Origin of the sequence: Bacillus cereus, assembly GCF_007678085.1 — a bacterium.
Classification (GTDB): domain Bacteria; phylum Bacillota; class Bacilli; order Bacillales; family Bacillaceae_G; genus Bacillus_A; species Bacillus_A cereus_BE.
The window spans coordinates 1-57,671 of record NZ_VEDW01000008.1 but is presented as its reverse complement, the minus strand read 5'-3'; the positions used below and the strand labels follow the sequence as shown (position 1 = coordinate 57,671).

The following is a 57,671-nucleotide window of genomic DNA, read 5'->3' as shown; positions in this document are numbered from 1 at the left end:
CTTCATAATAAACATTCCTCCTCAGCAGGACATATATACATCCATTTTAAAAAGAAGGAATAAAATCTACTATTGAATCTCATTACATTACACTTACATTTTTGTAAGAATTAAAAAAAGGTGAACGAATTTACTCGTTCACCTTTTAGCTCGCTTTAAAGCCACCGCCAAGTACATCACGTACATCATGAATAACAACGAAAGCATCTTCATCTACTCGGCTAATAACTTGCTTTAACTTAACAAGCTCTTGTTTATTTATAACAACATATAAAACTTCTTTATTTTTACCAGTATATCCGCCGCGTCCTTCTAATACAGTGACACCGCGTGTCATGTTTTTCGTAATAGCCTCACGTATTAAGTCTGGTTGATTTGAAATGATTGTAACAGCCGTTTTTGTATCCATTCCTTCTACAATGAAATCAATCACTTTTGCTCCGATGAATACTGCAACAAGTGTGTACATTGCTTTTTCTTGCCCTATTATAAATACAGAACCAGCAATTACAACGATATCAATAATAAGTACGCCTTTACCAACGCTCCATCCTAAATATTGATTGGCTAATTGTGCTAAAATTGCCGATCCTCCTGATGTACCTCCGGCTTTGAACATACAACCTAATCCAACACCGACAAATAAGCCAGCGAATAGAGCCGCTAATAACGTATCACTATTTACATGATACTCAATATGTTCCGTAACATATAAAAACAAGGATGTTTCTACAATCCCTAAAATTGTATAAACCATCGTTTTCTTATCAAAAAATTTATAACCAATAGCTAGTAAGATTGCATTTATAGCAAAGTTCACAATCCCCGGCGACCAATCAAATAAATAGTACGTAACAACTGTTACACCAATAATTCCACCCTCTGATAAACGGTTTGGAATTGCAAAGTAATTAATACCAATTGCGAATAATAATGAACCAATTGTAATTAGTGTTATTTCCTTTATACGTTGATTAACCATAGTTCATACCTCCCCCCATTTGACATTGTATCACTATCTTCTAGAGGTTTAGAAGTTGTTTTTATCGCGCATTTTTCCTCTTAAAGATCGAGATATTATGTTTAAACAAAGGGTTGATTAATTATTCATATTCACTCTAACTACACGGACAAATCGCTCCACATTCCCCTTCTGAATATACTTAGCTCGAATGGTTTCATGATTACAAGTAAATTCGAAATGCGAACGAAAATCTATGCTATCTATATGCAAATATGAATAATCTTTAAATGTTGCAGGATAGCATGGAAATTCCCCGTAAAAAAGAAGACGTCTAGTAGTAGCAGCAAAAATCCCATGTTGATACGATAGCGTAAAATTATCCTTCTCAAAGATCCCTACTACAAAAGCGACAACCTGTTCATCACCTTCTATATACTTTTTTACGCTCAATAAAAGCTCATTCATGCATATCATCCCTCCAAATACTATTTTTGAAAAGAATCCATGGATTATTACAGACCGGTGTAACTCCTTTATAAAGTATGAAACGCGTTTCCTGTCAAAGTTATTTCAAAAAAATAATCCGTTATGCAATTTACACATAACGGATTAAAACTAAACGGTAGAGCGTTCCACAAGTTCATATGGAATTTCCACCTTTTCTCGTTTAGAACTTTCATCACTTATTTGCCTATAAAACATTTCAAAGGCCTTTTTACCTATTTCCTTTAAATTTTGATCAATAGTTGTAAGTTGTAACACTTGCGAAATAGGTTGATTATCAAAGCCAATAATCGCTAAATCCTCAGGAACTTGAATACCTAATTTTTCAGCTTCTTTCATAGCTCCAATCGCAACTTCATCTCCCGCTACGATTAATGCTTCAGGAAGATGCTGCATCTCCTTTAATTTATGAGCCACTTTCACACCGTCTTCTAATGTAAAACACTCTGTGAAAATCCATTCTTCATTCACTTCTTCATCTATAGATTGCAATTGCTGCTTATACACATCAAAACGCTTTTGACTACTCGGTCCTAACTTCCTTCCCGTGCAATAGCCAATTTTTTTATAACCTTTCTCAATCAAATAATCCATCCCTAATTGAAAAGCGGCCGAATGATTCGTATATACACTTGAAATATTTGAAATATCATTATCTTCACAAGCAACAATTGTCCCATAAGAAGCATACGGCTCTATCGTTTCCCATTCATTCGCACGAGAACAAATGATAAGGCCATCCAACTGTTTTGTTTTTAACATATGTAAACTTTTCATTTCTTCTTTTTTATTATAATTCGTTTGGCAAAGTAGCACTCTGTAATTATGAGCTAACGCTACCTCCATCATCCCGCCCACCATCGCATCAAAACACGGATGATTAATATACGGTAAAATTACACCAACGATATTCGTTTTCCCTTTTGATAAATGAACGGCATTTGCGTTTTGTGAGTAATTCAACTTCTCAACTATCTCTATAACCGCTTTCCTTTTTTCTTCACTTACATATGGATGATCGTTCAACACTCTCGAAACAGTCGTAACTGAAACTCCCGCCATCTTTGCAATATCTTTAATATTAGCCATACACTCACCTCTACTCTTAAATTAATAAATTCCATGAACATATGTCAAACCTTCTCATCATTACACCTTCATTCGTTTTTCTTACAAAAGTGTAATTTTCCTGTAAGCTAATTCGATAGTTACTTCTTACGATATTACATACAATTAAGTCAGAAACAGGGCAACAATTATTCGAAAAGGAGTGGATCCATATGATGAACAAAATGAAATCAAACAATTTTTTAAATACAATGGGCATGGTATTTTCCGCTCTTATCGATGCAAAAGCTGTTGCTTCTTCATTAAACAAGTAAGGAGAATGTATGATGAATAACATCACTTTCAACAAATTAGATTTTTTAGGATTAGCTAGCGGCTCGATTCTTCTTACTGCTTTTATTTACGCCGCTACGCTTGTATAAATTTTGTGTCCCCTTTCCCCTTTATTATAAATAGTAATAGAAAAGACGACCGTCTATGCCCGGTCGTCTTTTTTTACTTTTGATTTGATTGCAAAGTTTCCTTTAGCTGCTCAAACTTCTCATTTAATTGATCTGTCATCATTTTCATAGCTGTTTTTCGATCTATTTGTTCTTCAGCATCAATTTGAATTGGATCTCCGAAAATCAATTGCGCCTTTTTGCCTTTTATTAATTCTTTTATACTTGAAGGGCCAATATAAGCTGCCGGTACTAACGGAACGTTAGAACGCAGCGCAATCGTAACAGCCCCAGCTTTTAATGAAACGTCTTCTGTTGATCGCGTTCCACTTGGGAAAATCCCTACTACTTTACCTTCTTTTAATAGGCGTGATGGAATTTTAAGTGTACTCGGTCCTGGATTCGCACGATCTACAGGGAATGCATTCACATTTTTAAAGAACCAATTTTTGAACTTCCCTTCAAATAATTCTTTTTTGGCCATGTAATGAATTTGAGTCGGGTACATCCCTGTAGCTAACATTAATACATCCATAAAACTTGTATGCGTGCAAGCAACAACATACGGGCCACCTTCTGGTAACTTTTCTCTTCCTTGCACTTCTACTTTCCCAGCTGTTTTAAATATATATTTCAACAAAAATGTAATTGGTTTATACATTGGTTTCGTTCCTTTCTGAACATCCGAATTATAATCATTTTCTTACAACAATTATAACACTAAGTTTTAGGAGTTGGTAATAATTTTAAGTATTAATTGTTACATTTCAATTCTTACAAAAGTGTAATTTTCTTGTAAGCTAATTCGATAGTTACTTCTTACGATATTACATACAATTAAGTCAGAAAGAAACAACAACCATTCGAAAAGGAGCGGATTCATATGATGAACAAAATGAAATCAAACAATCTTTCAGATACAGTGGGCATGTTATTTTCCGCTCTAATCGATGCAAAAGCTGTTGCTTCTACATTAAACAAGTAAGGAGAGTTTATTATGAACAATATCACTTTTAACAAATTAGATTTTTTAGGATTAGCTAGCGGCTCAATTCTTCTTACTGCTTTTATTTACGCTGCTACGCTTGTATAACTTTGTGTCCCCTTTCCCCTTTATATAGAAAAAGACGACCGTCTATGCCCGGTCGTCTTTTTAAATGTTTCTTTCTTTTAACTCTTTTAAAAGCTGTATCATTTCAGCTTGTTGTTTTATCTTCTTACGACCATTTCGGTTAATTGCTGCAAGCTCACAAGCAACTCCGACAGCAAAGAAAAACAATAAACTTTCTAACATATGAAATCCTCCAATTGCCTATTAAACAGCTTGGCGTAATTGCTCTTCTTGCAAAACCATCTTATTTATATTTTCTTCTTTTCTCTGACAAACGTTATTGCGAATAAGTGCTGCAATAACAAGTAAAGTTCCTACAATATCAAACATCGTTATTTGATATCCTTGCATCATCATAATTATTAAAGTCGTAATAGGCACAAAGTTAATAAATAAAATCCCATTAATAGATGATAAAATCTTCACACCGTAATTCCAAGCGAGTAATGCTACGATTCCCGGCAATGTCATCATAAACAATAAATCATATTTCACGATAGAAATCGTTCCCATGTTCGGGACCGATACATATCCAAGCGATGTAATAATTACAGTTATAATCCCTGTGACAGTCGTACCGAATACACACGTCAACGTAGAATAACGTAATGTTGACCAGTCGCTACACGTTTGACCACCCATCGTATAAATAACCCAACCTACAACTCCAACAAATATACATGCTAGTGAAAACATATTATCTTTCAACGTTAAAAAGAAACTCATATCACCTTTTGTAATAACAAATATAGCTCCTACAAAAGCGATAATCATGCTCGTTATCATATACTTTTTCGGTTTTACATGCTTATATCCCCATAGAATACAAATAGAAATCATCGGCATAAGTGCTTCCATAATGGAGGCTACCATCACACCTGATTTCCCCATTAACATTTGACCTAAAAATATAAGTACATTATATACAGTAAACGCCATCGTCCCGAAAAAGACGAGTAACTTTCCTCTTCCCTCTAAACGAAATGCCTGTTTTCCTTCTTTCATTAACAGCAATACCATCAGTACAATCGCCACCGCTCCATAGCGAATAAGCGAAAAATAAAATGGATCTATGTATTCTAACGCATGATCAGCAACCGGAAACATTGCTCCCCATGACATACTTGCAATTAAACACGCTAAAGCCCCTATTATCATTTGACCTTTTTTCACCAAAATCCCCCACTTCTTTCTATTTGCACAAAGAGAATTGTAAAAGAAAAAATATATCACGTAAAATGATTCAAAATGATGTTAACTATCACTTATAATGATAGTTAACATCAAGGAGGATCTTATTATGGAATTAAGAGATTTACAAATCTTCCAGAGCGTTGCCGACCAGGGTAGTGTAAGTAGCGCAGCAAAGGAATTAAACTACGTACAATCAAATGTAACTGCACGTATTAAACAACTAGAAAATGAGCTCAAAACACCGCTCTTTTATCGTCATAAACGAGGCATGACTTTAACAGCCGAAGGAAGAAAAATGCTCATTTATGTTAATAAAATTTTGCAAGATGTTGATGAGCTAAAACAAGTATTTTTAGATAGTGAAACACCTTCTGGTATATTAAAAATCGGTACTGTCGAAACAGTAAGTACATTACCTACCATTTTATCTTCTTACTATAAACGCTATCCGAATGTTGATTTATCATTACAGGCAGGTCTAACAGAAGAATTAATTAGAGAAGTACTTGATCACCAATTAGATGGTGCCTTTATATCAGGTCCTATTAAACATCCACTAATTGAACAATACGATGTTAGTACAGAAAAATTAATGCTGATAACACAAAATAAAGCTTTTCATATAGAAGAATTTACAACAACGCCCCTACTCGTTTTTAACCAAGGATGTGGATACCGTTCCAAACTAGAACGATGGCTTAAAGATGAAGGTTTGCTACCAAAAAGAATTATGGAATTTAATATATTAGAGACAATATTAAACAGTGTTGCACTCGGCCTCGGAATTACACTCGTACCACAGTCTGCTGTCCACCATCTTTCTAAAGCTGGTAAGGTACATTGTCATGCAATCCCTGAAAAATATGGTAGTATTTCAACGGTTTTCATACGCCGTAAAGATAGCTATATGACGAATTCAATGCGTAGCTTTTTAAAAACAATTGAAGAACATCATCATATCAATATGCTTTAAAAGACATTCTTACACGAATGTCTTTTTTTCTTACAAAAGTGTAAGCCTTCCGTAAGCTAATTCGATAGTTGCAGGCGACCATATTTCCTATAATTAAGACATAAAGCAGGGCAACAACAATTCGAAAAGGAGCGGATACGCATGATGAACAAAATGAAATCAAACAAATTTTTAAATACAATGGGCATGGTGCTATCCGCACTTGTCGATGCAAAAGCTGTTGCAACTACATTAAACAAATAAGGAGAGATTATAATGAACAACATTACTCTCAACAAATCAGACTTTACCCCGCATTAACGGGCAGTAAGATTTCCACTTCAAAATCCAACGAAATCAAAGAAGTTAGGTTTGGAATCAACTGCCCGTAAAGCCCGATTGGTTCAACTAATAATCAGTGAGGGATACCCCGCCCTCACTGATTAAAGTTTCACTTTATCGGACTTGCAAGTGGAGCTACTCTTCTTACAGCTTTCATTTACACACTTGCTCAAGGTCTCGTTTAATACTTTGTTTCCCCAAACCCCTTTATATATAGAAAAAGCTGCTTGTCTTATAGACAAGCAGCTTTTTAGTTTGTTTCATATATAACCTGACCTGTTTTCGTCATATCGTATCCACCAATCGCTTTTAATTCATTATGAAATTCTTCCGATTGCAGAATATCTTTTACAACTTCGATCAGCTCTTCATTTTCTTTATTCTTCAAAATCACTAAATCATACTGTTCTTTCATGATTGGAACAAAATCTACATTTACAATTTGTGAAAACTTTTCTGACCCTACTCCCACATCAGCTTTCCCATTCGCGACTTGTGTGGCAACACCAAGATGATTCGATTCTTCCCATTCATATCCACTAATACGTTCTTTATTTAACTTTTGAATGCGCAATTGTTCGTCCACTAATACCCTAATGCCAGAGCCTTTTTCTCGATTTACAAATCTTATAGATGATTGGGATAAATCATCCCATGTTTTTATATTTTTAGGATTCCCCTTTTGCACATAAAACCCAACGTTCCTTGCTAATAAATTAATCATCGTACACGGTTGTCCAACTAAAATACGTTTTACGTAAGGAACATTATATGTACCCGTTTCGCCATCAAACAAATGCAAGCTAACGATACTTCCTTCTCCTTGATACATCTTTATTAAACTCGTTAAACTACCTTGATATGCCCTTAATATATTTGAACTTGGCAGGCGATTTTCTATACGTTTCGCCAACATATCTAACGTTAGTTCTTGTCCGCTAATAATACATGTATTCAAGCCTCTACTATCTTCGCTCTTTACAGGAGTGCCTTGTATTTTCCCTGTTTTCATTTGCTTTATATATTGTTCTAAATCCGTTGCATCAATGCGCATCTGTCTACCAATTCTATAAGAAGGCAGTTCTCCTTTTTTAATTAAATCGTATACCGTTAATTTTGATACTTTTAATCGCTTCGCTACTTCTTCCGTTGTGTAGGAATGATGATCCATAGACGATTCCTCACTTTCTTCCTTCATTGTAACAAAGAAAAGAATATTTCTCCTATATTAAAAACAACTACATCGTTCAAATTATATTCAATTATAACTAGTTATATCTAGTTATAATTAGTTATAATTGAATATATCAAAATGAAAGGGGATTTTTTTATGAACAAGTTTACATTACGATCCATCGGGGCACTTATACTTTCTTTTCTTCTTATATTTAGCGTTGCATGTACAAGCGGAGACAAGAAAGAGAAATCAACTGCTAAAGAAGGAAAAACAGTTGAGCTTACTATATCAGCTGCTGCAAGCTTACAAGATGCACTAAAAGAAATTGAAACAAAATATAAAGAAACAGAACCTAATATTAAGCTTTCTTTTAACTTCGGTGCTTCTGGTGCACTTCAACAACAAATTGAACAAGGTGCACCTGCTGATTTATTCTTCTCAGCAGCCGAAGATAAATTCCAAGCTCTTGTTAAAAAAGGATTCATTGATGAAAAAGAAGGGAAAAATCTTCTTGGAAATAAACTCGTTCTAGTTGTCCCAAAAGATAGTTCTCTTACAAAAATTCAAGATTTAAAAGGTGAAAAAATTAAGAAAATCGCACTTGGTACACCTGAATCTGTACCTGCGGGAAAATATGCAAAAGCCTCTCTCACACACGAAAATCTATGGAATGACATTCAAAATAAAATCGTATTTACAAAAGATGTTCGCCAAGTGTTAACATATGTAGAAACAGGTAATGTCGATGCTGGTATTGTATACAAAACAGATGCTCTTATTTCAAACAAAGTAAAGATTGGCGAGACAGCGGCAGCTAATTCTCATGAGCCTATCCACTATCCATTAGGCGTTATAAAGGAATCTAAGCATAAGAAAGAGGCGACTTCATTTTATGAGTATTTGCAATCAAAAGATGCAAAATCTATCTTTAAAAAATATGGATTTACAGTCCTATCATAATTGCCATGAGCTTTGATGCTATTTTGTCACCAATCTTTCTATCTTTACGAGTAGCTGCATGTGCCACCATTATCGTTACCATTTTAGGGACGATTATCGGACGGACTTTAGCACGCTCCTCATGGCGATATAAAGTTATATTAGAAACAATTTTCTTATTACCAATGGTACTTCCACCAACTGTAATTGGCTTTTTTCTCATTATCATTTTTGGAAATAATAGTCCCATTGGAATGTGGATAGAATCCTTGTTTCAGCAGTCTATTATGTTCACATCTACTGCTGCGATCATTGCTTCTACAGTTGTTGCATTTCCGCTTATGTACCAATCAGCAAAAACAGGATTTTCTATCGCGAATGTACAAATTGAAGAAAGTGCTCGTGACCTTGGTGCAAGTGAATATCAAGTTTTTCTACACGTCACACTTCCACTTGCATTTCCTGCCTTACTAAGCGGAATGATTTTGAGCTTTGTTCGTGCGCTCGGTGAGTTTGGTGCTACACTTATGTTTGCTGGGAACATTCCTGGTAAAACACAGACTATCCCAACTGCAATTTATATGGCGATTGATGCAAGTAATATGCAACTCGCTTGGACACTTGTAGTTATCACTATCAGTATGTCACTCCTATTTCTGCTATGTATCCAGCTTATCAATAAAAAAATTACCAACTCTTAAAGCAGCTTTTTTCGAAGCTGCTTATTTATTTCTTAGGAAATAAAATATACCTTCGGGAAATAACTGAATTTTACCTCTTATTAAAATATACATTTTATTTGAATTCACTTTCTAAAATAGGCAATTTCCTGTTATTATATGGAGGTGTTTCAAAAAATGAAGAAATGAAAACGCATTTATATCGTAAATTCTTCATCCTGTTTTAGCGATCGGTAATCTTCTACTCTATTAGTGGGGCATTACCGATCGTTAGAACGATATGTAATTATATTGGTATAGGAAATCGAAGGGAGTCTTGTAATGGACATTTTATTAGCGCTTCTTCCTGCAATTGCATGGGGAAACATCTTATTAGTAAGCGTAAAAATGGGCGGTGGTGCATATAGCCAAACGGTAGGTATGACAATCGGTGCTCTATTCTTCGCAACAATTATGTATGTATTTACTCAACCAGCTTTAACAATGACAGTCTTGATTGTTGGTTTTATTTCAGGTTTATTCTGGGCTTTAGGACAAGTAAACCAATTAAAAACAGTTGAAAAACTAGGTGTTTCAACTACTGTAACAATTTCTACTGGTATGCAACTTGTTGCAACTTCTATCTTTGGAGTTATCGCTTTCCGTGAGTGGACTACTACAACAACGATTGTTCTGGGAACGATTGCAATCCTATTAATCGTAGTTGGTGTTGTATTCACATCATTAGATGACAAAGAAAATGCACAGCCACCAGGACAATTGAAAAAAGGACTTCTTACTTTAATTGTTTCTACTTTCGGCTACCTTGTATATGTAATTATTATTCGTTGGTATAATATCGATGGTTGGTCTGCTATTTTACCACAAGCAGTTGGTATGTTTGTTGGTGCGGTTGTACTGACATCTAAACATAAACCATTTAACAAATATGCAATCCGTAATGCTTTATCTGGTTTACTATGGGGAACTGGAAACTTATTCTTACTTCTTTCATTACCACGTGTCGGAGTAGCAACAAGCTTCCCATTATCTCAAACTGGAATCGTTATCTCAACATTCGGTGCGATTGTCTTCTTAGGTGAAAAGAAAACAAAACGTCAATTGATCTTTATTGCACTAGGTAGTGTTTTAATTATCGGCGGCGCTGTATTGTTAGGTATGACAAAAGCATAAACTTATAATCTATTAATCCCTGAAGCGGTTATGCTTCAGGGGTTTTTTATTACAACTATTTTTTAAGTATAATAATTTTTATAACCTTATTTGTATTAACCCTCCTCCCTCCATTTTCATCCTTTTCACGATAAGCCTTATCCTTTTACAAAATTCTCTTAGAAATGGTATCGTTTTTTATAACATATCTTCACTAGAAAGGAATAAAGGATATGCTAACTAAACATCGAATTTTATTTATTGGTGCTGGTCGTATGGCAGAAGCTATATTTTCCGGATTACTTAAAACAAGCACAGAATACATCGAAGAAATTATCGTTTCTAACCGAAGCAACGTAGAAAAGCTAAAGCAATTACAAGGGCGATATGATGTGTCTACTACAACAGATTGGAAGCAGCATGTTACATCTGTTGATACGATTGTTTTAGCAATGCCACCTTCTGCACATGAAGAATTATTAGCAGAATTATCTCCGTTACTATCGAATCAACTTGTCGTAACGGTAGCTGCTGGCATTGGTCCATCTTATTTAGAAGAAAGACTTCCCGTGGGGACACCTGTTGCTTGGATTATGCCAAATACAGCTGCTGAAATTGGAAAGTCTATCTCCTTATATACAATGGGACAATCAGTAAACGAGATGCATCAGGAAACCTTACAACTGCTTTTAAGAGGCATTGGTACTTCGCAACTTTGCACTGAGGAAGAAGTTCATCAGCTTACTGCCGTTACTGGAAGTGCACCAGCTTTCCTTTATTACTTTGCTGAAAGCTTAATTGAAGCAACAAAAAATTATGGAGTCGATGAAGCAACTGCCAAACACCTTGTCATTCAAATGATTTCTGGCTCTGCTTCTATGCTTGAACAAACGCAAGATCCAGCTAACCTCCGCGAACAGGTAACAACACCAGGTGGTTCCACAGCTGAGGGTCTCAAAGCTTTATATGAATATAATTTTTCAGAGGCAATTCAAGAAGCAGTAGAAGCAACAAACAAAAAAGCTAGGGGGAAATAATATGAATTTAACAAGTTTAAAAGACTATACAACATTACATAACGGTGTAAAAATGCCTTGGTTCGGTTTAGGTGTTTTTAAAGTAGAAGATGGTTCAGAAGTAATTGAATCTGTAAAATCAGCAATTAAAAATGGCTACCGCAGCATTGATACTGCAGCAATCTATCAAAACGAAGAAGGCGTTGGACAAGCGATCCGTGAATCAGGTGTTTCACGTGAAGAATTATTTATTACATCAAAAGTATGGAATAGCGATCAAGGATATGAAACAACACTTCAAGCATTTGAAACTACATTAGAAAAACTAGGTCTAGAATATTTAGACTTATATTTAGTACATTGGCCTGTAAAAGGGAAATACACTGAATCATGGAAAGCATTAGAAAAGCTTTATAAAGACGGCCGTGTTCGCGCTATCGGCGTGAGTAATTTCCACATTCACCACTTACAAGACGTATTTGAAATTGCTGAAATTAAGCCAATGGTCAACCAAGTGGAATACCACCCACGTTTAGCACAAGAAGAATTACATGCTTTCTGTAAAGAACATAACATCCAGCTTGAAGCTTGGTCACCATTAATGCAAGGCCAACTGCTAGACAACCCAACATTACAAGACATTGCAACAAAATATAATAAATCAACTGCACAAATTATTTTACGCTGGGATCTACAAAACGAAGTTGTAACAATCCCTAAATCTATTAAAGAACATCGCATTATTGAAAATGCAAATATATTCGATTTTGAATTAAGTGCGGATGACATGAAAGCAATTCAAGCTCTAAATGAAGATCGTCGCGTTGGTCCAGATCCAGATAACTTTAACTTCTAATAGAAAAACCACTGCCATATGCAGTGGTTTTTTCGTTAAAGAAAACTGAAAATTTAAACTATATTTCATTCGGTTGACACTTCATTATCCAAGGTGTAAGATTTTGAATTATCAAAGAAACACAAAAATTAATAAAGTTTATTCGTTTACTCATTGTATCAAGAGAGGTGGAGGGACTGGCCCTTTGAAACCTCGGCAACAGGTTCATTTTGAATACTGTGCCACTTCCTGCAAGCTTTGTGCTTGAAAGATAGAATGAGGGACTTCGTTTATATACGGGTGCATAACTTGTACGTAAAAATCCCTCTTTCTCAATATGAAAAGAGGGATTTTTTATTTTTCATTTCCCTCATCATCATCCAAACTTAATTATTTAGGAGGAAAATCAAATGAAAAAGAAGTTTGTACCCGGTATTGCATCAGTTGTAGGAGTAAGTATTTTATTAACTGGTTGCGGTAGTTATAAAAACGAAGCAAGTGGAGCAAATGCAAAAGACGAGGCGCCTAGTAAGCAGGTTTTAAACTTATCTTCACCTACTGAAATACGAACAATGGATACAGCTCGTGCTACAGATACTGATTCTGGTCAAGTAATGAGGAACGTATTTGAAGGTTTGTATAATCTTGGTGAAGGTAACAAACCTGTCCCTGGTGTTGCAAAATCTCATGAAGTAAGTGGCGATAAAACGAAATACACATTCCACCTACGAGATTCAAAATGGTCAAACGGCACTCCTGTTACAGCGAAAGACTTTGTCTTTGCTTGGCAAAGAGCTGTTGATCCAACAACAGCCTCTGAATATGCATTTCTATTCTTTGATATTAAAAATGCAACAAAAATTAACAACAAAGAACTTCCAGCCGATCAACTTGGTGTAAAAGCAATTGATGACCATACGTTTGAGGTAGAATTAGAACGTCCTGTTCCGTACTTTATTAGCTTAACAGCGTTCCCTACATTTCTACCAATTAACGAGGAATTCTTTAAAGCACAAGGTGATAAATATGCATTAGAAGATAATACAATCTTGTACAACGGAGCTTTTACACTAAGCGATTGGAAGCACGAGCAAAGCTTTAAATTCAAGAAAAATCCTAACTATTGGGATAAAGATACTGTCAAACTAGAAGAAATCAACTTTAACATCGTAAAAGAAAAGTCTACAGAAGTAAATTTATTCGAGTCAAAACAATTAGACCGTATAAAACTAACATCTGACTTCGTTGATAAATATAAAAAGGACGCTAACTTTAAAGAACGTCCAAATGTCGGGGTACAATTTTTACGTATGAATCAACAAAACAAAGTACTTCAAAATGTTTCTGCACGCCAAGCAATCGATCAAACAATTGATCGAAAATCCTTTGTAAATACGTTATTAAATGACGGCTCTACACCAACCTCTAGTCTCGTGCCGAAAAACTTTGCAAAAGGACCTGACGGAACAGACTTCCGTACTGCAAATGGCGATTTAACAAAGGTTGATACAAAATCTGCTCAAGAATTATGGAAGAAGGCAAAACAAGAACTTGGGTCTGAAAAAATAACGTTAGAACTATTAACAAGTGACGGTGACCTTGAAAAGAAAACTGGTGAATTCTTAAAAGGACAACTAGAAAAGAATTTAGATGGCTTAACGGTAAATATAAAGCCGCAACCACGTAAACAACAAGTTTCACTTTTATTAAAAGGTGACTACGAAATTGGAATTGACGGCTGGAGCCCTGACTTTGCGGATCCAATTACATTCCTTGAGCTATTTACAACGAATAACCCTTACAACTTAGATCATTACTCTAATAAGGAGTTTGATGAAACAATAGCAAAAGTAAAAACAACTTTAGCCGGTGATGAAAAAGCTCGCTGGGAAGCATTACTAGCATCCGAGAAAATATTATTTAAAGACTCTGTTATCGCTCCTCTTTATCAAAAAGGCGAATCTTATTTAGAACGTTCTTATGTGAAAGGAATTGTGCAAGTAGACTTTGCAGGTCAATTAAACTTCAAATGGGCAAAAATTGAGAAATAAAGCGAAACTTTAATCAGTGAGGTTTTCTTCATTCCCCACTGATTATTACCTCACATCAATTATTTTTTTAGAAAAACATATTAAAAGTAGGTTCCCCAACACGAGGGAATCTACTTTTTTAATATATTATTTCACAAAATTAACAATCTATTTTTATTATTGACATATAGTTCTTTCCAGTGTTAATATTCTAAATAATCAAAGAAACGAAATATTTAACCATCAAATATAATGTCTACTACGTTGAAACATATAACGATAGATTATAGCTCAACATGTATATACATATAGAACACATGATTACCTACATACACATATCTATAATAGGTTTTCTCTCCTTCTATAGTTACACTTCAAGACATGGACATTATGACGTTACGAACAACACATTTAGGGAGGAACGAACAATGAAGAAAAAAGTTGTACCTGTTGTTGCATCTGTTTTAGGGGCAAGTCTATTACTAACTGCTTGCGGGGGAAATAAAGATAATGCAAGTGGAGCGAAAGCAAATGATAAAGCGCCTGATAAACAGGCAATTAACTTATCATTTGCTTCAGAAATTCCAACAATGGATGTTGCAAAAGCAACGGATGGGGAATCCATGAACGTAATGCGAAATGTTTTTGAAGGTTTATATGCAATGGGAGAAGATAATAAACCGATTCCTGGTGTTGCTGAGTCAGTTGACGTTAGTTCCGATAAAACGAAATATACATTCCACCTGCGTGATTCAAAATGGTCAAACGGTACTCCTGTTACAGCAAAGGACTTCGTCTTCGCTTGGCAACGTGCCGTAAGTCCTGATACAGCAGCTGAATATGCATTCTTATTCTTCGATATACAGAATGCGAAACAAATAAGCCAGAAACAATTGCCAATTGATCAACTAGGGGTCAAAGCTCTTGATGATAAAACGTTAGAAGTACAACTAGACCGTCCTGTTCCATACTTCTTAAGCTTAACGACATTCTCAACATTCTTACCAATTAATGAAGATTACTTAAAATCCCAAGGCGATAAATATGGTTTAGAAACAAATCATTTAATTTACAACGGTGCTTTCACATTAGATAACTGGAAACACGAGCAAAGCTTCCAATTGAAGAAAAATCCTAACTATTGGGATGCTAAAACTGTAAAATTAGAAGAAATCAACTTCAATGTCGTTAAAGATAAGTCTACAGAAGTTAACTTATATGATTCAGGACAAATTGATCGTGTCGCTTTAACTGCAGAGTTTGTTGATAAATATAAGGGCGATTCAAACTTCAAAGAACGTGCTGAAGTTGGTATTCAATTCTTACGACTAAATCAAAAAAATGAAACATTAAAAAATCAACATGCACGCCTTGCTATTAACGGAGCCATGAATAAAAAAGCATACGTAGAAACAATTTTAAATAACGGTGCGGTTCCGGCTGAAGGAATGGTTCCTGCAAAATTCGCAAAGAGCCCAGAAGGTAACGACTTCCGTAAAGAAAATGGAAATCTAGTCAAAGATGATGTGAAAACAGCGAAAGAAAACTGGAAAAAAGCGAAACAAGAACTTGGCACTGACAAAGTAACAATCGAACTATTAACAAGTGATAATGCTTTAGCTAAAAAGACTGGTGAATATTTAAAAGGTGAACTAGAAAAGAACCTAGATGGCTTAACTGTGAATTTAAAACCGCAACCACGTAAACAACAGTTGAAACTGCTATTAAGTGGTGACTATGAAATCGGTATTGATGGCTGGGGCCCTGACTTCGCTGACCCAATTACATTCTTAGATTTATTCACAACAGATAGCGCTTATAACTTCGATAAATACTCTAACAAAGAGTACGATGAGCTAATCCATAAAGTGAAAACAGATTTAGCTGGCGATGAAAAAGCGCGCTTTGAAGCAATGAAGCAAGCTGAAAAAATCCTATTACAAGACGGTGCGGTCGCTCCTTTATACCAACAAGGTCGTTCTTACCTACAACGCTCTTTCATTAAAGGGCTTGTAACAACTGACTTCGGCGGTGAATTTAACTACAGGTGGACAGAAGTTGCAAAATAATAAAATAAAAAGGTATCCAATCACAGGATACCTTTTTATTTTATACTTCTTTAACTACATGACTTCTTCTCTTTACTATTCCTTTTATAGATACAGTAATTACTACTACCAATTGCGTAACTAATATAATGACTAATAATGAAATAATATTTTTCTCTAGACTAACTCCCCCAAATATTATTGTATAATAGCCATTTGCTGCATATGTTGCGGGAAATAATTCGCCGATTGTTTGATATGTTTTAGAAAGCATTTCATGCGGTACAATTACACCCGAACTTACGAGTTGTAACGATAGTGAAATTATATTAAAGATCATACCTGCATTTCCGAAAACAGCTATGAACATTTGTGTTAATGAAAGAAAGGCGAAGAAGACTATCGTTAATAATCCTCATCTTTTTGCATCGAACTAAAACTCATAATAAATATAAACATAAACATCAAATATGTTCTCCACGTCAAAGAAGGTATATGCCCTGACCACAGATAGCTAATGAAATAGTTAATTCCCATAATACAAGACGATATTACTAAACTAATACTTATTAGTTTTACATATTTGAACATACATTTTCTCCTTACTTTTCTATCTCTTCAAATTGCAGATTTACCGGTTCTTCTAGTAGTGTTTCATAAAAGTTTTCAGCCAAATCTGTTGAAGGAATTTTTTCATCCACTTCATCAAATCGAATACTATCTAGCCACACACAGCCTTCTCCTGATAATAAAACGCCAAATGCAATACCAAGCGCTCCTTCTTTTATATCTAATACAACCGAGTACGATTGCCAGTTATTTGTATTTTTAATTGGGCGATTTTGCATGTTATCCATAGCGAGCGGTTCCGTATCGTTTCCGTCTACTCGCATCCACAACCCTGCCCAATCTCTTACGTTCTCACTCTTAACAAATGCTGTAAAACGTAATCTTTTCCCTACATATTTATCAGCTCGGAAGATTTGCATTAATGTTGAAAATCCTCCATGCGTAACATTCTCTTTCGCTTTTATGTATGCAGATACTTTTCCTTGATGGACAACTTCATAATCTAACCCCATCTCATATTCAGCAGGATGACTTCCACTTAATACCCAACCTTTCGGTATACCTTTTTTCATTGAAACACCCTCTCTTTCTATATAAAATGACTGAAAGTACTTTCGATATTTCTTCGGTGGCAATTGAAACATTTTTTTAAAAGCTCTCGTAAATGCCTCTTGTGAGGAAAAACCGTATTGCACTGCAATATCAATAACAGCTCTCTCCGTTGACACTAAAACCTGCGCAGCATGAGTTAACCTTCTCTTCCGAATATAATCCGTTACACTCATCCCAATATACCTTTGAAAAATACGATGAAAATGGTACATCGATACCGCACTGTGAAATGCCACTCTGTCTGTTGTAAGCTCCTCATGTAAGTGATCCTCTATATACTCAATTGATTTTTTTATCATCTCTTTATATTCTTCATGCATTTTAGTACCTCCTCACAACCTTAATTTACCATATACATACAAATTGTTTTTGATTTAAATTGCGGATTAAGCTTTGTGGCTATAAGTTAATAATTTATTTCAACACATACATAATTACATGTTTTTTGGAAAAACTTGTATAGAACCAATTTACATAAGGAGGAATTTATAATGAGAATTTTACTATCAGTTTTATTAGCGCTTATGCTAGTACCTGTATTAACAGGATGTAAAGCTCCCGCAAAAGAAGATACAACTTCTAATAAAAAGACTACAGAAGAGGCAAAGAATGAAGCCCCTGCTGATTTAAAACTAAACTTCAATGAATTTAGTTTAGATGCAGACTATCAAGATACGAAGAAAGACTATGAGGCCGATTATAAAAATGTAGCAGCAGATAAAAAAATGGAAGCAAAACTTGAAGACCACAAATCAAATGCAAACTTTACAGGTGACGAGGCTATTACAAAATTAAGCCCACTTCTACAAGAATTAAAATTTGATAAAGATACACCTGACCAAGAAGTAATTGATCAAGTAGTAAACGTGTTCAAACTTGATAAAGACTACCAAAAGTTTGATTTAGAAGTTGTCTTCTCTGATGGAACGAAAAAAGAATATAAAAGAGAAATAAAATAAAGAAGTAGGCGGTTGCCTACTTCTTTATTTTTGCATATCTTAAATCTGGTTTAGATCCAACATAATATTGAAGTCCAGATACCGTTTGTTTCTGTAAGTAAGAATCAGAAGGGAATATAATTGGAATTAACGGTGAATCTGTAAACATAATATCTTCTGCTTTATGCAATAAGTCAAAACGCTTATCTTCATTTTGTTCAACTTCTGCTTCTTTTACTAAAGCGTCAAATTCTTTATTATGCCATTTTGCATAGTTGTTTGGACCATCACCTGCATATAAATCTAGTTTAGTAATTGGGTCTAATAAAGAACCGCCCCATCCCATATAAGCTAATTGGAAATCACTTTGCTTATATGTATCGATGTAACTCTTCCACTCTTTATTTTCTAACTTAATATCTACACCAAGATTTTTCTTAAACATTTCCTGCATTGCTTCTGCTACTTTTTTATGCTGTGTATCCGTTGTGAATTTTAATGTTACTTCAGGTAATGTAGACCAACCTTGTTCTTTCATACCCTCTTCTAATAATTTTTTTGCTTCTGTTGTATCAAATTTTACGTAATCACCTTTTTCTTTACGGAAATCACGACCACTTTGTGTTTTTGCTCCTTCTGGAACGAATGCATATGCCTCTTGCGCATTATTCTTGTACAGTTTTTCAACGATAAACTTACGATCAACTGCTAATGAAAATGCTTTACGTACTTTCGCATTTGTAAATGGCTCTTTTTCTACGTTAAACGAGTAAATATAAGATGAGAAGCCCGCAACACGTTTATATTCTTTATTCCCTTTTTCTTTCTCAATCATCTCTTGTGGTAAGCTACTTAATAAATCTAGTTCTTTTGATTTATACAATTGATACGCTGTTTTAGAATCTGGAATAATACGAAACTCAATTTCTTTTAACGTTACCTTTTTATCATAGTATTCTTTATTTTTTTGTACTGTAATAGCTTGGTTATGCTTCCATTCTTTCAACGTGAATGGTCCATTTGTAATTAACTCTTTTGGATCTGTTTTTAATTTGTTGTTATCATCAATTGATTTTTTAGATAGTGGAATAAACAATGAACTCGCTAATTTTTGTTTAATAGAAGCAACTGGGTGCTCAAGTGTTACCTTTAATGTTTGAGGATCAACAACTTGAATACCAACTTGGCCTTCTTCACCTTTTCCAGTATTATATGCCTCTGCACCTTTAATAAAATACATTTCTGTTGCATTCATAGAACCTGTTTTCGGATTTAATAATCGCTTCCATGCAAATTCAAAATCATTTGCTGTAATAGGAGAACCATCTGACCATTTAATATCTTTCTTTAAATAAATTGTATATTCAGTTCCATCCGCATTTACTTCTTCTTTTTCTGCTAATTCATTTTGATATTTCCCATCACTATCTTGCGTATATAAGCTTGAGAATAAATGACCTATTACATAACCTGACGTGCTATCTGTTGCAATAGCGGAATCAAGTGTATATGGATCACTACTAATATTCGTTACTAATCGATCTCCTTCTCCCTTACCAGCACTTGCTTTTTGCGTCTCTTTCTTACCACAAGCGACAGAAGTGATCGCTAAAACAGCCATAATGACAAACAGTAAAAACTTCTTCATCCTACATTCTCCTTTAACCCGAAATTTTTGGTGTTGATGCTAATAATGTTTTTGTATAAGAATGTTGTGGATTACGGAATACTTCGTCCGTATTTCCAAATTCAACAAGTTCTCCTTTATATAAGACAGCCACTTTTTCACATAAGTAGTGAACCATCGGCAAATCGTGCGCGATAAATAAATATGTATAACCTTGCTCCTTTTGAATTTTCTGCAGTAAATGTACAACTTGAATTTGCAATGAAACGTCTAATGCCGAAATTGGTTCATCAAGAATTAATACCTCGGGCTCACATAATAACGCCCTTGCAATAGCGATCCGTTGACGTTGTCCTCCGCTAAATTCGTGCGGGTAACGATCAATATATCGTCTATCTAATCCAACACGTTCTAGCGCATCACCTGCGACTTTATCTTTCAGCCTTTTATCGCCTAAACCGAATGACATATAGCCTTCTGTTACGCTATCGCGTACTTTCCAGCGCGGATTTAATGCAGCTGTTGAATCTTGAAAAATGAACTGTACTTTCTGCAAGAAATCTCGTTTATGAGCTGACTTCAACTTGTGAACAACTTGACCGTTATAATCAATTTCACCAGACGTTGGACTCTCAATCCCAGCTATGAGTTTACCGAGTGTTGTTTTTCCTGAACCACTTTCTCCAATAATGCCAAGTGTTGTTCCTTTCGGAATAGAAAGTGATATATCTTTTAACGCTGTTATTTCTTTCTTTTTACTGCCATATGTTTTCTTTACTTGCTTTACCGCAATTAAATCTGTCGTCATGAGGCATTCACCTTCCCTTTTGATTTCGCTTGGTTATGCTCGAGAACATGCTGCCAACAATGTGAACTGTGTTCTAGAGAATATGTTGTTCTCTCTGGGAAACGATGAATACATTCTTGTATTGCTACTGGACATCTATTTACAAATGGGCACCCAAAGCTGTTCAATGTTTCAATTGATGGTGTTGTTCCCTCAATTGCTCTAAGTGCTTTTTCAGCATCATCCATATTCGGAATTGCTTGCAATAAACTTTTCGTATACGGGTGCTTCGGTGAACCTATTACTTCTTGTATCGTCCCTTTTTCAACAACACGTCCCCCGTACATCACAACTACTCGATCTGCCACTTCACGTACAAGCGCCAAATCATGTGTAATTAATAAAATACTCGTGTTTTGTTTTTCTTTTCGCTCTTTTAATAACCCCATAATTTGTTTTTGAATCGTTACATCTAATGCAGTTGTAGGCTCATCTGCAATAACGAGCTTTGGGTGACAAGCAAATGCAATTGCTAAACAAATACGTTGTCTCATACCTCCGCTTAATTGATGTGGGTACTGTTCAAAACGTTTCTCTGCTTCATGTATCCCTAAATCATTTAATAAGTTAATTGCAATTTCTTTTGCTTCTCTTTTCGATTTTTTCTCATGTTGCAAAATTACTTCTGTAATTTGTCTTCCTACCTTCATCGTCGGATTTAAGGAAGACAGAGGGTCTTGAAAGATAAAGGAAATATCTTTCCCTCGAATTTGATTCCACTCTAAGTCTTGTAAGTTCGTTAATCCTTGAGATTGGAAAGAGATACTTCCATCATCGATGTGAATAGACTCTTGATTTAGTCCGATAATAGATTGTGCTGTAACACTTTTTCCTGAACCACTCTCTCCTACAAGTGCAACTATTTCACCTTCGTTAATAGAAAAGGAAACATGTTTCACAATCGCTTGCTTACTATTCTCTTTTTCAACGGCTAACGTTACGTTTTCTAAAGATAAAAGCTGTCCCATGTTTTTTCTCCTTTCGATTCCTTTTTACGATTTTTGGATCAATTGCATCTTGCAAACCATCACCAATTGCATTAAATGCAAACATAATAAGCGCAATCATGATTGCTGGGAAGAATAATTGCCACCATTCTCCGCTCAGTAATGTCCCGAGTGCATCGTTCGTCATCGTTCCCCAACTAGCGGCTGGTGATTGTACTCCGAGTCCGATAAAGCTTAAAAATGATTCTGAGAAAATAGCTGCCGGAATTGTAAATGATAAATTTACGATAATAATGCCTGTTAAGTTTGGAATTAAATGTCCATATATAATTTTCATATGAGACGTACCTAACCGTTCTGCTGCGACAACAAATTCTCTTTGTTTTAAAGATAAGACTTGGGCTCTAATGAGACGTGCCATGCCAATCCACCCTGTTAATGCAAGAGCGATTATAATTGTAAAAAGTCCTGGTTTCATCACGATCAATAGTAAAATAACAATTAATAAGTATGGGATACCATATAACACTTCAATCCCTCTTATAATCCATTCATCTATTAACGTTCCAAGACGATTACGCCCTCTTACATATCCGCTAAAACCTCCGATTAGTACACCAAGACCTATGTCTAGCGCTGCTGCTACCAATCCAACTGTTAGTGAGATTTTCCCACCAGCCCAAGTACGCGCCCATATGTCTCTTCCTAAATCATCAGTTCCGAACCAATGCTCGCTACTAGGAGGTAAATTAGTTGCTTCTTTCACTTGTTCACTCGCAGTAAATGACGTTAAACTTTCGCCAATTAGTGAGAAAATAATAATTAGTAATAACGTCACTGCGCCTAAAACTGCTATAGGGTTTGATATAAACTTGCGAAATACTTCTTTCTTTCGGCTAATCGTTTGCTGCTCTTTATTTATCGTTAATTCTTTTTTCTCCTCGTTCGTTAATAACTGTTTATTGATTTCATAAGCTCCCATTTAAATATCCCCCCTCCTTACGTAATAGAACGAATACGTGGATCAACAATACGATGAATAATATCTGTAATGAAAATACAAGAAATTAATAATGCACTATAGAAAATCGTCGTTCCCATAATGACCGGATAATCCCGGTTAAAAATACTATCTACAAAATATTTTCCTAGACCAGGAATGGAAAATATTTTTTCAATAACGAAAGTCCCTGTTAAAAGTCCAGCCATTAACGGCCCAACAAATGTAAGAACTGGAACAATTGCATTTCGAAGGGCATGCCTTATAATAATCTTTTTAATTGGTATACCTTTCGCTCTTGCTAATTTAATATAATCACTCTGCAATACTTCAATCATATTAGAGCGAACAAATCTCGTAATCACTGCAATTGGACCTAATGCTAATGCGAAGGATGGCAATACCGTATGTTCGAATGTGCCCCAAGACGCTACTGGTAACAGTTCAAACTGTATAGCAAATACTTGTATAAATAATGGTGCTAAAATAAAACTTGGAACAGAAATACCGAGAATCGCAAGTAAGCTCACACTATAATCAATTACTTTCCCATGATATAGAGCTGCAAATGTACCTGCTGCAATTCCGACTAATAGTGAAATAACAAGTGCTTGTAAACCAATAATCGCCGATGGACCAAATCCTGTTGTAATGATTTCTGATACGCCTTGCCCCGTCGATTGAACAGATTCACCAAAATCAAAATGAACTACACCATCTAAATAAGCGACATATTGATTCCATAACGGTTCATCAAGGTGATACTTCGCTCTCATGTTTTGTATCACTTCTTCAGGAAAGATTTTCGCATCTGATGAAAATGGATCCCCTGGAATGATATGCATAATCAAAAATGTTACTGTTGTAATGACCCATAGCGTGAACACCATAACCGATAGTTTTTTAATAACATACACTTCGATAACCCCCTAAACAAATGGATTTACTTTGTTTTATTGACATATTTGTCCCTATTACTTTTCCGCTTCTTAAAATACAAAAAGCCTTGATCTTAAAAAATAAGATCAAGGCTTAATAAACGAAGGCCCATCACTTATCTTTCAAGACTTGCTTGCTGGAATTAGCACGGTGTTCCTATTACAGAACCCGCTGCTGAGGTGTCATAGGGCCAGTCCCTCTACCTCTCTGGATAAGTAAATTGCTATATTATTATTTGGTTCAAATTGTATATTTCGAATTATAATTCTGAAAAAATGAAAAGTCAATCAAATTGGATATATTTAGAAAAATCAGTTTTTAATGCCATTTATCGAAATTACAGTTTTCACTTATAATAAAAAGAAGTACTGTTAAAGGAGTTATAAGATGGACCCCTTATTTCTTGCTACTATATGATTACCATTAACAATCGTTATACTGGTCATCATTGGGGTCTATAAAGTGAAACTTTAATCAGTGGGGGATGTTCATCCCCCACTGATTAAAGTTGAACCAATCGGGCTTTTACGGGCAGTTGATCCCCTACCTAACTTCTTTGCTTTCACTGAATTTTGAGGTGGGGGTCTTACTGCCCGTTAATGCCGGATAAACTCTTTATTAAAAAGAAACTTATCACTTCTTTTTATACTCCATTCGATAATATTACCGGTCAAACCATTTCTGAATTTCACGAAGAACAGAAAGTATTAGTATGCGAGGATGAAGACGGAGATGGTAAGAAGAAAAAATAACCTTGCGCGTACGCAAGGTTATTTTTTCGTTTCTGCTTGAAAACGTTTATAGTATGTTGATGCTGTTGAAAAGTTAATTTCTATATCACGAATCAAAGATGAATCTTCTTCTTTAGCTAACTTCTGTAATTTTTTCATCGCTTGTTCTGCTTCATTTAAGAAACCAACATACATTTCATGTTCTTGTTCTTTCGACTTCGGCACACGAATTTCTTTACGTATGTGATCTATATCTTCTAACATGCCCGTTGTTACCTTCTGCACGTCTTCTTTATATTTAGCATTCGTTATTTCCTTACCGCCCTTTTCTTTTGCCACTTCCCATAACTGTAAAGCTTTATTAATTTCTTTATTCATTTTCATATCGTATTTTTCATGTACTGCACGGTATTCTTTCATCTCTTCTGTTTGCTCAGTAGATTGCTCTACCTTTTCATTCGGTTCTTTCGTATCTTTATTTCCATTACATCCCGCTAGAAGGATCATACTTCCCATTACAGCAATACCTAAAACCTTCTTCATTTCTTCTTCTCCTTTTATCTACAGCTACTACTCATTATAGTTTCTTTTATCTCCACTTGTTATTATACCGAGAACATCCTACTTTTTACACTTAAGACGATACCTTAATATACATGCCTACATTTTTGTCACAGTATCGTCACTTTATGCAAATAACTTTTGCATCACCTTACGAAGCTGTACGCATTATTTCAAAGAAATGAAAAAAAGCTGATTCAAAATGTATTTGAATCAGCTCTTTTTTATAATTTAAGCCTCTAAATTTTGTCTTTGTTGCAGTTCAAACTGCTTTTCACTTCTTCTAGCCATAAATAGATAACATAATACAGCACCAATTTCACAAAGAGCGATCACAACGCCCATCGGTAATGCGGTATTGCTTCCGCCAATACCTACTAACGGTGCAACAAGTGCTCCTGAAATAAACTGTAATAATCCTAATAAGGCCGATGCTGTTCCTGCGGCTTGTTTCTGGTTTCTCATCGCTAACGAGAACCCAGTCGTTGAAACAACCCCAACACTTGATACAACAAGGAATAATGAACATAAAACACCAATTAAACCTATTCCTAGTACGATTGTCAATAATAAAGATAGGCCACCAACAGCTGCAATAATAATACCCGCAACAAATAATGTCTTCTCATTCACTTTCCCTGCTAAACGACCCGTAACCTGACTAGCAATAATAATACCGATACCGTTAATCGCAAAGAATAAGCTAAATTGCTGTGGTGATGCTCCGTATATGTTCTGCAACACAAATGGTGAGCCCGAAATGTATGCAAACATTGCCGCCGTTACTAGCCCTTGTGACAATGCATATCCCATAAACAAACGATCCTTTAACAGTTTTCCGTACGTCGCCAATGTCCCAGACAAACCACCTGTTTCTCTTTCTTCAGGAGGTAATGTTTCACGTAATACGAAAGTAGCTGATATTAACATGAATACACTAATCGCCCCAAGAACGATGAAGACACCGCGCCATGTTGTGAACTGTAGTAATTGTCCTCCGATAATCGGTGCCAAAATAGGTGCTGCTCCGTTTACTAACATAAGGAGCGAGAAAAACTTCGTCATTTCAGAACCTGAATACATGTCACGTACCATTGCACGTGATATAACAATCCCTGCTGATCCTGAAGCTCCCTGTAGGAAGCGCAATAACACTAAACTCCAAATAGATGGCGCAACAGCACAAAGTAAAGAAGAAGCAACATAAATGATAAGAGCAATAATAAGAGGTTTGCGCCTTCCGTAAATATCACTAATTGAACCGATGAATAATTGCCCTACTGAAAGCCCAAGTAAACAAGCTGTTAAGGTAAGCTGTGCAAGGGATGCACCTGTCTGTAAATCATCCGTTAATTTCGGTAAAGAAGGCAAATACATATCAATAGATAATGGCCCAATCGCCGTAAGTGTCCCTAGTACAAGAATCATCCATAACCTATTTGTCTTTACAGGTTTATATATTTCTTGATTAACTCCATTCACTTTTTCCGTTCACCCTTTCCTATAACTACTGAATCGTAACAATTATAGTTACAACATAAACATACGTCAAGTATAGTGCATTTTCCTGTTTCATACCGTAAAAAAAGCGATAGAAATTCTATCGCTTTACTTTTTCAAATTGCTATTTACAAATTTAGATACGGAAGACATCGCCTCTCCTGTATCTAAATACGTGATTTGAATTGGATCTCCCACTTCTGTAAACATAGCATATGGGAATTTCTTCACAGGTATCATAAATACTTTTTTCTCATTCTCTATGAGTACGTACACAATTGTATTTTCACCTGATTTTTCTTTATATACACGTTGTACAACGCCCTCTTTTTGTGCTTCTTTACCGTTTGAAGTCGGTCTAAAGGAATCTCCACTTCCGCTCAGCGCATTTTTATAATTCTCAAGCGCTTCTTTTTGCGTCGAACCTGTTGCAAATATTTTCGCATTAGAAGCATAGATAACCGTGTGAGCACGTACTAATCCTCCGTCATCAATAACAGGTACAATCCAAGAAGGTTTACCGTACACATTATAAATAACCGGCATTGTTCCGTGCCACTTCTCTCTCTTAAAGGAATTATCCACTACTTCTGTAGCAGCTGAACCATCCATAATTCCCTTTACTTCTTTTCCGTTATAGTAATATAACTTACCTGTACGCGCATCAATAAGCGAGTAACCTAACGCAGAATCTACTCCTTCTTTCGGAGAGGTGAAATCAGTAAAGTAATATAACGTTCCGTCCTTACCGAAGATTGGTGTAACTCCTTCTTTTGTTCCCCACTCAGTCGGAATCTTCATATCCGTTTGCGAGAATTTCGTATTCCAAAATCCGTGAATATATTTACCGAAATACGTATTTAACGTAGATGCGGTCTCGTGATTTAATACGCCATCAACAAATTTAGGCGCTTTTCCTTTGTCGTATCTTTTCACTTCACCTGTTTGTGCATCTACTACTACAACACCCTCTACCTCAAATCCAGATCTTCCTGAAATAAATTCACCATACGTCATTGTATAATACGGTTTCCCTTTATCATCAACTTCGAATTTAGGTTTCCCTTTAAAAATTAAATCCGGTTCCGCTTTTCGAACGACACGTTCTAATTTATTACCAAAAAACATGCTCGGCACATATTTCATTTTATAACCAAGATGCAGTTTCGCTTCCGCATCAGGATTCGTACCTGACATCGTTACGTATCCTGGAATTGTCTCAGCTTTACGTGCTTTAAAAAAGCCTGAAACTTCAATCGGTGCTACATATAAAGCCTCACCATTTACCATTTGTGGTGTTAATTCTCCTAGCTCAAAATAAGCTACTTTCGGAATATCCCCAAATACTTTTTTCATCTTATTCTCCGCTGTCTTTGGCGGCACTGTAAACGGCTGATCATTTTCAGTAAATGGCTCTGAAATATCTTTCTCTACCTTTACAACAGAATCATATTTCGTTTGCGAGATTACTATATCGTGCAAATAACCAAAATAGCCGTAACTTGCGAGTAAAACAAACATTAGAAGTCCCTTTAACGTACCTTCTAATTTCCCTATTTGATTTTGTGAAAATAAAACAAGCCCAATTAAAACTGCTACTGCAACAGAATAATGAGTAAGAATCGAATCTGCTCGATCATCAATTAGCCAAAAATATTCATAGATTGCAATACCTATCCAAAATAAAACAGGAATAACTAAAATGGATGATTTCTTACCCTTTACAACCTTCTCATCCCCTTTCTTATCCACTGCTCGAAGTTTACTACCGCTTCTTGTCCATGGAATCAAAAACAAAGTGAGAATAGCTAAAATTAAAAATTTCATCAAAGGCAATGTCCCCTTTTCTTTTGTCTTCCCTTTTAGTATAACAAATAAAGGGTATTCAGGTAAAAATGGGGATGATTATATTTTTTTACTACTTAATACAAATCCGCTCACTACATATAAGATAGATGCAATATAAAAAATCGTACCAATCGTAAAGAAATCTACTAAATATCCCGTTGCAATAATTGCTACTGCTCCTCCAATCGATGTCCACACATGATATTTCCCAATCTCATAACCAGCATTTTCTTGCACAACCTTTCGTGCTAACGACGTCTTCTCTGTATTACGCTGCACAGCACCTAAAACCCCCATTACAATTTGAAGAATATACACATGCCAGACTTCCGTGGCAATCGGGAAACAAAGCATTAATACTGCCATGGACCAAGCATATATAATTAATAATTTCCGATCACCTACTCGATCAGACACCTTTCCTACTACCGGATATACAAGTGCCGAAGTTAAAGCGAATAAGCCATACGCCCAGCCAAATTGCGAGAAGCTATTCCCAACGTTTCGAAGCAATAGTATATAAAAAGGAAATACCATACTTCCTGCCATCATAATTATGCTTTGTGAGGCTACAAATCTTCTATATGTCATTTCGTATACTCCCTATAAAATAAATTCACAAATCTCTCTTTTGGATCCGCTTCTTTTTTCTTCTGAAGAAATTCTTCTATACGAGGATATGCCCTCTTTAACTGCTCCTTCGTTGGGTAAGAATAGTACGGTAAATAATAACTTCCTTTATGCTTTAAAGTAACATCAATCATCTTCTGAATGACCACTTTTGTTTTCTTTATTTCATCCTCTGAGCGCCCTTGATTAATTAAAAGCACAAGTGCAAACATATCATCTTTCGCATAAGATAGTACCGCATTCTCATTCTTTTCTACATAGCGGATTGTAATATTAAGAAGGTTTAATTCCTCTTCATTCAAAACACTTCGCAAATCATCTATATATGCTGTAAAACTACCTATCGGTACGAAATACTCCTGTAAAACCTCGGTCAAATTTGGATTTTCATATTCCATAAAAGCACTATCTGACCTCATAACATTATTTCGCGTCTCATACTTTCCATCTGTACGTTCAAAATAACTTCTTTGTATATCCCAAAACGTATTCTTTCCCCAATCACTATAGCGTGATAAACCGAGTAAAAATTTGGGGGCAGCTATAATATTTTCTTCTTTTAATTTACTGTACTCTCCCCTCATATTTTGATTTTCCGCCAATGTATAATCTGTCACATACATCTCTTTTAAAAGTGAATGTGGGGCAACAGAAATACGTGCTAAGTGCATACGAACATTTTCATCTTTTTTCACTTTTTCTTTGAAATAAGACGTGTATTCTTTATAATCTAGCATTCTTGTGTGCGTTTCATATAATTCATCATCTGTTAATTTTAAGGTCACATCTAAAATGATACCAAATAGCCCATAACCGCCAATGACATAGGGAAATAAATCCGCATTCTCTTCTCTACTTACATTGTGTACAGTACCATCTGCCATTAGTAGTCGAAATGATTCTACTGTATCAACTAATGCTTCATGACGTATATCACGACCATGTACATTTACACTTAATGAACCACCAACAGTAAAAATATTTTGAGATTGCATTACTTGAACCGCAAGACCATATGGATTGATTTTCTTTTGAATGTCATTCCATGTGACACCGCTTTGCACCTTAATCCTCTTCTTCTCCGGATCAAATTCTAATATTTTATTATACCCCTTCAGATCAAGCATCGTGCCGTTCGGATAATACGTTTGTCCTCCTTGGCTATGTTGCATACCTGCAATGGAAATTTTCTCTCCGGAAGTATTTGCATCTTTCACTACCTGTTTTAATGAACGTTCATCCTCAGCATTTTCCACACGTTTAATTTTCGTTGGAAGCAACTTTCCCACATCGCTCATAATAGGATGATCTAGTTGCTCCTTATATGTATTTATAGATGTCGTCAGTAACACTGTATAAGCTACAATGACCACCGCTATCTTTCTTTTTTTCAAATGACACTCTCCTCTGCTACATCTTTTCCTCTTCATATTGTACCTATTTTCCTATGCAAAAAGTATACAAAAAAGAGGGCACCTTATTTTAGGTCCCCCCTCATCAAAACTGTTACTTTGCTGCTGGCAATTGTATTGGTTCAAACTTTTCGTACGACGTATATTTTGCGTTCGTAATAATGTGTGCTTTATCCTTGCCGTTACTACTCATAATCATGTCTATCTTTGCTGATTCATATTTAAAATCTTTTGTAATGATATATTCTGCATCTACTTCTTCTATTTTCGCATTTTGTGCTTGTAACATTTTCTTCTGCATTTCATCCATGCTAGTTAACATACTTTCTGTTTCTTGCCCTTTTAATGTGAATTTCAGTTTATATTTATCTCCGCTTTTCTCCATCTTCATTTTATCTAAAACTACTTCCGGTACTTCTAATTTGTCTATAATATCTTGAGTTGCTTTCATTCCACCAGCGTTTAATTGCTCCTCTGGTACGGTTATAACTTCTCCTGTAGTAGGGTTTTTTACCTCACCAGCAACTTTACCATCCACAGTGTACACTACAACATCTGTACCAGAAATATTCATTTCAGAACGAGAATTCTTTGTCTTTGGCTCTAATTGCATCTTAGCCTTTAATATATCCATCTCTGTTCCTTCAGCTTTTATCCTTACATCATATGTCATCGTTACATGTTCTTCATTTTTAAAAGCTTCGTTCGTTTTCTTGAAAACATCCTTCGCTGCTAATTCCTTTTCTTTTTGAACTGATTCTTTTTTCGGTTCATCGGTCTTTGCTGTTTTCTCATTACTACATCCTACCCCTAGACTGATTGCAAGCACTAAACTTGAAATAAAAATAATTTTTTTCATAATTTCTCCCCCTTTCCCAAAATAATATCACCTCTTTTCCTATGAAATCTATATAAATTTCAATCTATATTCTCTATATAGCGACATGTTTAATGAAGATTTTAAATATGATGTAAATAACAACAACTCATTTCAGGAGGTCATTATGAAGGCGATCATTTGCACACGATATGGACCACCTAACGTTCTTCAGCTTCAAAATATAGAAAAACCTACACCTAAAAAGAACGAAGTATTAATTAAAGTTCACGCAACAAGTGTATCAACTGGAGATTGTAGAATACGCGGTTTTAATAGCCCCCTCTTATTTTGGATTCCTATGCGGATTATATTAGGTTTTAAAAAACCGAGAAAACCTATACTCGGCGTGGAGCTAGCTGGTGAAATCGAAGAAATAGGAACAGATGTAACTCAATTTAAAAAGGGAGATCCAATTTTTGCATTAACAGAACTAAACCTTGGTGGTTATGCCGAGTACACATGCGTACATGAAAGTGGATTAATAACATTAAAACCTACCAATGTAACATATGAAGAAGCGGCCGTTATTCCTTTTGGTGGAACTTCAGCATTGCATTTCCTGAGAAAGGGCCGTATAAAAAAAGGGCAACAAGTGCTCATATATGGTGCCTCAGGATCAGTAGGAACAGCTGCTGTACAACTTGCTAAATATTTCGGTGCGACCGTTACGGCTGTTTGTAGTAATTCAAATTTTGAACTCGTTCAATCTTTAGGAGCTGATAAAGTAATTGATTATACGAAAGAAGATTTTACTAAGCGGCGCGAGCGCTACGATATTATATTTGATGCAGTTGGGAAGTATAAAAAATCCCTTTGTACAAATACATTAACACCCAATGGAAAATATGTATCTGTGAATGGAATGATGGCAAAGGTAAGTAAAGAGGATATGATTCTACTAAAAGAACTAACTGAAACAGAACATTTAAAACCTGTTATTGATAGAACCTACCGATTAGAAGAAATTTCTGAAGCTCATATGTATGTGGAAAAGGGACATAAGAAAGGTAATGTTTCGATTACCTTAAAATAAAATATATTCAGAAAATAAAGTTGACAATTCTTTTTGTAAGATTTACTATTAGTACCATATTAAAAAACTACATACACAAACTCTTATCAAGAGTGGCGGAGGGACTGGCCCGATGATGCCCGGCAACCGAGCTTATGACGTATAAGCTAAGGTGCTAATTCCTGCAAAACGAGTTTTCGTTTTGGAAGATAAGAGAGGAACCTATTTTGTCTATTCGGCACCTCTCTTATTTTTGAGAGGTGCTTTTTATTTTGGAACGTATATGAAGGGGGAATTATAGATGAAAAAAGTATTATTGAGCATTGTAAGTGGAGCAGTATTATTGTTAGGTGCATGTGGTGCTAACTCTGATAAAGAGGTAAAAGCATTAGATGAGAAAAAGATTACTGTCGGCGTAACGGGTGGGCCGCATGAACAAATTTTTGAAAAAGTAAAAGAAGTGGCTGCGAAAGACGGTCTCGAAATTGATATAAAAGTATTTAATGATTATGTAGCACCAAACGTTTCCCTAGATGAAAAAAGTCTCGATGTAAATAGCTATCAAACGAAATCATATTTAGACGTATTTAAAGCGGAACGTAATATGAAATTAACGGAAGTATTTTCAACAGTAACATTCCCTATGGGTGTATATTCTAAAAGCTTAAAGGATGTAAAAGACTTAAAAGAGGGCGATGCGATTGCTGTGCCAAATGATCCAACGAATGAACTTCGAGCTTTAAAGCTATTTGAAAAAGCAGGAGTTTTAAAAGTAGATCCAAAGGCGACAGAAAAAGCAACTGCGAAAGATGTCATTGAAAATCCAAAAAATTTAAAGATTGTTGAATTAGAGGCATCTCAATTACCGACACAACTAAGTGAAGTGAAAGCAGCTGCAATTAATACAAACTTTGCATTAGGTGCAAAATTAAGCCCTGCGAAAGATTCTATCTTCCGTGAAGGAAAAGATTCACCATATGTGAACTGGGTTGTTGTTCGTACTGAAAATAAAGATGATGCAGTTGTAAATAAATTAAAGAAAGCTTATCAATCTAAAGAAGTAAAAGAATTTATTGAGAAAAAATTTGATGGTTCTGTTTTACCGTCTTGGTAGGAGCTGAGGATAATGATTGAATTAAAAAATGTATCCAAAGTATTTACAACAAAAAAAGGGAACGTAGAAGCACTTAAGTCTACTTCCCTTCAAGTAAAAAAGGGCGAAGTATTTGGAATCATTGGATATAGTGGCGCTGGTAAAAGTACATTAATTCGATGTGTAAATTTATTAGAAAAACCAACGACAGGAAATATCATTGTAAACGGCCAAGACTTAACAACTTTATCAGCAAAAGAACTAGCAAAATCGAGACAAAAAATCGGGATGATTTTTCAAGGATTCAATTTGCTTAAAACCGTGACAGTTTATGAAAATATCGCATTACCTTTACGCCTATCTGGTCTTCCAAAAAATGAAATTGAAAAAAGGGTAGAAAAGTATTTACGCATTGTCGATCTCTTCAATCGAAAAGATGCCTATCCGAGTGAACTTTCTGGTGGCCAGAAACAACGTGTTGCCATTGCACGTGCACTATCACATGAACCTGAGGTGTTATTAAGCGACGAAGCAACGAGCGCTTTAGATCCAGAAACAACGGATTCTATTCTTGACCTATTACTAAAGATTAATGAAGAAATCGGGATTACAATTTTATTAATTACACATGAAATGAATGTCATCCAGCGTATATGTGACCGAGTTGCTGTTATGGAACATGGAGCAGTAGTTGAAAGCGGGACTGTGAAGGATATCTTCACAAACCCACAACATGTAACAACGAAGAAATTCGTAAATAGTGCATTTGCAGCGAAGATTCCAGAAGAGGTACAAAAAGAACTGCAAACTACTGGTGAAATTGTAACTCTCTCCTTTATAGGGAATGCTTCAGGAGAACCAGCATTAGCTGTTGCTACAAAACGTTTTCAAGTGTATCCAAATATTTTATCCGGTAATATTACACAGTTAAAACATGAAGCATATGGGAAACTGATCATTCATATGCAGGGTGAGAAAAATGAAGTAGCCCGCGCTTTATCATTTTTACAAGAGCAAGGAATCATCGTAGAAGGAGGTAGAACAGATTATGGGAAACAAATCCTTTTTGGATGAATGGGGTAAAGTCATATGGGAAGCAACCATTCAAACATTTCAAATGACATCTATTTCACTATTCATCTCTATCCTTATTGCGCTACCACTTGGTGTCACACTTGTTTTAACGAGACCTGGTGGACAGCACGAAAATAAAATCATTTATCCAATTCTTAATACAATTATTAATATCATTCGCTCTCTTCCATTTATCATTCTATTATTCTTCATTTTACCTTTTACAAAGTTTTTAATGGGAACATCCATTGGCGTGCAAGGTGTTATCGTACCGCTTGTCGTATTCACAGCTCCTTATATCGCACGATTAATGGAGACAGCTTTATTAGAAGTGGATCGTGGTGTTATTGAAGCTTACCAAGCAATGGGCGTTTCTACTATAAAAATTATTTGGCATGTTATGGTGAAAGAAGCTCGTCCCTCCCTTGTACTTGGCTTAACAATTGCAACAATCGGCCTAATTGGTGCAACAGCAATGGCTGGACTTGTAGGTGCTGGCGGTCTTGGTGATTTAGCATATCGATTCGGACATTTACGCTACGAACCGGAAGTAATGTATGCAACCGTCTTTATTTTAATTATCCTCGTTCAAGGGCTACAGTCTTTAGGCAACGGTGTTGCACGAAGATTGAAGAAAGATTAAAAAAGAAGGTATCTCACCAGGGTGAGATACCTTCTTTTTACCTTTTAAATCCACCTTCAGAATGAATAACTTGTCCAGTAATCCACTCTGCTTCTTCACTTACTAAAAACTTAATGAGTCTTGCTGCATCCTTTGGCTCACCAATTCTACCAAAAGGAAACATCGGCTTTAATCCTTGCTTTATCTCCTCGGTCATCCACCCTGTACTAGTTGGACCTGGATTAATTGCATTCACTGTTATTCCTAGGTGAGCTACCTCAGCTGACAACGTACTAGTAAGAGCATCAATAGCTCCCTTCGTTGTTGCATACGCTAGTTCTCCTGCCATAGGTCCTTTAAATTGTCCCGATGTCATATTTACAATTCTACCACCAGATTTCTTATCAAATCCTCGGGCAAAGTAACTACTTAACAACGTAGTCGTACGAACATTTACCATGTAATGCTTATCTAATTCTTCAGCAGTCAAATTAGAGAAATCATTATTCGTAGAATACGCTGCATTGTTAATTAATATATGAGGGTACCCTAATTGTTCAGTAACTTTATTTATAAGCTCTTTCGGTGCATCATTCTGCGTTAAATCTAACTCCATACTCGATACTTTCACACCACTTTTTAGTAACTCTTCTTTTAATTGTATTTGTTCACTTTGATCAACGCCCCAAGGCATCTCTTTATCGTACGCTGTCCAATACGTAAAAAATATGTCGTATCCTGCTTCAGCTAATTCTTTACAAATTGCTGCACCTATACCACCTAGACGACTTACACCTGTAACAACTGCTATTCTATTTTTTAATTGATTCATCATATACTCCTCCAATTTAAAGGACGCATACTTTATATAAGAGATATGAATTTCTCTACACATTATCCTTACAAAAGGGATGTACAAGCCAAATATGCAGTCCTTAAATGATTTACAGATAGCTAAATAAACCCTCACTTATGAGAGAAAAATTTATCTATCTAGTTTCTAATCATTACAAGTTCATCCACATATTAAGTCCTTGTCCCCTTTCCATATATCTCTATTTCTATCATACCAATATGATGTAATATTTCAAATGATAAAAAAATAAAACTCAATATTCCATGCCAACCTTCCACTAATTTTAATATATTACAATAACTAAATAATTAAAACAATCAGAAAAACACTGGTAAATACTGTCTTTATTTTTTATAATAAAATGTGGGGCTAATGTGAGAGTTATAAACGGTCTGATTATACAGACTCAACTAGTTTTAAACAAATAGGGGGAAGAAACATGTCAAAAAAATTACTTTCTTTATTTTCTACAGTAATCGTAGCAGCGTTTGTAATAACTGGCTGTGGTCAAAGCGATACGACAAATAAAGAACAAAAAGAAAATACAACAAAAGAAAGCAAAACAGAAAAAACGGATACAACGAAAGAAAATAAACCTGAAGAAAAAAAATCCGAAGAGAAAAAAACTGAAGATAAAAAGCCTGAAAATACAGCTACTAGCTCAAGCGATTACTCTAAGCTGATTTCCTATATGGAAAAAGAAACAGGTGGTAAAACAAAAGTTCTTTTTGAAAATAAGGAACCACAAGTGTATAAGGCTGAAGATGTTTCAGTATCAATGAATGGTTACACATTAGTTGAATTAAATGGATTCCATACAAACTTCGACATCCCATTTAACCGTCAAACAGAGGGCGGAGTTATTCTTGTGAACTACAGTGTAAAAAATAGTTCAGCTAAAGATATTTATTATATGCCAGCATTGGACATGTCATTTACTGGTGCACAGAAAACGTATAGTAACTATAAAGATTTAATTCCAAAAGAAGATCAGCTACCAACTAAGCTTGCTCCAACAAATGATTACTTAGTAAAAGCAGGGGAAACTATTTCTGGTTATATCGCGTATCCATTCGGAAAAGATGATCTAGCCAAAATTTCGAGTCTCTCAACAGTCTCAGTCACAGTCCCAACTGCACAAGCTAATAAAGGAAAATTTGATGCTCCAATCGGAAGCCCTGGAAGCTTTTCATTAAGTTTAAACAAACAAGGTGCTGAAAAGGTGGCAACAAATAACACTTTTTACCAAGATAAAGCTACAGCCAATAACATGGGCGATAAAAAAATGTTAAAAGAAAAATCAAGTATTAATAACAGCCAAGAATTAGGCGCTGTTAATGTTACATTAGATGGATACCAATTCACTCAATTCACACCAAATTCCGTCGAAGCTCCACGCTTTGCAAATTTTAAAAACGGTCTTGTTCTGTTAACAGTAAAATTCAAGCTTGATAACAAAGATGCTCAAGACGTTTCACTATCTCCTATAAGCTCTACCTTAAGAGTAAATGATGGTACACAATATACGCTTAATGAAGGTATGCTACTAAATTACGACTATAATGCTGCAGTTAAAACTGGAACATCTGGAGAGTTACTACAAGTCTATATATTAGATCAAGAGCAGTATGAAAAGATTTGGAAAGACAAAAGCTTTGAGATTGAGTTAGGACCTATGAGAAACAAAGAAGCAAAAGATATTTCACAAGGTAAAAAAGCTAAATTTGCATTACCTAAATAGATTACTAAATATATAATAGAAAAGGCATATAACATATGATTGTTATATGCCTTTTTTATTTCTAGAAAAAAACCATTTTTGTTCACACTTTATCCATTGTGAATCTTTTCACAATGGATATATAATAAACATATAAATAAAATATTGGAGGGATTTCAATGGTTATCAATTTTTTAAGGACTGATAAACGTGCTGCTTTCATATTATTATTTTTACGATTTTACATAGGATATGCATGGCTCTCTGCTGGGATAGGTAAAGTTTTCGGACAATCTTTTGATGCAAGTGGTTTTCTAAAGGGCGCTATCGCTCAAGCATCAGGTGACCACCCTGCCGTACAAAGTTGGTGGGCAGATTTCCTTCAACACTTTGTTCTTCCAAACGCGGACCTATTTAGCTTTTTAGTTCAATGGGGAGAGATTTTAGTAGGTCTAGGTTTAATTTTAGGCGGATTAACAAAAACTGCTGCATTCTTTGGAATTATAATGAATCTTTCATTTTTACTAAGTGGAACTGTTAGTGTAAACCCAAACCTGCTTATTTTAACTATGTTCATTTTAGTTGCAGGTCATAACGCTGGACGCATTGGATTAGATGGCTATGTTTTTCCTAAACTTTTCCGTAAAAACAACCATGAAACATATAAATTAAGTAAAACTGCGTAGTAACAGTTTACTTTTAAAATATAAGTAAGAAAAAGAGCCTACGTATAGGCTCTTTTTCTTACTTACTCCAAATTTAAACTCTTAACGAGCCACGAAATCCTCTAGCAGCATAGTATGAATCTGCTCCATTGTGGTACACAAAAACGTGTCCGAAGCGATAATCGCAAAATAGAGCACCGCCGAGTTCTCGAATATCTGAAGGCGTTTGTACCCAGCTTGATGATTTCATATCGAAATCCCCAAGTTGTTGCAACTCTCGATATTGTTCTTCCGTTAATAATTCAATGCCCATAGCATTTGCTACATCAATAACGTTATTTTCTGGCTTATGTTTTTTTCTTGATTCTAATGCTTCCAGATCATAACAGAGACTTCTGCGGCCTTTAGGACTCTCCTTCGAACAATCATAGAAAGTATACTCGTCCTTCTCTTCATCATAACCAACAACATCCGGCTCACCGCCTGTTACTTCCATTTCATGAAGTGACCATAATTTTTCAGCATTAGCTTCTATCTTCGCTTCAACTTTAGCCCATTCAAGACCTTCATGGCGGTTCATGTTTTTCTCAAAACGAGCTTGTAATACTTTTAATAGTTCTTCACGTTGTTCTACAGATAACTCATTTTTATTCTCTGTCATATTCGTCCTCCGAATTACGTTTCCTTATAATCATAATGGTTTGCATACAGTTTAAAACAATCTGACCCGATTACACAACGAAAAATCCCTGTACGAATATCCATTATATAGTACGAAAGCCATCCATACTTTCCCCAAGAATATAGTGGGAAAACCACATCAAGTTCTGCTTCATAATAGCTACATTCATTCCTGGCTGATCAGGACTATATGCCATCCCTTTACATATAATTAGTTCTGTATCAACTTTCATATCCTTTAACCCTTGATGTAATTCATATGCATTTGTAATTGGTATTCTTGCATCCTTGTCGCCATGTTGGATTAAGGTAGGCGTACAGGCTGATTTAATATATGTCATTGGTGATGTCTTCGTATAGATCTCCGGGTCATTCCATGGGGTATTTCCTAAATGCATTCTAATAAAATAAGGGATATCTGTATTTACATAATGAGTACTCCAGTTCGTAATTCCTCCTCCAACTGAAATCGCTTTAAATCTACTACTAAATGTAGAACAGAACGCTGATATATATCCTCCGTTACTCCATCCCATAACTCCTATTCTACCTTTGTCTACCATCCCTTTTTCAACCAGTTCATCTACTCCAGATATAACATCATCATAATCAGCAAGTCCTTGTTTTCTATAGTTTGCTTTTAAAAATTCATTACCATAACCAGAACTACCTCTATAGTTTGGCTCTAAAACGATAAAGCCTTTTTCGATAAACTGTTCAATCGGATATTTCTCATTGAAGCAGTCTGAAAATATTGGAAAGGATGCCCAAGCCGGACCACCGTGAATTACTACTAATAAAGGATATTTTTTATTTTTATCAAACTCTACTGGTGTTGATAAAACACCCTCTATTTTAAGACCATCACTACTTTGCCATGAGATGATTTCCCTGTTACTTTTAAGCTTCCCTTCGAAAAAGCTATTTTCATTCGTTATTTTTTTATCATCCAAATAGATTTCAAAAGTTTCATTTGTTATAGCCTTATTATAGGTTATATGATTTCCATCCTTTGTTATAAAGGCATCCATTATAAAACCATCTACGTTGTCACTTAATATTTCCATAGGGCCATCTTCAGCTAGCAATCCAATACGGTAATTCGTTTTATCCTGCCATCGAATTAAAATCCCTTTAGCTGTCCACTGTAATGGCATAACCGTACTATCAAAATCTGTTAAAGGGACAATTCGTTCTCCAGTATGCAGATCATATATCTCTAATGTACTTTCTTGTATATGGTTTCTATAATACTCCTTCTCTCTTATACTTGCTGAATAACATATTTTGCTGCCCTCAGGAGAAAAGCAAACACTCCCGCCTAACAACTTATCTACATTCATCTGTTGTAGTTCCCTGGCTTCGACATCTAATATGTATAGGTCACCATTCATATGATCGTTTAGGCTTGGGGTAGCCATACATACAATATTTTTTCCATCATTTGAAATATCAAAGTTATGTATATAAAAGTCCTTACCATCCGTTAATTGATAAACACCATTAATCTCTCGTTCCCCTTTATCATTTTGTATCCCTTTTTCTATTTCAATGTAGCATAAACAATTATTCTGATGTTCCTTACCTACATGTTGAAAATCTCCATATAGCTCCTTACGTTTCTTTATTTCCTCACATTCTTTTGACTGTGTAATATAATAAAAACCTTTACCGGTAGGATCCCATTTAAAATTACTGACTCCTTCTTTCTCATCAGTAATTTTAACCTCACTATAGTCGTTTAGTGACTTAACAAAGATCTGATTTTTCATATCCCCGTCACCACCTTGACTAAGGTAAGCAATGCTCTTAGAATCTGGAGACCATAATGGATGTATACTATCTATATCTCCAGTTGTTAGTGGATAACTCTTCCCTTTATCTTTTTCATATATCCATACATGGTTTCTATATGTATTGTCTTCCCAGTTAGCTGTTTTCTTAACAAATGCTACATTTTTGCCATCATCGCTTATATTTGTACTTGATAAGGTTGGTAATGAAATAATCTCTTCTATACTTAAATATGTTTTTTCACTCACTTTCATTAATATGCCCCCTTGTAATGTCCATAAACCTCTCGTCTCTTATTGTCATAATAAAGGAAATTGTTCACGGATACTTAAAATAGTAACGGAAAATTCAGATAAATAAAAGTGAATCCGATAAAGTAAAACTTTAAATCTATAGGGTTCTATCCCCTTACCAATTCTAGATGTTCTTTTTCAATACAAAAGTACCCCTTTAGATAAAATATCTAAAGGGGTACGAATTCGTAAATTTATTTTAAAGTTATAACTAGATGTTGGTTTGAAATAAAGTTTAATCAAAAACATTACGCAAACACATATTATATGGTAAATAAGAAGCATCCATTTTGAAAAAAGTTTGATCAAAATGGATGCTTTCCTTGTGAATTAGTATACAATTTTTCATAGTTTAGGCACAATCACATTGGAAAATACGTAAAAAACTCAAGAATAAAACTAAAGGGGTAAAGCGGTTCAACTTTTTTATAAACAGTACGACTTTATTGTAAATTAAACAAATTTTTTTCACTTAACACCACAATAAACGTGTAAAAACCAACAATTGTGAGGATTATTCAGATAACATTTCAAATTAAAGATTATGTGGTTTTCATCTAAACGGGAAAAATAAACGCATTTTGATTCATACATTCGTTTAAAGTGAACTTCCATCAGTGGGAGTCTTATAGCCTACGAATTGTGGAATGAAAAATGGACTAAGAATTTAATCTTAGTCCATTTATTATTTTATATCCATTTTGTATGGAATGTACCTTCTTTATCTACTCGTTTATACGTATGCGCTCCAAAATAATCGCGCTGCGCTTGCAATAAGTTTGCAGGTAGTTTGGCAGTACGATAGCTGTCATAATAAGAAATTGCTGCTGAAAATGCAGGTATCGGAATGCCCTGTTGTACCGCCATTGAGATAATTTGGCGTAATCCACCTTGATATGACTCTACAATTTCTTTAAAGTATGGATCAAGTAAAAGGTTCGGTAGGTCAGTGTTAGTCTCATAAGCCTCTTTAATGTTCTGTAAAAAGGCAGCACGGATAATACATCCGCCTCTCCAAAGCATAGAAATGCTGCCAAAATCAAGGTTCCAATCATATTCCTCAGAAGCTGCCTTCAATTGCGTGAATCCTTGTGCATAAGAACAAATTTTACTCATATATAAAGCTTGGCGCACCGCTTCAATTAATTCGGCTTTTTCAACTCCAATTGCTGTTTTATCTTTAGGGCCAGATAAAACTTTGCTTGCGTTCACACGCTCTTCTTTTAAAGCAGAAATGCAACGTGCAAATACAGATTCCGTGATAATAGGCAGAGAGATACCTAAATCAAGTGCGCTTTGACTTGTCCATTTCCCTGTACCCTTTTGTCCTGCAGTATCAAGAATAACATCCACTAATGGCTTACCAGTTTCTTCATCTTTCTTCTTGAAAATATCGGCTGTAATCTCAATTAGATAGCTGTTCAGTTCACCTTTATTCCATTCAGCAAATATTTCATGGAACTCTTCTGCAGTCAAATCTAGTGTTTGTTTCAAGAAGAAATATGCTTCACAAATTAATTGCATATCTCCATACTCAATACCATTGTGAACCATCTTTACATAGTGTCCTGCCCCATTAGGTCCGATATAAGAACAGCAAGGCTCGTTATTCACTTTTGCAGAGATGTTTTCAAGCATATCCTTTACTTTTTCGTATGCATCCTTCTGTCCGCCTGGCATAATAGATGGTCCCTTCAATGCACCCTCTTCGCCGCCTGACACACCTGCCCCGATGAAATTGATTCCTTCTTCGGCAAGACGTTTGTTTCGGCGAATTGTATCGACAAAGTATGTATTACCACCGTCAATTAAAATATCACCTTTATCGAGGTGAGGGACTAGAGAATCAATCGCTTTATCTGTAATTTCCCCCGCATTAACCATTAATAAAATCTTTCTAGGTGATTCGAGTGAGTTAACAAACTCTTCAACTATATGAGTACCAACTAAGTTTTTACCACGGTTTTCCTCAATGGTTTCATCAACTTTTTCCTTTGAAATATCATATAGGGCAACAGAATACCCTTTACTCTCAAAGTTAAGTGCGAGGCTTTTCCCCATAACGCCCACACCAACAACTCCAATTTGTAACTTTTCCATATTCTATCGTTCCTTTCCATGTATGTTACTCTGTATTATAGTATATATACCTAAAATAACACTTTAATCAAATAATCCAACTTTTTCATTTCAATAGGCTCTGCCAGTATTCGTGCAAAAGGTTAAAGGGACACGGCACATCACTATCAAGTTAAAAAATAAAGAGAAATTTTCATCCTTATTAATCAATCATGAAAAATCACATTAAACAGCTTCCGTATCCCTTTTACTGTTTAGAAAGATCTATACAAATAAACTTAATAATAAAGTAAAGCCTAATCCGGCTACAGAAACGATAGTCTCAAGTAAAGTCCATGTTGCAAATGTTTCTTTCATACTTAAACCAAAGTACTCTTTGAACATCCAGAAACCAGCATCGTTCACGTGTGAAGCAATTAAACTACCAGCCCCTGTTGCAAGGACAACTAAAGCAAGGTTAACATCAGATTGACCTAACATCGGAATCACTAAACCGACAGTTGTTAATGCAGCAACCGTAGCAGACCCCAATGAAATACGTAAGATGGCAGCGATAATCCATGCGAGCAAGATCGGTGATAATGAAGTTCCTTTGAATAATTCGGCTACATAGTTACCAACGCCGCCATCAATTAATACTTGTTTGAAGGCGCCGCCTCCACCAATAATTAAGAGCATCATCCCAATATTCGAGATCGCTGTTGTACAAGATTCCATCACGTTTTTGATTGGAATATTTCTTGCCAATCCCATTGTATAGATCGCAACTAGTAAGGATATCAACATGGCAGTATCCGCATTCCCAATAAACTCGATCGTTGCTAGTAAACTATTATCTTTGAATCCCATTGTTTTTTGCAACAAAGTAATAATTGTAGCGACTGCCATTAAAAGAACAGGCAGTAAAGCGGTAAAAACACTGATTCCAAAACCAGGAGTTTCTTCAAGTTTAAATACTTTCTGCTCACCTAATGATTGGATATTACCGGTTTTTGTGAACGCCTCAGGTACTAGTTTTTTTGCAAGTTTAGTAAATACAGGTCCAGCTAACACAACCGTTGGAACCGCTATCATAAAACCGTAAAGTAATACTTCACCGATGTTTGCATGCAATTCACCAGCGATAGCAGTTGGTCCTGGGTGTGGTGGTAAAAATCCGTGTGTTACAGATAAAGCAGCTGCCATCGAAATACCGAGATATAAGATAGAAACTTTTAATTCTCTTGAAATTGCAAATACAATCGGAATTAATAATACTAATCCTACTTCAAAAAATAATGCAATCCCTATAATAAATGAGGCAGTCACAACAGCCCATTGAATGTTCTTTTCACCAAATTTTTTCACAAGGGTCATGGCAATGCGTTGTGCACCCCCAGAATCTGAAAGCAACTTACCTAACATCGCACCAAGTCCAAAAACGAGTGCTAAGTGCCCAAGTGTTCCGCCTAATCCCGCTTCAATGGTTTTAAAAATCTTTTCTGGTGGCATTCCAAGTGCTAAAGCAACCCCGACGGATACAATGATTAATGAAATAAAGGTATTTAATTTAAAGTGCATAATCAGTAAAAGTAATGCTAAAATCCCAATTGCTACAATGACTAATGGCATCGTAGTTCCCCCCTAATCTTAGCTGTATTTGTATTTATCCCGCTATTCGTGGGCAGTAAGGCCCCCACCTCGAGATTTAGATAGAAGCGAGGCGTGGGAGATTACTGATGAAAGTTTTACTTTATTAAATTTCTTTGATAATTTGCAATTCGTGTATAATCGTCTTCTAACGCCCTTGATAGGTTAATAAATATAGGCAGTAATTGTCTGTATTCTTTTGTTGCTTCTTCTTTCGGTGTATGTTTGTAGGTACTACCAACCATTTCGGAAACGATTTCAAAAGAATCAATTTTTCCTGTGGCATAGAGACCTAATATACATGCACCTAGACAAGAGCTTTCGTAGCTCTTTGGAACAACGACTTCAGATGCGAAAATATCGGACATCATCTGTCGCCAAACGTCAGACCTTGCGAAGCCGCCTGTTGCTTGAATACGAGTTACAGGACCATCCATACATTCTGTTAATGCTAAAAATACAGTGTATAAATTATATATAACCCCTTCTAAAGCTGCACGAATCATATGTTCCTTCTTATGTGACATCGTTAAACCGAAGAAGGAGCCACGTACATCTGGATTCCATAATGGTGCACGTTCCCCTGCGAGGTACGGATGGAATAATAATCCGTCTGCACCAGGTCTCACGCGTTCTGCTATTTTAGTTAATACATCGTATGGATCAATTCCTAGTCTTTTCGCAGTTTCTACTTCTGATGAAGCAAGTTCATCACGAATCCAGCGAAGGACCATCCCTCCATTGTTTACCGGTCCACCAATTACCCAATGCTTTTCTGTTAAGGCATAACAAAATATTCTTCCTTTTTTATCTGTTTGTGGTTTATCAATGATGGTCCGAATAGCACCACTTGTTCCAATTGTGACAGCAATCTCACCTTTTCGAATTGCATTCACACCTAGATTAGAAAGCACCCCGTCACTAGCACCAATGACAAACGGTGTTTGTGAATCGATACCAATCTTTTGGGCTAAATCTGGATTGCAGTTGCTGAATATTTTGGTGGTTGGTACGAGTTTAGATAATTGAGCTGATGTTATACCAGCAATTTTTAAAGCTTCCTCATCCCAATCTAGCGTTTTTAAGTTCATCATACCCATGCACGAGGCGATGGAATGATCAACAACATATTGATCAAATAATTTTTTGAAGATATATTCTTTGATTCCAATATATTTTTTCGTTCTATTAGCAATTTCCGGATGGGCATTCACAATCCATGTAATTTTACTTAATGGTGACATTGGGTGAATAGGTGTTCCTGTTCGTCTATAAACTGCATGGCCATTCAGTTCATCTTTGATTTTATGTGCCCATGCCTCACTACGATTATCTGCCCAAGTGATACAAGGTGTCAGCGGCTGATCATTTTCATCCATAGCAATGACACTATGCATAGCACTGCTAAATGAAATAAACGATGGTTTTTTATCTGAATGCTGTTTCGTTATATTTGATATCGCTTGGAAAACAGCTTGGAAAATCTCTTCTGGATCTTGTTCCGCTGTGGATATATCCGGTGTGCGAAGTGGATAACCAATATTCTCGGTTTGGATGACTTCGCCTTTTTCAGTAAATAAAACTGCTTTCGTACTTGTTGTACCGATATCTATACCTAACATATAGCTACTCATGTCCTTGCTCAACTCCTTTAGATAACATTTGTTGTGACATCCAGAGGTCTTCGACTTTCCCTTGAACATCATCAAAGTTTTGATGTAAGGCCTCAATCATGAGGGCTCGATCTTTTGATTCGATTGCTTTTATATAAAGCTCATGATTTTTAATAATCCGTTCAAAGTCTTCGTACTTTTCCTTGAAACGAGTACGCATTGATAAAAGGATTAAGCTTTCCATAACAGGCTTTAAATTATTCCAAATCATCAGGATGTAGGAATGCTCAATGGTTCGAATAATCGTTTCATGGAATAAGAGATCTTGATAAGAAAATTCATCAGAATCATGATATTTAATGGCGATTTTCATCATTTCCATTATTTTATTTAGTTCTCTTACCAAATCATTTGTGTCCATCTTTCCAAGTCGCTCAAAGATAAACGTTTCTATAAGTAAACGAACATCATATATTTCTTCGATTTCTTTCTCGGTTAAACCAATGACAACTGCGCCCATTCTTTCTAAGCGAATAATATTTTCAGAAGCTAGTAATTTTAATGCTTCACGAACGGGTGACCGACTTACAGAAAAATCGGCAGCTATTTTATTTTCTGACAGGATGGTACCGCTTTCAATTGCACCTGCAATAATGCGCATTCTCAATTCGCTCGCAACACGATCACCTGTAGAAGCTTTTGAAAGCCATTTTTCAGGATAAAGAAATTCCATTGATTTCGTCATAAATCCACCTCGTGTTAATCAAGTATACTTGTATACAAGTATTATAACTCGGATTTTTAATTATGCAAGCGCTTTTATTGTTTGCTTTGGTTCTATTAGAGGAAAGCCCATAATTATTAAGCTAACAAATCAAGTCACCCCAAAACTATTATTGTTGATAAAGAAGATTTAGGGAATGGAAAACGAAGCAAGTGGTATGAAAGACAAATAATTATAGAATCTATGTAAAAAGAAGCAGCTACCTTTAAACGGAGAGGTAGCTGCTTTTTTTAGTTGTTCATATTCTGCTGATGCTTTGAAATAAATTTAGACATATAGACAAAATCCTAAATTACGTATTGTCTTGTAACTCCATGAATATCTATTCGCGCTATTGTGTTTATACACTGCTCATTGATAGTTTCCCGATTAATTCTCAATAACATCATGTAACCTCTCAGCAAACTCTTTATGATGCACTGTGTTATAACCCACATGATGTCCTGGAAACTCTGCGAATTCTGTTACGAGGTGTTCTGCTAAGTTGAATGCGCAATGATAAGGAAAAGATTCTCGTGAAATACTTCCACCGGCTGGACGTACCTGTATCGATGCAGGTTTTAATAGGGACTTTAATGCATCGATATTTAAAGTATAGCTGAGAATTCCCGGGATTTCATACTCAGTGAAATACATCGAATTGCCAAGTAGTCGCTCTGTTAGCATATCCTTCGATGGTTCGGAATTACTATCATCAATATTTGACAATAACTTCATGACCTCACTTTGATGATTCTCTTTAAGGTCTTCCATGAAATTTATAGCCTGCTTCAACTCATTTTCAGGTAAAAGTTGTAATAAAACCGGTTCGTGTGGGATTAGTAACTGTACCTGCTCAGGATGACGTATGCACAAATCAAGTCCGATAACAGCACCAGAACTACTTCCAAATACATAAGCCGGTTCTTTAGTCAGATTAGCTAGCAACCGATGAGCATCTTCGCTATGCGTGTGTACATGGTAATCCTCATTTTTATTGACGAGATTGCTACGGGAATGACCACGACGATCGTAAGTAACAACGGTATACCATTTAGCAAGATAATCGGCGATATTATGAAACTTGTCGGCATCGCCACCCCCACCATGAATCAAAAGAAGAATTGGACCCGAGCCACGCACCTCATAATAGATGCTTGCTCCAATTACTTGCAATGTTCCGTTTTTTACTATACTCATTTGTACATTCTTCCTTTCTTTTGTCATCTCCCTTAACATTACATGATTGGTGAATGATATAAAATGCAGGAAATAACTAAGAAACAAATTCACCATAAGAAAAAGCAATGTGTGGCTTTAAAATAAAGTTTGATTAAAAATATTGTGTTAAACCGTATTCTATGATGAATAAAAAGAAACCATTTTGAAAAAGTCTAATCAAAATGGTTTCTTATCCAACAGGTTTATGTTTTATAAAAAAGTTTGATCATAGCTTATTTACAATTCTTTGATTAAAGAGATAAAGCATCGCACCTTTTTTATAAACGTCTTAACTTTATTTCAAAACTACACTATATTTACTAACCTACTAATCTCCTACTCAACCGTAACAGACTTAGCTAAGTTACGTGGCTTATCAACGTCACACTCGCGGTGAAGTGCTGCGTAGTATGAGATAAGTTGTAATGGAATAACTGCTACTAACGGTGCTAGCGCTTCGTGTACAGCTGGTAATACGAAGCTGTCACCTTCCATTTCTAAGCCTTTCATTGAGATGATACATGGGTTAGCTCCGCGTGCTACTACTTCTTTCACGTTACCACGAATTCCAAGGTTTACGTGCTCTTGTGTAGCAAGTGCGATAACTGGTGTACCATTTTCGATTAAAGCGATTGTACCGTGTTTTAACTCTCCTCCAGCAAATCCTTCTGCTTGGATGTAAGAGATTTCTTTTAGTTTTAACGCACCTTCTAATCCTACGTAGAAGTCTACGCTACGTCCGATGAAGAAACAGTTACGAGTTGTTGCTAAAAATTGTTTTGCTAATGCATCCATTTCTTCTTTTTGATCACAAAGCTCTATCATAGCATTTGCTACAAGTCCTAATTCGTGTGTTAAATCGAAATCAAGAACTTCGCCTTTTGCTTTAGCAATGTCCGCAGCTAAAATTGAAAGTACTGCAAGCTGTGCTGTGTAAGCTTTCGTTGACGCAACTGCGATTTCTGGTCCCGCGTATAACGGAAGTGTGTAATCAGCTTCACGAGAAAGCGTAGAACCAGGTACGTTTGTAATCGTTAATGCTTTATGACCCATTTCATTTGTTTGTACAAGTACTGCACGGCTATCAGCTGTTTCACCACTTTGTGAAATGTAAATGAAGAATGGTCTTTCTGTTAATAATGGCATGTTGTAAGAGAATTCACTTGCTACATGCACTTCAACTGGCATTTTTGCAAACTTCTCGATAAATTGTTTTCCAACAAGACCTGCATGATAACTCGTTCCACATGCAATGATGTAAACACGATCGCTATCTAAAATCGCATTGCGAATGTCTTGATCTAATTCAATCTCGCCATTTTCATCTTGATACTTTTGAATTATATTACGGATTACAAGTGGTTGCTCATCGATTTCTTTAAGCATGAAATGAGGATACGTTCCTTTTTCAATATCACTTGCGTCTAATTCCGCTGTAAACGGTGCACGTTCAATCGTTTCACCTTGTAAGTTTTTAATTGTAATACTTTCTTTCGTTACGATTACGATTTCTTTATCCATTAACTCAATAAATTGATCTGTAACTTGTAACATCGCCATAGCGTCGCTCGCCACAACATTAAAGTTGTCACCAACACCTACTAATAGCGGGCTTTTGTTTTTAGCAACATAAATCATGTTTGGATTTTCAGCATCAAGTAATCCGATTGCATAAGAGCCATGTAAAAGAGATAGCGTATTACGGAACGCTTCTTCTACACTTAGTCCTGTGCTCACTTGTTGTTCCATAAGCTGTACGATAATCTCTGTATCCGTTTCACTTACGAACGTTACATCTTGTAAATATTCTTTTTTCACTAATTCATAGTTTTCAATTACACCGTTATGAACTAGTGTAAAGCGTTTTGATGTACTTTGATGCGGATGCGCGTTTACTTTGCTTGGAACACCATGTGTAGCCCAGCGTGTGTGACCGATTCCCACGCTTGCTGCTACGTTCTCATCTACGATTTCGCGAAGTTTTGCAATACGGCCTTTTTCTTTGTATACAACAACACCGTTCTCTGCTTGTATTGCAATACCTGCTGAATCATATCCACGATATTCTAGCTTTTCTAAACCTTTTAATAAAATTTCCTTTGCATCTTGCTCTCCAATAAATCCTACGATTCCACACATGTTTAGTCGCCGTTACAAATGCTTACACTGCTCTGCGAACATGTAACGACATAGTCCGATACCATTTTTATTTATACTAAAAAACGGATTACATATTGCTAGCCCTGTAAGCTTGTAACGGCTTTCACCTTCCTCTCGATTGGGTTTAAGTCCGTATATACTTATACAGCTAGTTTGTATCCGTTCCTTTTCTCTCATCACACTTTCACCTTTGTCCACTAAGTCACCTTAATGATTTAAGTAAAAGCTTGCGGTTGTGATGAACAACCGGGAGTCATCCGCCGAAATCTCGATAAACCCCACCTCGTCAACTACACTACTTGTAGTTCTGGCGCTTCTATAATTTACAATATTTCCTTTGAGAAAAAGAACAAGACCATCTTATAACAAACATGGATAAACCGTCAATGAAATTTTTTTCATTGTCTATAAAACATATGAAAAAGGAGCACTTCTTGTGCTCCTTTTTCATAAATTTATTGAATTATTCAGCGCCAACTTCAGCTTTCACAACTTCTACAATACGATGTACATATGCGTCACAAACTTCTTGTGTTGGTGCTTCTGCCATTACACGAATAAGTGGCTCTGTTCCAGATGGGCGAACAAGAATGCGGCCATCACCGTTCATTTCTTCCTCTACGACACGAATAATTTCTTTAATTTTTTCATTTTCTAATGCTAGTTTTTTATCTGTTACACGAACGTTTACTAGTAATTGCGGGAACTTCGTCATTTCTCCTGCAAGCTCAGATAATGTTTTTTTCGTCATTTTCATGATGTTTACAAGTTGAAGTGCACTTAACATTCCATCACCAGTTGTAATGTAATCAAGTAAGATAATGTGACCTGATTGTTCTCCGCCCAGGTTATATCCACCACGCTTCATCTCTTCCATTACGTAGCGATCACCAACTGCTGTTTTATCACTTGTAATACCGTTAGCTTCAAGCGCTTTATAGAAACCTAAGTTACTCATAACAGTTGAAACAACTGTATTGTGCTTTAGTTGACCAGTTTCTTTCATGTACTTTGCACAAATAAACATAATTTGATCGCCATCAACGATATTTCCTTTTTCATCTACAGCGATTAAACGGTCACCGTCACCATCAAAGGCAAGACCGATATCAGCGCCTTTTTCTTTTACTAATTTAGCTAATACTTCTGGATGTGTAGAACCTACCCCATCGTTAATGTTCATACCGTTTGGTGAAGTTCCCATTGTTGAAATATCAGCCTCTAAATCCGCAAATAAGTATGGAGCTAAAGAAGACGTAGCACCATGCGCACAATCTAAAGCGATATGTAAACCAGAGAAATCTTCCTCTACCGTTTGTTTAATGTATTGTAAATACTTTTGTCCACCTTCAAAATAATCACTTACTTGTCCAAGGTTAGTACCTGTTGGACGTGGTAACTCATCAACTTCTTTGTCTAATAAAGCTTCGATTTCTGCTTCTTGCTCATCTGTTAATTTAAAACCGTCTGAACCGAAGAATTTGATTCCGTTATCCTGTACTGGATTATGAGATGCAGAAATCATAACACCTGCTTGTGCATCTAACGCTTTTGTTAAATAAGCAACACCTGGTGTAGAAATAACACCAAGGCGCATTACTTCTGCTCCAGTTGATAATAGACCGGCTACTAAAGCTCCTTCTAACATATGTCCTGATATACGTGTATCACGTCCAATAATTACTTTTGGACGATCTGTATCTTTTGTTAATACATAACCACCAAAACGTCCAATTTTGAACGCTAATTCAGGTGTTAACTCCTGGTTCGCAACCCCGCGTACTCCATCTGTACCAAAATATTTACCCATTATGATTCGCTCCTTTTTCTGGCTCTTTTTGATTATCTACTGTTGGCTCTTGACTAGTTTCTTTTTCTTTATTTTGTTCCTGTTCCTTTTCCTGGTCAGGATTAGGTTCAGGCTCAGGATTTTTTGGTTTTTCAGTTTGATTATCTTGGTTATTATTTGAATCTGGTTTTTCACCGTTACCTTGTACTTCTTTATCTGGATTTTCTTTCTTCACAATTGTGACCTTAGCACTTTTTTGCTTTGGCTCTATTGAAATATTACCAGGACCGCTCACTTGAATAGAAACATCCTTCGTCCCCGGAGATACATTTTGCAGATTAATGGCTGCTGTTATTTGAGCTGCTGTTATTTTATCTACTATACTTGTTTCTCCTGAAATTTCAACGCTTATCTTCCCATCTTGCGGCGAAAGTAGCTGAGCCGTAACATCTTTAGAAAGTCCATTTTTTTGAATTGATATACCATCAATCGTTCTTGTTTTCGTTTGTTTTGTTTTTTGCACACCTACTGAAACCTTCACTTGATTCGGTTTCGCACTTGTTACACCTTTTGGCAATAAAACAGAGGTATCGAATGTCGTAGACTCTGTCAATTGACTAAGATCTACTTCGACCCCCTCTATCGATTGTATATTATCCAATACATCTTTTGGACCTGCTATCGTTACTTCTCGCGGCTCAACGTTAATATTTGTAACGGCCAATCCTTCTGGTAAACTCCCCTTTTTCGTATACGTTACAGGAACAGTTTTTTCCGTATTATTTGCCGTAGCTTGCGTCGCCACATTTAATGTTACACTAATTTTAGATGGACTCGTTCTTACATTTAAACGTTTTCCTTCTTTATTGTATAATGTAACTTCAGCTGTTCTGGTAACAGTTTTATTAACACCTTTTAAATCAATATACGCCTTAGCAGATGAAATACTTTCAATTTCTTCTTTCGTTCCAACTACCTCAACCGTATCAGGTTTAATATTTGATTTTTCAAGAGTAGCACCCGCTGGCATTTGATCCTCATTTGATAATTTTAAATCTACATGAACATATTTTCTCGCTTTTTCATGAAGAGTAATTTTAATTGTTGATGGCTGAACTGTTCCTTTCACATCATCTGGAAGCCCGTTCGTTTTCAAAGAAACTTCATAAGTTCCTTTTTCGCTATCTCTCAAATCAACTGGTATATCAAATTGTTTTTTCGCCTTTGCTGTAGCAACTGCTGCTTTTGGGCCCTCTAACTTCACTTTGACGCCCTCTGCCGGAATACCACTTACAATATATTTCTCTTCATCATACTTAACGTTAATAGCATAATTCGTTAATGTTTCTTTCGTATCATTTGCGAAAGGTATTATCCCCGATGTCGTATTTTTTTCAGTTAAAGTCGCTGACATAAAAAGCATACACGCCAATAGTAATGAGATCCCTTTTAGAAACCAATGATTCTCCATTAACTTATCCATGACGCTTTCTCCTCCAATTCCATAAAGACGAAGAAGTCGTTTTTTCGTTCGCACTAAATTCAGCTAACAACATATCTTTCAATTGTTCTGTCTTCAAATCACGATGCAACTTACCATTTTTCGTTAAAGAAATTTGGCCAGTTTCTTCCGACACAACTACTGTAATACTATCAGTAACTTCACTAACTCCCATTGCAGCGCGATGCCTAGTTCCTAGTTCCTTAGAGATAAACGGACTTTCCGATAAGGGAAGATAACACGCTGCTGCTTTAATGGTACTTCCCTGCATAATGACCGCTCCATCGTGAAGAGGTGTATTAGGAATGAAAATATTAATAAGTAATTCCGATGATACGTTTGCATTTAGCGGAATACCTGTTTCCACATAATCACCCATACCGGTCTCTTTTGACAAAGTAATTAATGCACCAATTCTACGTTTCCCCATATATTCCGTTGCTTTTGCTATCGCTGTTGCAACCATTTCAGGCTCATCATCCTCATGAGCTCCAGTACGTGAAAATAAACTCCCGCGTCCTAGCTGCTCAAGTGCTCTTCGCAATTCTGGCTGAAAAATAATAATAACGGCTAAAAATCCCCACGTTAATACTTGCTCAGTTAGCCAATATAGCGTACGTAATCCAAGGAAAATACTGATCATCCGAACGACAATAATAACTGTAATACCTTTTAAAAGTTGAACAGCTTTCGTCCCTCGGATTATGAGAATTAGCTTATATATAATAAACCATACAACGGCAATATCTAGTGCCGTACTAAGATATTTCAAAATGGTCGTATCTTCAAAAGGCATGCTAACCCTTCCTCCTACTTACGAGCAATTCTATCCATATATTGAAATATTGTTTTATGCTCTATCTGTATGTATTTCCAACAACTAGTTAATTATACCATACATGAAACAAACGACAATTACAAACAACCCCCTTTATCCTAAATTGGTAAGATGTCAAACATTATTATACGCCTATTTTCAAATAAAAAAAGCAACTTCTCAGTTGCTTTTCTTACATTTATTTTAGTTTTTCACCGAATAAAGAACCCATTAAAGCAACTGCTGTTGTTGCCGTTCTATTTCGCTCATCTAAAATAGTATTTACTTCAACAAACTCAGCAGATGTAACAATATCAGATTCCGCTAACATTTCCATCGCTAAGTGGCTCTCACGATAAGAAAGACCACCAATTACAGGCGTTCCAACTCCCGGTGCATCATGAGGGTCAAGACCATCTAAATCTAATGATAAATGTACACCATCAGTATGAGATAAATACGCAATTGTTTCTTCCATAACAGCCGTCATACCCATACGATCAATCTCGTGCATTGAGAATACTTTAATACCTTCATTGCGAATAAAGTCTTTTTCTCCTTCATCTAATGCACGTGCACCGATAATTACAACATTCTCTTTTTTCACCTTTGGATATGCCCCGTATAAATCTACAAGTTTAGGATGTCCATACCCTAAACTTGCTGCAAGTGACATGCCATGAATATTTCCAGATGGTGAAGTTTCTTCTGTATTTAAGTCACCGTGTGCATCATACCAAATAACACCTAAATTTTTATAATGTTTCGCAACACCAGCTAGTGTACCAATTGCGATACTATGGTCACCACCTAATACAAGTGGAAAACGTCCTTCTTCTATAATATGATCCACCTTACTTGCTAATTCGTTACATACAGTTGCAACTTGTGTAAGGTTTCTTAAGCTTGTATTTACATCTACTTCTTTTTCTCTCTCTATACATATATCTCCAATATCTTTAACGTCATATCCAATTTCTTCAATTCTTTCAATTACGCCTGCATAACGGATTGCGCTTGGCCCCATATCTACCCCGCGACGCATCTGTCCTAAATCCATTGGAACTCCAATAACTGAGATTTCTTTTTTCATAGATAGTATCCCCCTTTTGTGCCTTCACTAAATATTTTAAATCTTTTTTATAGTCTGACTCAACTCGACATTTTTCTGTATGGATATACAAATTATTCACTTATATCCGCCTTAAAAACCAAATTTTAAGACTATTCTATGTATAAAGTTAACTTAATGAAACAACTACCATCATTATTATTAAATAATAATAAAAAACACTCCTACATTTAGAAGTGTTTTTCTGATGCTATTTTCCATACTGCGGCAATATTCTTTGCTGTCATTTCGATATTCTCTTCCGCTACTTTATATGCCTCTTCTAATGTCATAGGACTCGCTGTAATACTAAATACTGCATCGATTCCTTTTTCGTGAACAGCTTGATAATTCGGAGATACAGATCCTCCAATAGCAATGACAGGAATACGAAAATGCTTTGCACGCTCTGCAACACCTACAGGGGCCTTCCCATATGCTGTTTGTTCATCTATTCTCCCTTCGCCAGTTATAATTAAATCTGCTTCTTCTATATGCTTATCAAAATTTGTATAGTCTAATACAATTTCAATTCCTCTCCGTAAGTTTCCCTTTAACACCGCAATAACAGCTGCTCCCATTCCTCCTGCGGCTCCTGCGCCAGGGATTTTAGATACGTCGCAAGATAAGTATTGTTTAAGGATATTCGCATAATGCTTTAAATTCTCATCCAGCTCTTTCATCGTCTCTGTATTCGCACCCTTTTGTCTCCCAAAAACGAACGATGCCCCCCTTATTCCAACTAACGGATTATCTACATCACATGCTGCTTCTATCTTTATATGCATTAAGCGTGAATCCAAGCGCGAAAAATCAATAGCTACAATCGAATGTAACGTTCCTCCAGATGGCTCTATTACTTCCCCTTTTTCATTTATAAACCTGACTCCTAATGCTGACAACATACCTGCTCCACCATCATTTGTAGCACTTCCTCCAAGTCCTAAAATAATGTGCTCAGCTCCTTCGTCTAGCGCATGTAGTATAAGTTCGCCTGTTCCTTTAGTTGTTGTAATAAGTGGGTTTCGCTTTTTAACTGGAACATGTTGTAATCCTGATGCTGCTGCCATTTCAATAAACGCTGTCTTTTTATCTTTAGACATACCGTAAAAGGCTTGTACACGTTCTCTAAGCGGTCCTGTCACATGAAGTGATGTAATCCTTCCCCCTGTAGCATCAACAAGAGAATCAACCGTTCCTTCTCCTCCATCTCCAATCGGTATTTTCACATACTCTGCTTTAGGGAAAATTGCTTCAAAACCTCTTTCAATAGCCTCACATACTTCTATAGCTTTTAAGCTTTCTTTATATGAATCAGATGCAATAACAACTTTCACAACTATCCCCATCCTTTACTTTCGCATTTTCTCCATTTTAAATGACAAATATGAAAATTGTCTTTTTAAACACAAAAAAAGCTTACATCATATGATGTAAGCTTCTCTATTAGATGGAGCCTAGCGGGATCGAACCGCTGACCTCCTGCGTGCAAGGCAGGCGCTCTCCCAGCTGAGCTAAGGCCCCTTAGTAATTAAGCGGAAGACGGGATTCGAACCCGCGACCCCAACCTTGGCAAGGTTGTATTCTACCACTGAACTACTTCCGCGAAAATGGTGAGCCATGAAGGATTCGAACCTTCGACCCTCTGATTAAAAGTCAGATGCTCTACCAACTGAGCTAATGG

At 35.9% G+C, this 57,671-nt stretch carries 55 protein-coding genes, 2 tRNA genes, 1 pseudogene and 3 riboswitches (1 of these 61 running past the window's edge); of the genes and pseudogenes, 19 read left to right on the top strand and 39 right to left on the bottom strand.

What is annotated here, in order from left to right; translation table 11 throughout:
- The 4 genes from FS742_RS25440 to FS742_RS25425 all read right to left on the bottom strand — a co-directional run.
- On the bottom strand, positions 1 to 6 hold the beginning of the coding sequence (locus FS742_RS25440; RefSeq protein ID WP_144616139.1) for a YxeA family protein. It extends 351 nt beyond the left edge of the window; only the first 6 of its 357 coding nucleotides appear in the window; it begins with the start codon at positions 4 to 6; its stop codon lies off the left edge, out of view.
- 139 nt (positions 7 to 145) lie between these two features.
- The gene (locus tag FS742_RS25435; protein WP_144616137.1) at positions 146 to 982 is read right to left on the bottom strand and encodes a YitT family protein; all 837 of its coding nucleotides are present in this window, start codon (positions 980 to 982) and stop codon (positions 146 to 148) included.
- A 117-nt stretch (positions 983 to 1,099) separates the two neighbouring features.
- Positions 1,100 to 1,429 carry a PH domain-containing protein gene (locus FS742_RS25430; RefSeq protein WP_144616135.1) on the bottom strand — a complete coding sequence of 110 codons (330 nt, stop codon included), beginning with the start codon at positions 1,427 to 1,429 and terminating at the stop codon, positions 1,100 to 1,102.
- A gap of 150 nt (positions 1,430 to 1,579) precedes the next feature.
- Complete coding sequence (locus FS742_RS25425; protein WP_144616133.1) at positions 1,580 to 2,557, bottom strand: LacI family DNA-binding transcriptional regulator; 978 nt, start codon at positions 2,555 to 2,557, stop codon at positions 1,580 to 1,582.
- A gap of 305 nt (positions 2,558 to 2,862) precedes the next feature.
- Here FS742_RS25425 and FS742_RS25420 point away from each other — a divergent pair, with 305 nt between their 5' ends.
- Positions 2,863 to 2,958, top strand: a complete 96-nt coding sequence (locus tag FS742_RS25420) for a DUF3948 family protein (RefSeq protein WP_001059999.1) — start codon at positions 2,863 to 2,865, stop codon at positions 2,956 to 2,958.
- A 73-nt stretch (positions 2,959 to 3,031) separates the two neighbouring features.
- Here the strand turns inward: FS742_RS25420 and FS742_RS25415 are convergent, their stop codons facing one another.
- Complete coding sequence (locus tag FS742_RS25415) at positions 3,032 to 3,637, bottom strand: lysophospholipid acyltransferase family protein (RefSeq protein ID WP_144616131.1); 606 nt, start codon at positions 3,635 to 3,637, stop codon at positions 3,032 to 3,034.
- A 336-nt stretch (positions 3,638 to 3,973) separates the two neighbouring features.
- Here FS742_RS25415 and FS742_RS25410 point away from each other — a divergent pair, with 336 nt between their 5' ends.
- Entirely contained in the window at positions 3,974 to 4,069 is a 96-nt protein-coding gene (locus tag FS742_RS25410; RefSeq protein ID WP_001059999.1) for a DUF3948 family protein, read from the top strand.
- Between the two features lie 60 nt (positions 4,070 to 4,129).
- Here FS742_RS25410 and FS742_RS25405 read toward each other — a convergent pair whose 3' ends face one another.
- On the bottom strand, positions 4,130 to 4,270 hold the full coding sequence (locus FS742_RS25405; protein ID WP_000894069.1) for a YrzO family protein: 141 nt from the start codon (positions 4,268 to 4,270) through the stop codon (positions 4,130 to 4,132).
- A gap of 21 nt (positions 4,271 to 4,291) precedes the next feature.
- Positions 4,292 to 5,260 carry a DMT family transporter gene (locus FS742_RS25400; protein WP_144616130.1) on the bottom strand — a complete coding sequence of 323 codons (969 nt, stop codon included), beginning with the start codon at positions 5,258 to 5,260 and terminating at the stop codon, positions 4,292 to 4,294.
- Positions 5,261 to 5,387: 127 nt separating this feature from the next.
- Here FS742_RS25400 and FS742_RS25395 point away from each other — a divergent pair, with 127 nt between their 5' ends.
- Entirely contained in the window at positions 5,388 to 6,254 is an 867-nt protein-coding gene (locus FS742_RS25395; RefSeq protein WP_144616128.1) for a LysR family transcriptional regulator, read from the top strand.
- Positions 6,255 to 6,679: 425 nt separating this feature from the next.
- Positions 6,680 to 6,760 (top strand): annotated as a pseudogene (locus FS742_RS25390) (DUF3948 family protein); the annotation flags it as partial.
- A gap of 65 nt (positions 6,761 to 6,825) precedes the next feature.
- On the opposite strand, the gene FS742_RS25385 reads toward FS742_RS25390, so the two are convergent.
- On the bottom strand, positions 6,826 to 7,773 hold the full coding sequence (locus tag FS742_RS25385; RefSeq protein ID WP_186327216.1) for a helix-turn-helix transcriptional regulator: 948 nt from the start codon (positions 7,771 to 7,773) through the stop codon (positions 6,826 to 6,828).
- Between the two features lie 132 nt (positions 7,774 to 7,905).
- Here FS742_RS25385 and modA point away from each other — a divergent pair, with 132 nt between their 5' ends.
- The 7 genes from modA (at position 7,906) to FS742_RS25350 (ending at position 16,473) form a co-directional block, all read left to right on the top strand.
- The gene (modA, locus tag FS742_RS25380) at positions 7,906 to 8,712 is read left to right on the top strand and encodes a molybdate ABC transporter substrate-binding protein (RefSeq protein ID WP_144616124.1); all 807 of its coding nucleotides are present in this window, start codon (positions 7,906 to 7,908) and stop codon (positions 8,710 to 8,712) included.
- Between the two features lie 5 nt (positions 8,713 to 8,717).
- Positions 8,718 to 9,392 carry a molybdate ABC transporter permease subunit gene (gene modB, locus FS742_RS25375; RefSeq protein WP_144616122.1) on the top strand — a complete coding sequence of 225 codons (675 nt, stop codon included), beginning with the start codon at positions 8,718 to 8,720 and terminating at the stop codon, positions 9,390 to 9,392.
- Between the two features lie 300 nt (positions 9,393 to 9,692).
- Positions 9,693 to 10,544, top strand: a complete 852-nt coding sequence (locus FS742_RS25370) for a GRP family sugar transporter (protein ID WP_000353549.1) — start codon at positions 9,693 to 9,695, stop codon at positions 10,542 to 10,544.
- Between the two features lie 212 nt (positions 10,545 to 10,756).
- On the top strand, positions 10,757 to 11,560 hold the full coding sequence (proC, locus tag FS742_RS25365) for a pyrroline-5-carboxylate reductase (protein ID WP_144616120.1): 804 nt from the start codon (positions 10,757 to 10,759) through the stop codon (positions 11,558 to 11,560).
- Between the two features lies 1 nt (position 11,561).
- A complete protein-coding gene (locus tag FS742_RS25360; protein ID WP_144616118.1) occupies positions 11,562 to 12,395 on the top strand; it encodes an aldo/keto reductase in 834 nt (277 codons plus the stop codon).
- 152 nt (positions 12,396 to 12,547) lie between these two features.
- Positions 12,548 to 12,652, top strand: a riboswitch (SAM riboswitch).
- A gap of 132 nt (positions 12,653 to 12,784) precedes the next feature.
- Positions 12,785 to 14,425, top strand: a complete 1,641-nt coding sequence (locus tag FS742_RS25355; RefSeq protein ID WP_144616116.1) for a peptide ABC transporter substrate-binding protein — start codon at positions 12,785 to 12,787, stop codon at positions 14,423 to 14,425.
- A gap of 407 nt (positions 14,426 to 14,832) precedes the next feature.
- A complete protein-coding gene (locus tag FS742_RS25350) occupies positions 14,833 to 16,473 on the top strand; it encodes a peptide ABC transporter substrate-binding protein (protein WP_144616114.1) in 1,641 nt (546 codons plus the stop codon).
- 40 nt (positions 16,474 to 16,513) lie between these two features.
- On the opposite strand, the gene FS742_RS25345 is transcribed toward FS742_RS25350, so the two are convergent.
- From FS742_RS25345 to FS742_RS25335, 3 genes are read right to left on the bottom strand one after another with little or no spacing between them, the layout of a single operon-like run.
- Positions 16,514 to 16,822: an ABC-2 transporter permease gene (locus FS742_RS25345; RefSeq protein WP_144616112.1), complete on the bottom strand. Its 309-nt coding sequence runs from the start codon at positions 16,820 to 16,822 to the stop codon at positions 16,514 to 16,516.
- Between the two features lie 35 nt (positions 16,823 to 16,857).
- A complete protein-coding gene (locus tag FS742_RS25340; RefSeq protein WP_144616110.1) occupies positions 16,858 to 17,043 on the bottom strand; it encodes a hypothetical protein in 186 nt (61 codons plus the stop codon).
- Between the two features lie 11 nt (positions 17,044 to 17,054).
- Positions 17,055 to 17,954: a helix-turn-helix transcriptional regulator gene (locus FS742_RS25335; RefSeq protein WP_144616108.1), complete on the bottom strand. Its 900-nt coding sequence runs from the start codon at positions 17,952 to 17,954 to the stop codon at positions 17,055 to 17,057.
- 171 nt (positions 17,955 to 18,125) lie between these two features.
- Between FS742_RS25335 and FS742_RS25330 the strand changes: the two genes are divergently transcribed.
- Entirely contained in the window at positions 18,126 to 18,593 is a 468-nt protein-coding gene (locus FS742_RS25330) for a YusW family protein (protein WP_144616106.1), read from the top strand.
- 16 nt (positions 18,594 to 18,609) lie between these two features.
- Here FS742_RS25330 and FS742_RS25325 read toward each other — a convergent pair whose 3' ends face one another.
- Genes FS742_RS25325 through FS742_RS25305 form a run of 5 tightly spaced genes read right to left on the bottom strand, consistent with a single transcriptional unit; the run spans position 18,610 to position 23,910 of the window.
- Positions 18,610 to 20,220, bottom strand: a complete 1,611-nt coding sequence (locus FS742_RS25325; protein ID WP_144616104.1) for a peptide ABC transporter substrate-binding protein — start codon at positions 20,218 to 20,220, stop codon at positions 18,610 to 18,612.
- 13 nt (positions 20,221 to 20,233) lie between these two features.
- Positions 20,234 to 21,007, bottom strand: a complete 774-nt coding sequence (locus FS742_RS25320; RefSeq protein WP_144616102.1) for an ABC transporter ATP-binding protein — start codon at positions 21,005 to 21,007, stop codon at positions 20,234 to 20,236.
- The gene (locus FS742_RS25315; RefSeq protein ID WP_144616100.1) at positions 21,004 to 22,014 is read right to left on the bottom strand and encodes an ABC transporter ATP-binding protein; all 1,011 of its coding nucleotides are present in this window, start codon (positions 22,012 to 22,014) and stop codon (positions 21,004 to 21,006) included. The genes FS742_RS25320 and FS742_RS25315 overlap by 4 nt, the downstream gene beginning before the upstream one ends.
- On the bottom strand, positions 21,971 to 22,975 hold the full coding sequence (locus FS742_RS25310; RefSeq protein ID WP_144615931.1) for an ABC transporter permease: 1,005 nt from the start codon (positions 22,973 to 22,975) through the stop codon (positions 21,971 to 21,973). The genes FS742_RS25315 and FS742_RS25310 overlap by 44 nt, the downstream gene beginning before the upstream one ends.
- A 17-nt stretch (positions 22,976 to 22,992) precedes the next feature.
- Positions 22,993 to 23,910: an ABC transporter permease gene (locus tag FS742_RS25305; RefSeq protein ID WP_144615929.1), complete on the bottom strand. Its 918-nt coding sequence runs from the start codon at positions 23,908 to 23,910 to the stop codon at positions 22,993 to 22,995.
- Between the two features lie 134 nt (positions 23,911 to 24,044).
- Positions 24,045 to 24,150, bottom strand: a riboswitch (SAM riboswitch).
- A 381-nt stretch (positions 24,151 to 24,531) separates the two neighbouring features.
- Between FS742_RS25305 and FS742_RS25300 the strand changes: the two genes are divergently transcribed.
- Positions 24,532 to 24,684 (top strand): DUF3951 domain-containing protein, encoded by a 153-nt coding sequence (locus FS742_RS25300; protein ID WP_395940402.1) that lies wholly within the window; start codon positions 24,532 to 24,534, stop codon positions 24,682 to 24,684.
- Positions 24,685 to 24,702: 18 nt separating this feature from the next.
- On the opposite strand, the gene FS742_RS25295 is transcribed toward FS742_RS25300, so the two are convergent.
- From FS742_RS25295 to FS742_RS25270, 6 genes are all read right to left on the bottom strand, one after another.
- Positions 24,703 to 25,206 carry a hypothetical protein gene (locus FS742_RS25295; RefSeq protein ID WP_144615927.1) on the bottom strand — a complete coding sequence of 168 codons (504 nt, stop codon included), beginning with the start codon at positions 25,204 to 25,206 and terminating at the stop codon, positions 24,703 to 24,705.
- Positions 25,207 to 25,455: 249 nt separating this feature from the next.
- A complete protein-coding gene (locus tag FS742_RS25290) occupies positions 25,456 to 26,706 on the bottom strand; it encodes a multidrug effflux MFS transporter (protein WP_144615925.1) in 1,251 nt (416 codons plus the stop codon).
- Between the two features lie 126 nt (positions 26,707 to 26,832).
- Entirely contained in the window at positions 26,833 to 28,551 is a 1,719-nt protein-coding gene (locus FS742_RS25285) for a DUF3981 domain-containing protein (protein WP_144616191.1), read from the bottom strand.
- Between the two features lie 78 nt (positions 28,552 to 28,629).
- Positions 28,630 to 29,163: an MFS transporter gene (locus FS742_RS25280; RefSeq protein WP_144615923.1), complete on the bottom strand. Its 534-nt coding sequence runs from the start codon at positions 29,161 to 29,163 to the stop codon at positions 28,630 to 28,632.
- Entirely contained in the window at positions 29,160 to 30,596 is a 1,437-nt protein-coding gene (locus FS742_RS25275; RefSeq protein ID WP_144615921.1) for an FAD-binding oxidoreductase, read from the bottom strand. The genes FS742_RS25280 and FS742_RS25275 overlap by 4 nt, the downstream gene beginning before the upstream one ends.
- A 112-nt stretch (positions 30,597 to 30,708) precedes the next feature.
- Positions 30,709 to 31,473, bottom strand: coding sequence for a hypothetical protein (locus FS742_RS25270; protein ID WP_144615919.1), 765 nt, complete (start codon positions 31,471 to 31,473; stop codon positions 30,709 to 30,711).
- Between the two features lie 145 nt (positions 31,474 to 31,618).
- Between FS742_RS25270 and FS742_RS25265 the strand changes: the two genes are divergently transcribed.
- From FS742_RS25265 to FS742_RS25250, 4 genes are all read left to right on the top strand, one after another.
- A complete protein-coding gene (locus FS742_RS25265; protein ID WP_144615917.1) occupies positions 31,619 to 32,527 on the top strand; it encodes an NAD(P)-dependent alcohol dehydrogenase in 909 nt (302 codons plus the stop codon).
- 80 nt (positions 32,528 to 32,607) lie between these two features.
- Positions 32,608 to 32,722: riboswitch (SAM riboswitch) on the top strand.
- Positions 32,723 to 32,807: 85 nt separating this feature from the next.
- Positions 32,808 to 33,620 (top strand): MetQ/NlpA family ABC transporter substrate-binding protein, encoded by an 813-nt coding sequence (locus FS742_RS25260; protein ID WP_144615915.1) that lies wholly within the window; start codon positions 32,808 to 32,810, stop codon positions 33,618 to 33,620.
- A 12-nt stretch (positions 33,621 to 33,632) separates the two neighbouring features.
- On the top strand, positions 33,633 to 34,673 hold the full coding sequence (locus FS742_RS25255; RefSeq protein ID WP_144615913.1) for a methionine ABC transporter ATP-binding protein: 1,041 nt from the start codon (positions 33,633 to 33,635) through the stop codon (positions 34,671 to 34,673).
- A complete protein-coding gene (locus FS742_RS25250) occupies positions 34,648 to 35,316 on the top strand; it encodes a methionine ABC transporter permease (protein WP_000527137.1) in 669 nt (222 codons plus the stop codon). The genes FS742_RS25255 and FS742_RS25250 overlap by 26 nt, the downstream gene beginning before the upstream one ends.
- Positions 35,317 to 35,353: 37 nt before the next feature.
- Here the strand turns inward: FS742_RS25250 and FS742_RS25245 are convergent, their stop codons facing one another.
- On the bottom strand, positions 35,354 to 36,130 hold the full coding sequence (locus tag FS742_RS25245) for an SDR family oxidoreductase (RefSeq protein ID WP_144615911.1): 777 nt from the start codon (positions 36,128 to 36,130) through the stop codon (positions 35,354 to 35,356).
- 460 nt (positions 36,131 to 36,590) lie between these two features.
- On the opposite strand from FS742_RS25245, the gene FS742_RS25240 reads away from it, so the two are divergent.
- Both FS742_RS25240 and FS742_RS25235 read left to right on the top strand, forming a co-directional pair.
- Positions 36,591 to 37,892, top strand: coding sequence for a DUF5068 domain-containing protein (locus FS742_RS25240; protein ID WP_144615909.1), 1,302 nt, complete (start codon positions 36,591 to 36,593; stop codon positions 37,890 to 37,892).
- A 158-nt stretch (positions 37,893 to 38,050) separates the two neighbouring features.
- Positions 38,051 to 38,557, top strand: coding sequence for a DoxX family membrane protein (locus FS742_RS25235; RefSeq protein ID WP_144615908.1), 507 nt, complete (start codon positions 38,051 to 38,053; stop codon positions 38,555 to 38,557).
- Positions 38,558 to 38,630: 73 nt separating this feature from the next.
- On the opposite strand, the gene FS742_RS25230 is transcribed toward FS742_RS25235, so the two are convergent.
- The 16 genes from FS742_RS25230 to FS742_RS25150 form a co-directional block, all read right to left on the bottom strand.
- Entirely contained in the window at positions 38,631 to 39,197 is a 567-nt protein-coding gene (locus FS742_RS25230) for a DUF4256 domain-containing protein (protein WP_144615906.1), read from the bottom strand.
- 103 nt (positions 39,198 to 39,300) lie between these two features.
- Positions 39,301 to 41,265 carry a S9 family peptidase gene (locus FS742_RS25225; RefSeq protein ID WP_144615904.1) on the bottom strand — a complete coding sequence of 655 codons (1,965 nt, stop codon included), beginning with the start codon at positions 41,263 to 41,265 and terminating at the stop codon, positions 39,301 to 39,303.
- A gap of 729 nt (positions 41,266 to 41,994) precedes the next feature.
- Positions 41,995 to 43,404, bottom strand: coding sequence for an NADP-dependent phosphogluconate dehydrogenase (gene gndA, locus FS742_RS25215; RefSeq protein WP_000413557.1), 1,410 nt, complete (start codon positions 43,402 to 43,404; stop codon positions 41,995 to 41,997).
- 243 nt (positions 43,405 to 43,647) lie between these two features.
- Entirely contained in the window at positions 43,648 to 44,994 is a 1,347-nt protein-coding gene (gntP, locus tag FS742_RS25210) for a gluconate permease GntP (RefSeq protein WP_144615902.1), read from the bottom strand.
- A gap of 116 nt (positions 44,995 to 45,110) precedes the next feature.
- A complete protein-coding gene (gene gntK, locus FS742_RS25205; RefSeq protein ID WP_144615900.1) occupies positions 45,111 to 46,646 on the bottom strand; it encodes a gluconokinase in 1,536 nt (511 codons plus the stop codon).
- Positions 46,639 to 47,370: a gluconate operon transcriptional repressor GntR gene (gene gntR, locus FS742_RS25200; RefSeq protein ID WP_000167470.1), complete on the bottom strand. Its 732-nt coding sequence runs from the start codon at positions 47,368 to 47,370 to the stop codon at positions 46,639 to 46,641. The genes gntK and gntR overlap by 8 nt, the downstream gene beginning before the upstream one ends.
- A 408-nt stretch (positions 47,371 to 47,778) precedes the next feature.
- Positions 47,779 to 48,588, bottom strand: a complete 810-nt coding sequence (locus tag FS742_RS25195; protein WP_144615898.1) for an alpha/beta fold hydrolase — start codon at positions 48,586 to 48,588, stop codon at positions 47,779 to 47,781.
- Positions 48,589 to 48,945: 357 nt separating this feature from the next.
- Positions 48,946 to 50,748 (bottom strand): glutamine--fructose-6-phosphate transaminase (isomerizing), encoded by a 1,803-nt coding sequence (gene glmS / locus FS742_RS25190; RefSeq protein WP_144615896.1) that lies wholly within the window; start codon positions 50,746 to 50,748, stop codon positions 48,946 to 48,948.
- A gap of 12 nt (positions 50,749 to 50,760) precedes the next feature.
- The gene (locus FS742_RS25185; protein WP_001208183.1) at positions 50,761 to 50,946 is read right to left on the bottom strand and encodes a hypothetical protein; all 186 of its coding nucleotides are present in this window, start codon (positions 50,944 to 50,946) and stop codon (positions 50,761 to 50,763) included.
- Positions 50,947 to 51,232: 286 nt separating this feature from the next.
- Positions 51,233 to 52,579, bottom strand: a complete 1,347-nt coding sequence (gene glmM, locus FS742_RS25180; protein WP_144615894.1) for a phosphoglucosamine mutase — start codon at positions 52,577 to 52,579, stop codon at positions 51,233 to 51,235.
- Positions 52,572 to 54,041, bottom strand: coding sequence for a CdaR family protein (locus tag FS742_RS25175; protein ID WP_144615892.1), 1,470 nt, complete (start codon positions 54,039 to 54,041; stop codon positions 52,572 to 52,574). The genes glmM and FS742_RS25175 overlap by 8 nt, the downstream gene beginning before the upstream one ends.
- On the bottom strand, positions 54,034 to 54,855 hold the full coding sequence (gene cdaA, locus FS742_RS25170; RefSeq protein WP_144615890.1) for a diadenylate cyclase CdaA: 822 nt from the start codon (positions 54,853 to 54,855) through the stop codon (positions 54,034 to 54,036). Before cdaA ends, FS742_RS25175 begins: the two co-directional genes overlap by 8 nt.
- 220 nt (positions 54,856 to 55,075) lie before the next feature.
- Complete coding sequence (rocF, locus tag FS742_RS25165) at positions 55,076 to 55,969, bottom strand: arginase (RefSeq protein ID WP_144615888.1); 894 nt, start codon at positions 55,967 to 55,969, stop codon at positions 55,076 to 55,078.
- 209 nt (positions 55,970 to 56,178) lie between these two features.
- Positions 56,179 to 57,324, bottom strand: coding sequence for a glycerate kinase (locus FS742_RS25160; protein ID WP_144615886.1), 1,146 nt, complete (start codon positions 57,322 to 57,324; stop codon positions 56,179 to 56,181).
- A gap of 114 nt (positions 57,325 to 57,438) precedes the next feature.
- A tRNA-Ala gene (locus FS742_RS25155) sits at positions 57,439 to 57,511 on the bottom strand.
- Between the two features lie 10 nt (positions 57,512 to 57,521).
- Positions 57,522 to 57,593: transfer RNA gene (locus FS742_RS25150), tRNA-Gly, on the bottom strand.
- Positions 57,594 to 57,671: the final 78 nt, after the last annotated feature.

What these genes read in the sequence shown, in the direction of transcription:
- FS742_RS25185 (WP_001208183.1), bottom strand. Translation starts at nt 50,946, where the DNA reads ATGAGAGAAAAGGAACGGATACAAACTAGCTGTATAAGTATATACGGA.
- FS742_RS25285 (WP_144616191.1), bottom strand. Translation starts at nt 28,551, where the DNA reads ATGAAATTTTTAATTTTAGCTATTCTCACTTTGTTTTTGATTCCATGG.
- modA (WP_144616124.1), top strand. Translation starts at nt 7,906, where the DNA reads ATGAACAAGTTTACATTACGATCCATCGGGGCACTTATACTTTCTTTT.
- FS742_RS25385 (WP_186327216.1), bottom strand. Translation starts at nt 7,773, where the DNA reads ATGAAGGAAGAAAGTGAGGAATCGTCTATGGATCATCATTCCTACACA.
- FS742_RS25395 (WP_144616128.1), top strand. Translation starts at nt 5,388, where the DNA reads ATGGAATTAAGAGATTTACAAATCTTCCAGAGCGTTGCCGACCAGGGT.
- FS742_RS25425 (WP_144616133.1), bottom strand. Translation starts at nt 2,557, where the DNA reads ATGGCTAATATTAAAGATATTGCAAAGATGGCGGGAGTTTCAGTTACG.
- FS742_RS25310 (WP_144615931.1), bottom strand. Translation starts at nt 22,975, where the DNA reads ATGGGAGCTTATGAAATCAATAAACAGTTATTAACGAACGAGGAGAAA.
- FS742_RS25255 (WP_144615913.1), top strand. Translation starts at nt 33,633, where the DNA reads ATGATTGAATTAAAAAATGTATCCAAAGTATTTACAACAAAAAAAGGG.
- FS742_RS25360 (WP_144616118.1), top strand. Translation starts at nt 11,562, where the DNA reads ATGAATTTAACAAGTTTAAAAGACTATACAACATTACATAACGGTGTA.
- gntR (WP_000167470.1), bottom strand. Translation starts at nt 47,370, where the DNA reads ATGACGAAATCAATGGAATTTCTTTATCCTGAAAAATGGCTTTCAAAA.
- glmM (WP_144615894.1), bottom strand. Translation starts at nt 52,579, where the DNA reads ATGGGTAAATATTTTGGTACAGATGGAGTACGCGGGGTTGCGAACCAG.
- FS742_RS25355 (WP_144616116.1), top strand. Translation starts at nt 12,785, where the DNA reads ATGAAAAAGAAGTTTGTACCCGGTATTGCATCAGTTGTAGGAGTAAGT.
- FS742_RS25240 (WP_144615909.1), top strand. Translation starts at nt 36,591, where the DNA reads ATGTCAAAAAAATTACTTTCTTTATTTTCTACAGTAATCGTAGCAGCG.
- FS742_RS25270 (WP_144615919.1), bottom strand. Translation starts at nt 31,473, where the DNA reads ATGAAAAAAATTATTTTTATTTCAAGTTTAGTGCTTGCAATCAGTCTA.
- FS742_RS25250 (WP_000527137.1), top strand. Translation starts at nt 34,648, where the DNA reads ATGGGAAACAAATCCTTTTTGGATGAATGGGGTAAAGTCATATGGGAA.
- FS742_RS25350 (WP_144616114.1), top strand. Translation starts at nt 14,833, where the DNA reads ATGAAGAAAAAAGTTGTACCTGTTGTTGCATCTGTTTTAGGGGCAAGT.
- FS742_RS25330 (WP_144616106.1), top strand. Translation starts at nt 18,126, where the DNA reads ATGAGAATTTTACTATCAGTTTTATTAGCGCTTATGCTAGTACCTGTA.
- FS742_RS25315 (WP_144616100.1), bottom strand. Translation starts at nt 22,014, where the DNA reads ATGGGACAGCTTTTATCTTTAGAAAACGTAACGTTAGCCGTTGAAAAA.
- FS742_RS25405 (WP_000894069.1), bottom strand. Translation starts at nt 4,270, where the DNA reads ATGTTAGAAAGTTTATTGTTTTTCTTTGCTGTCGGAGTTGCTTGTGAG.
- cdaA (WP_144615890.1), bottom strand. Translation starts at nt 54,855, where the DNA reads ATGCCTTTTGAAGATACGACCATTTTGAAATATCTTAGTACGGCACTA.
- FS742_RS25295 (WP_144615927.1), bottom strand. Translation starts at nt 25,206, where the DNA reads ATGAAGAAGGTTTTAGGTATTGCTGTAATGGGAAGTATGATCCTTCTA.
- FS742_RS25265 (WP_144615917.1), top strand. Translation starts at nt 31,619, where the DNA reads ATGAAGGCGATCATTTGCACACGATATGGACCACCTAACGTTCTTCAG.
- gntP (WP_144615902.1), bottom strand. Translation starts at nt 44,994, where the DNA reads ATGCCATTAGTCATTGTAGCAATTGGGATTTTAGCATTACTTTTACTG.
- FS742_RS25225 (WP_144615904.1), bottom strand. Translation starts at nt 41,265, where the DNA reads ATGAAAGTGAGTGAAAAAACATATTTAAGTATAGAAGAGATTATTTCA.
- FS742_RS25280 (WP_144615923.1), bottom strand. Translation starts at nt 29,163, where the DNA reads ATGACATATAGAAGATTTGTAGCCTCACAAAGCATAATTATGATGGCA.
- FS742_RS25340 (WP_144616110.1), bottom strand. Translation starts at nt 17,043, where the DNA reads ATGTTCAAATATGTAAAACTAATAAGTATTAGTTTAGTAATATCGTCT.
- FS742_RS25370 (WP_000353549.1), top strand. Translation starts at nt 9,693, where the DNA reads ATGGACATTTTATTAGCGCTTCTTCCTGCAATTGCATGGGGAAACATC.
- FS742_RS25435 (WP_144616137.1), bottom strand. Translation starts at nt 982, where the DNA reads ATGGTTAATCAACGTATAAAGGAAATAACACTAATTACAATTGGTTCA.
- FS742_RS25245 (WP_144615911.1), bottom strand. Translation starts at nt 36,130, where the DNA reads ATGATGAATCAATTAAAAAATAGAATAGCAGTTGTTACAGGTGTAAGT.
- gntK (WP_144615900.1), bottom strand. Translation starts at nt 46,646, where the DNA reads ATGAGTAGCTATATGTTAGGTATAGATATCGGTACAACAAGTACGAAA.
- FS742_RS25430 (WP_144616135.1), bottom strand. Translation starts at nt 1,429, where the DNA reads ATGAATGAGCTTTTATTGAGCGTAAAAAAGTATATAGAAGGTGATGAA.
- FS742_RS25345 (WP_144616112.1), bottom strand. Translation starts at nt 16,822, where the DNA reads ATGTTCATAGCTGTTTTCGGAAATGCAGGTATGATCTTTAATATAATT.
- gndA (WP_000413557.1), bottom strand. Translation starts at nt 43,404, where the DNA reads ATGGAAAAGTTACAAATTGGAGTTGTTGGTGTGGGCGTTATGGGGAAA.
- FS742_RS25230 (WP_144615906.1), bottom strand. Translation starts at nt 39,197, where the DNA reads ATGACAGAGAATAAAAATGAGTTATCTGTAGAACAACGTGAAGAACTA.
- rocF (WP_144615888.1), bottom strand. Translation starts at nt 55,969, where the DNA reads ATGAAAAAAGAAATCTCAGTTATTGGAGTTCCAATGGATTTAGGACAG.
- FS742_RS25420 (WP_001059999.1), top strand. Translation starts at nt 2,863, where the DNA reads ATGAATAACATCACTTTCAACAAATTAGATTTTTTAGGATTAGCTAGC.
- FS742_RS25320 (WP_144616102.1), bottom strand. Translation starts at nt 21,007, where the DNA reads ATGACGACAGATTTAATTGCGGTAAAGCAAGTAAAGAAAACATATGGC.
- FS742_RS25260 (WP_144615915.1), top strand. Translation starts at nt 32,808, where the DNA reads ATGAAAAAAGTATTATTGAGCATTGTAAGTGGAGCAGTATTATTGTTA.
- FS742_RS25235 (WP_144615908.1), top strand. Translation starts at nt 38,051, where the DNA reads ATGGTTATCAATTTTTTAAGGACTGATAAACGTGCTGCTTTCATATTA.
- FS742_RS25325 (WP_144616104.1), bottom strand. Translation starts at nt 20,220, where the DNA reads ATGAAGAAGTTTTTACTGTTTGTCATTATGGCTGTTTTAGCGATCACT.
- FS742_RS25195 (WP_144615898.1), bottom strand. Translation starts at nt 48,588, where the DNA reads ATGAGTATAGTAAAAAACGGAACATTGCAAGTAATTGGAGCAAGCATC.
- FS742_RS25335 (WP_144616108.1), bottom strand. Translation starts at nt 17,954, where the DNA reads ATGCATGAAGAATATAAAGAGATGATAAAAAAATCAATTGAGTATATA.
- proC (WP_144616120.1), top strand. Translation starts at nt 10,757, where the DNA reads ATGCTAACTAAACATCGAATTTTATTTATTGGTGCTGGTCGTATGGCA.
- modB (WP_144616122.1), top strand. Translation starts at nt 8,718, where the DNA reads ATGAGCTTTGATGCTATTTTGTCACCAATCTTTCTATCTTTACGAGTA.
- FS742_RS25175 (WP_144615892.1), bottom strand. Translation starts at nt 54,041, where the DNA reads ATGGATAAGTTAATGGAGAATCATTGGTTTCTAAAAGGGATCTCATTA.
- FS742_RS25300 (WP_395940402.1), top strand. Translation starts at nt 24,532, where the DNA reads ATGCCGGATAAACTCTTTATTAAAAAGAAACTTATCACTTCTTTTTAT.
- FS742_RS25415 (WP_144616131.1), bottom strand. Translation starts at nt 3,637, where the DNA reads ATGTATAAACCAATTACATTTTTGTTGAAATATATATTTAAAACAGCT.
- FS742_RS25410 (WP_001059999.1), top strand. Translation starts at nt 3,974, where the DNA reads ATGAACAATATCACTTTTAACAAATTAGATTTTTTAGGATTAGCTAGC.
- glmS (WP_144615896.1), bottom strand. Translation starts at nt 50,748, where the DNA reads ATGTGTGGAATCGTAGGATTTATTGGAGAGCAAGATGCAAAGGAAATT.